66 protein-coding genes and 4 tRNA genes (1 of these 70 cut by a window edge) are annotated in these 55798 nt (G+C 42.8%); 30 read left to right on the top strand and 40 right to left on the bottom strand.

Annotated elements, in window-relative coordinates; translation table 11 throughout:
* The 5 genes from rsmG to serS all read left to right on the top strand — a co-directional run.
* Positions 1–301, top strand: partial view of a 16S rRNA (guanine(527)-N(7))-methyltransferase RsmG gene (gene rsmG / locus K6G33_RS14550; RefSeq protein ID WP_296780892.1) — the 3' end only. It extends 404 nt beyond the left edge of the window; only the last 301 of its 705 coding nucleotides appear in the window; its start codon lies beyond the left edge, outside the window; its stop codon occupies positions 299–301.
* Between the two features lie 121 nt (positions 302–422).
* Positions 423–1238, top strand: a complete 816-nt coding sequence (locus tag K6G33_RS14545; RefSeq protein ID WP_296780890.1) for a ParB/RepB/Spo0J family partition protein — start codon at positions 423–425, stop codon at positions 1236–1238.
* A 193-nt stretch (positions 1239–1431) separates the two neighbouring features.
* The gene (locus tag K6G33_RS14540; RefSeq protein WP_296780887.1) at positions 1432–2259 is read left to right on the top strand and encodes a ParA family protein; all 828 of its coding nucleotides are present in this window, start codon (positions 1432–1434) and stop codon (positions 2257–2259) included.
* 16 nt (positions 2260–2275) lie between these two features.
* Positions 2276–3130, top strand: a complete 855-nt coding sequence (locus tag K6G33_RS14535; protein ID WP_296780884.1) for a ParB/RepB/Spo0J family partition protein — start codon at positions 2276–2278, stop codon at positions 3128–3130.
* An 11-nt stretch (positions 3131–3141) separates the two neighbouring features.
* Entirely contained in the window at positions 3142–4434 is a 1293-nt protein-coding gene (gene serS / locus K6G33_RS14530; RefSeq protein ID WP_296780882.1) for a serine--tRNA ligase, read from the top strand.
* A 231-nt stretch (positions 4435–4665) separates the two neighbouring features.
* Here the strand turns inward: serS and K6G33_RS14525 are convergent, their stop codons facing one another.
* Positions 4666–4761, bottom strand: a complete 96-nt coding sequence (locus tag K6G33_RS14525; RefSeq protein WP_296780881.1) for a DUF3789 domain-containing protein — start codon at positions 4759–4761, stop codon at positions 4666–4668.
* 212 nt (positions 4762–4973) lie between these two features.
* On the opposite strand from K6G33_RS14525, the gene K6G33_RS14520 reads away from it, so the two are divergent.
* From K6G33_RS14520 to K6G33_RS14490, 7 genes are all read left to right on the top strand, one after another.
* Entirely contained in the window at positions 4974–6131 is a 1158-nt protein-coding gene (locus tag K6G33_RS14520) for an FprA family A-type flavoprotein (protein ID WP_296780878.1), read from the top strand.
* Positions 6132–6152: 21 nt separating this feature from the next.
* Positions 6153–6356 carry a ferredoxin-thioredoxin reductase catalytic domain-containing protein gene (locus K6G33_RS14515; RefSeq protein WP_296780876.1) on the top strand — a complete coding sequence of 68 codons (204 nt, stop codon included), beginning with the start codon at positions 6153–6155 and terminating at the stop codon, positions 6354–6356.
* 27 nt (positions 6357–6383) lie between these two features.
* The gene (gene trxA, locus K6G33_RS14510; protein ID WP_296780874.1) at positions 6384–6701 is read left to right on the top strand and encodes a thioredoxin; all 318 of its coding nucleotides are present in this window, start codon (positions 6384–6386) and stop codon (positions 6699–6701) included.
* Between the two features lie 159 nt (positions 6702–6860).
* Positions 6861–7355 carry an RNA polymerase sigma factor gene (locus K6G33_RS14505; protein ID WP_296780871.1) on the top strand — a complete coding sequence of 165 codons (495 nt, stop codon included), beginning with the start codon at positions 6861–6863 and terminating at the stop codon, positions 7353–7355.
* On the top strand, positions 7345–8709 hold the full coding sequence (locus K6G33_RS14500; RefSeq protein WP_296780870.1) for a hypothetical protein: 1365 nt from the start codon (positions 7345–7347) through the stop codon (positions 8707–8709). The genes K6G33_RS14505 and K6G33_RS14500 overlap by 11 nt, the downstream gene beginning before the upstream one ends.
* 98 nt (positions 8710–8807) lie before the next feature.
* Positions 8808–9554: an exodeoxyribonuclease III gene (locus tag K6G33_RS14495; RefSeq protein ID WP_296780867.1), complete on the top strand. Its 747-nt coding sequence runs from the start codon at positions 8808–8810 to the stop codon at positions 9552–9554.
* Between the two features lie 129 nt (positions 9555–9683).
* Positions 9684–9842: a hypothetical protein gene (locus K6G33_RS14490; protein ID WP_296780864.1), complete on the top strand. Its 159-nt coding sequence runs from the start codon at positions 9684–9686 to the stop codon at positions 9840–9842.
* Between the two features lie 303 nt (positions 9843–10145).
* On the opposite strand, the gene K6G33_RS14485 is transcribed toward K6G33_RS14490, so the two are convergent.
* Entirely contained in the window at positions 10146–10946 is an 801-nt protein-coding gene (locus K6G33_RS14485) for a TIGR02452 family protein (RefSeq protein ID WP_296780863.1), read from the bottom strand.
* A gap of 190 nt (positions 10947–11136) precedes the next feature.
* Here K6G33_RS14485 and K6G33_RS14480 point away from each other — a divergent pair, with 190 nt between their 5' ends.
* Positions 11137–12333 carry a glycoside hydrolase family 5 protein gene (locus K6G33_RS14480; RefSeq protein WP_296780861.1) on the top strand — a complete coding sequence of 399 codons (1197 nt, stop codon included), beginning with the start codon at positions 11137–11139 and terminating at the stop codon, positions 12331–12333.
* A 351-nt stretch (positions 12334–12684) separates the two neighbouring features.
* Here the strand turns inward: K6G33_RS14480 and K6G33_RS14475 are convergent, their stop codons facing one another.
* A complete protein-coding gene (locus K6G33_RS14475) occupies positions 12685–14043 on the bottom strand; it encodes a hypothetical protein (RefSeq protein ID WP_296780859.1) in 1359 nt (452 codons plus the stop codon).
* A complete protein-coding gene (locus K6G33_RS14470; protein ID WP_296780857.1) occupies positions 14040–14618 on the bottom strand; it encodes a sigma-70 family RNA polymerase sigma factor in 579 nt (192 codons plus the stop codon). The genes K6G33_RS14475 and K6G33_RS14470 overlap by 4 nt, the downstream gene beginning before the upstream one ends.
* A gap of 219 nt (positions 14619–14837) precedes the next feature.
* Between K6G33_RS14470 and K6G33_RS14465 the strand changes: the two genes are divergently transcribed.
* From K6G33_RS14465 to K6G33_RS14450, 4 genes are all read left to right on the top strand, one after another.
* Entirely contained in the window at positions 14838–15305 is a 468-nt protein-coding gene (locus K6G33_RS14465) for a DUF2975 domain-containing protein (RefSeq protein ID WP_296780854.1), read from the top strand.
* 14 nt (positions 15306–15319) lie between these two features.
* A complete protein-coding gene (locus K6G33_RS14460) occupies positions 15320–15526 on the top strand; it encodes a helix-turn-helix transcriptional regulator (RefSeq protein ID WP_296780852.1) in 207 nt (68 codons plus the stop codon).
* A 113-nt stretch (positions 15527–15639) separates the two neighbouring features.
* On the top strand, positions 15640–16035 hold the full coding sequence (locus K6G33_RS14455) for a hypothetical protein (protein ID WP_296780849.1): 396 nt from the start codon (positions 15640–15642) through the stop codon (positions 16033–16035).
* Complete coding sequence (locus K6G33_RS14450; RefSeq protein ID WP_296780847.1) at positions 16028–17518, top strand: DUF4153 domain-containing protein; 1491 nt, start codon at positions 16028–16030, stop codon at positions 17516–17518. Before K6G33_RS14455 ends, K6G33_RS14450 begins: the two co-directional genes overlap by 8 nt.
* A 347-nt stretch (positions 17519–17865) precedes the next feature.
* Here K6G33_RS14450 and K6G33_RS14445 read toward each other — a convergent pair whose 3' ends face one another.
* Together K6G33_RS14445 and K6G33_RS14440 are read right to left on the bottom strand one after the other, a co-directional pair.
* Positions 17866–19140, bottom strand: coding sequence for a sensor histidine kinase (locus K6G33_RS14445; protein WP_296780845.1), 1275 nt, complete (start codon positions 19138–19140; stop codon positions 17866–17868).
* A complete protein-coding gene (locus K6G33_RS14440; RefSeq protein WP_296780843.1) occupies positions 19140–19847 on the bottom strand; it encodes a LytTR family DNA-binding domain-containing protein in 708 nt (235 codons plus the stop codon). The genes K6G33_RS14445 and K6G33_RS14440 overlap by 1 nt, the downstream gene beginning before the upstream one ends.
* A 327-nt stretch (positions 19848–20174) precedes the next feature.
* Between K6G33_RS14440 and K6G33_RS14435 the strand changes: the two genes are divergently transcribed.
* Positions 20175–21134 carry a glycosyltransferase gene (locus K6G33_RS14435; RefSeq protein ID WP_296780841.1) on the top strand — a complete coding sequence of 320 codons (960 nt, stop codon included), beginning with the start codon at positions 20175–20177 and terminating at the stop codon, positions 21132–21134.
* 386 nt (positions 21135–21520) lie between these two features.
* On the opposite strand, the gene K6G33_RS14430 is transcribed toward K6G33_RS14435, so the two are convergent.
* From K6G33_RS14430 to K6G33_RS14405, 6 genes are all read right to left on the bottom strand, one after another.
* Complete coding sequence (locus tag K6G33_RS14430) at positions 21521–22051, bottom strand: hypothetical protein (protein WP_296780838.1); 531 nt, start codon at positions 22049–22051, stop codon at positions 21521–21523.
* Between the two features lie 210 nt (positions 22052–22261).
* Positions 22262–23410, bottom strand: a complete 1149-nt coding sequence (locus K6G33_RS14425; protein WP_296780836.1) for a hypothetical protein — start codon at positions 23408–23410, stop codon at positions 22262–22264.
* A gap of 64 nt (positions 23411–23474) precedes the next feature.
* Positions 23475–24380 carry a PP2C family serine/threonine-protein phosphatase gene (locus K6G33_RS14420; RefSeq protein ID WP_296780834.1) on the bottom strand — a complete coding sequence of 302 codons (906 nt, stop codon included), beginning with the start codon at positions 24378–24380 and terminating at the stop codon, positions 23475–23477.
* 33 nt (positions 24381–24413) lie between these two features.
* Positions 24414–25289 (bottom strand): VWA domain-containing protein, encoded by an 876-nt coding sequence (locus tag K6G33_RS14415; protein WP_296780832.1) that lies wholly within the window; start codon positions 25287–25289, stop codon positions 24414–24416.
* A 45-nt stretch (positions 25290–25334) separates the two neighbouring features.
* Positions 25335–26678 carry a protein kinase gene (locus tag K6G33_RS14410; protein WP_296780829.1) on the bottom strand — a complete coding sequence of 448 codons (1344 nt, stop codon included), beginning with the start codon at positions 26676–26678 and terminating at the stop codon, positions 25335–25337.
* Positions 26679–26699: 21 nt separating this feature from the next.
* Entirely contained in the window at positions 26700–27743 is a 1044-nt protein-coding gene (locus tag K6G33_RS14405; protein WP_296780826.1) for a leucine-rich repeat domain-containing protein, read from the bottom strand.
* A 513-nt stretch (positions 27744–28256) separates the two neighbouring features.
* On the opposite strand from K6G33_RS14405, the gene K6G33_RS14400 reads away from it, so the two are divergent.
* The 5 genes from K6G33_RS14400 to K6G33_RS14380 all read left to right on the top strand — a co-directional run bounded on the left by K6G33_RS14400 (position 28257) and on the right by K6G33_RS14380 (position 34415).
* Positions 28257–29381 (top strand): substrate-binding domain-containing protein, encoded by a 1125-nt coding sequence (locus K6G33_RS14400; protein WP_296780824.1) that lies wholly within the window; start codon positions 28257–28259, stop codon positions 29379–29381.
* A gap of 15 nt (positions 29382–29396) precedes the next feature.
* A complete protein-coding gene (locus K6G33_RS14395) occupies positions 29397–30602 on the top strand; it encodes a GGDEF domain-containing protein (protein WP_296780821.1) in 1206 nt (401 codons plus the stop codon).
* Positions 30603–30806: 204 nt separating this feature from the next.
* Positions 30807–31364, top strand: coding sequence for a hypothetical protein (locus tag K6G33_RS14390; RefSeq protein WP_296780819.1), 558 nt, complete (start codon positions 30807–30809; stop codon positions 31362–31364).
* Positions 31365–31559: 195 nt separating this feature from the next.
* Positions 31560–32645 carry a plectin gene (locus tag K6G33_RS14385; protein WP_296780818.1) on the top strand — a complete coding sequence of 362 codons (1086 nt, stop codon included), beginning with the start codon at positions 31560–31562 and terminating at the stop codon, positions 32643–32645.
* Between the two features lie 42 nt (positions 32646–32687).
* Positions 32688–34415 carry a [Fe-Fe] hydrogenase large subunit C-terminal domain-containing protein gene (locus K6G33_RS14380; RefSeq protein WP_296780815.1) on the top strand — a complete coding sequence of 576 codons (1728 nt, stop codon included), beginning with the start codon at positions 32688–32690 and terminating at the stop codon, positions 34413–34415.
* Between the two features lie 455 nt (positions 34416–34870).
* Here the strand turns inward: K6G33_RS14380 and K6G33_RS14375 are convergent, their stop codons facing one another.
* From K6G33_RS14375 to K6G33_RS14365, 3 genes are all read right to left on the bottom strand, one after another.
* A complete protein-coding gene (locus K6G33_RS14375) occupies positions 34871–35500 on the bottom strand; it encodes an HAD family hydrolase (protein WP_296780814.1) in 630 nt (209 codons plus the stop codon).
* On the bottom strand, positions 35497–36561 hold the full coding sequence (locus tag K6G33_RS14370) for an iron-containing alcohol dehydrogenase family protein (RefSeq protein WP_296780812.1): 1065 nt from the start codon (positions 36559–36561) through the stop codon (positions 35497–35499). The genes K6G33_RS14375 and K6G33_RS14370 overlap by 4 nt, the downstream gene beginning before the upstream one ends.
* Before the next feature lie 160 nt (positions 36562–36721).
* Positions 36722–37321 (bottom strand): helix-turn-helix domain-containing protein, encoded by a 600-nt coding sequence (locus K6G33_RS14365; protein WP_296780809.1) that lies wholly within the window; start codon positions 37319–37321, stop codon positions 36722–36724.
* Between the two features lie 215 nt (positions 37322–37536).
* On the opposite strand from K6G33_RS14365, the gene K6G33_RS14360 reads away from it, so the two are divergent.
* Positions 37537–39270, top strand: a complete 1734-nt coding sequence (locus tag K6G33_RS14360) for a DNA mismatch repair protein (protein ID WP_296780806.1) — start codon at positions 37537–37539, stop codon at positions 39268–39270.
* Positions 39271–39320: 50 nt separating this feature from the next.
* Here K6G33_RS14360 and K6G33_RS14355 read toward each other — a convergent pair whose 3' ends face one another.
* A complete protein-coding gene (locus tag K6G33_RS14355) occupies positions 39321–41126 on the bottom strand; it encodes a CotH kinase family protein (RefSeq protein ID WP_296780805.1) in 1806 nt (601 codons plus the stop codon).
* 124 nt (positions 41127–41250) lie between these two features.
* Between K6G33_RS14355 and K6G33_RS14350 the strand changes: the two genes are divergently transcribed.
* Positions 41251–42168 (top strand): DUF4846 domain-containing protein, encoded by a 918-nt coding sequence (locus K6G33_RS14350; RefSeq protein WP_296780802.1) that lies wholly within the window; start codon positions 41251–41253, stop codon positions 42166–42168.
* A gap of 246 nt (positions 42169–42414) precedes the next feature.
* Here K6G33_RS14350 and K6G33_RS14345 read toward each other — a convergent pair whose 3' ends face one another.
* The 18 genes from K6G33_RS14345 to K6G33_RS14260 all read right to left on the bottom strand — a co-directional run bounded on the left by K6G33_RS14345 (position 42415) and on the right by K6G33_RS14260 (position 50851).
* Positions 42415–42657 (bottom strand): hypothetical protein, encoded by a 243-nt coding sequence (locus K6G33_RS14345; RefSeq protein ID WP_296780801.1) that lies wholly within the window; start codon positions 42655–42657, stop codon positions 42415–42417.
* Positions 42654–44231, bottom strand: coding sequence for an AMP-binding protein (locus tag K6G33_RS14340; RefSeq protein ID WP_296780799.1), 1578 nt, complete (start codon positions 44229–44231; stop codon positions 42654–42656). Before K6G33_RS14340 ends, K6G33_RS14345 begins: the two co-directional genes overlap by 4 nt.
* A gap of 4 nt (positions 44232–44235) precedes the next feature.
* Positions 44236–45339, bottom strand: a complete 1104-nt coding sequence (locus K6G33_RS14335) for a BtrH N-terminal domain-containing protein (protein WP_296780797.1) — start codon at positions 45337–45339, stop codon at positions 44236–44238.
* Positions 45340–45392: 53 nt separating this feature from the next.
* Positions 45393–46625 (bottom strand): hypothetical protein, encoded by a 1233-nt coding sequence (locus tag K6G33_RS14330; protein ID WP_296780795.1) that lies wholly within the window; start codon positions 46623–46625, stop codon positions 45393–45395.
* A 63-nt stretch (positions 46626–46688) separates the two neighbouring features.
* On the bottom strand, positions 46689–46883 hold the full coding sequence (locus K6G33_RS14325) for a hypothetical protein (RefSeq protein ID WP_296780793.1): 195 nt from the start codon (positions 46881–46883) through the stop codon (positions 46689–46691).
* 56 nt (positions 46884–46939) lie between these two features.
* Positions 46940–47122 (bottom strand): hypothetical protein, encoded by a 183-nt coding sequence (locus tag K6G33_RS14320; RefSeq protein ID WP_296780791.1) that lies wholly within the window; start codon positions 47120–47122, stop codon positions 46940–46942.
* Between the two features lie 58 nt (positions 47123–47180).
* Complete coding sequence (locus K6G33_RS14315; RefSeq protein ID WP_296780789.1) at positions 47181–47327, bottom strand: hypothetical protein; 147 nt, start codon at positions 47325–47327, stop codon at positions 47181–47183.
* 11 nt (positions 47328–47338) lie between these two features.
* Positions 47339–47515: a hypothetical protein gene (locus K6G33_RS14310; protein WP_296780788.1), complete on the bottom strand. Its 177-nt coding sequence runs from the start codon at positions 47513–47515 to the stop codon at positions 47339–47341.
* A 52-nt stretch (positions 47516–47567) separates the two neighbouring features.
* The gene (locus K6G33_RS14305) at positions 47568–47708 is read right to left on the bottom strand and encodes a hypothetical protein (protein WP_296780786.1); all 141 of its coding nucleotides are present in this window, start codon (positions 47706–47708) and stop codon (positions 47568–47570) included.
* Positions 47709–47761: 53 nt separating this feature from the next.
* Positions 47762–47887 (bottom strand): hypothetical protein, encoded by a 126-nt coding sequence (locus tag K6G33_RS14300; RefSeq protein ID WP_296780784.1) that lies wholly within the window; start codon positions 47885–47887, stop codon positions 47762–47764.
* Positions 47888–47929: 42 nt separating this feature from the next.
* On the bottom strand, positions 47930–48076 hold the full coding sequence (locus K6G33_RS14295) for a hypothetical protein (protein ID WP_296780783.1): 147 nt from the start codon (positions 48074–48076) through the stop codon (positions 47930–47932).
* A gap of 40 nt (positions 48077–48116) precedes the next feature.
* Positions 48117–48257 (bottom strand): hypothetical protein, encoded by a 141-nt coding sequence (locus K6G33_RS14290; RefSeq protein ID WP_296780781.1) that lies wholly within the window; start codon positions 48255–48257, stop codon positions 48117–48119.
* Positions 48258–48298: 41 nt separating this feature from the next.
* Positions 48299–48439: a hypothetical protein gene (locus K6G33_RS14285; protein ID WP_296780779.1), complete on the bottom strand. Its 141-nt coding sequence runs from the start codon at positions 48437–48439 to the stop codon at positions 48299–48301.
* A gap of 42 nt (positions 48440–48481) precedes the next feature.
* Positions 48482–48622: a hypothetical protein gene (locus K6G33_RS14280; RefSeq protein WP_296780778.1), complete on the bottom strand. Its 141-nt coding sequence runs from the start codon at positions 48620–48622 to the stop codon at positions 48482–48484.
* A 178-nt stretch (positions 48623–48800) separates the two neighbouring features.
* The gene (locus tag K6G33_RS14275) at positions 48801–48941 is read right to left on the bottom strand and encodes a hypothetical protein (protein WP_296780777.1); all 141 of its coding nucleotides are present in this window, start codon (positions 48939–48941) and stop codon (positions 48801–48803) included.
* Between the two features lie 92 nt (positions 48942–49033).
* The gene (locus tag K6G33_RS14270; RefSeq protein ID WP_296780776.1) at positions 49034–49168 is read right to left on the bottom strand and encodes a hypothetical protein; all 135 of its coding nucleotides are present in this window, start codon (positions 49166–49168) and stop codon (positions 49034–49036) included.
* A 31-nt stretch (positions 49169–49199) separates the two neighbouring features.
* A complete protein-coding gene (locus K6G33_RS14265) occupies positions 49200–49340 on the bottom strand; it encodes a hypothetical protein (RefSeq protein ID WP_296780775.1) in 141 nt (46 codons plus the stop codon).
* 116 nt (positions 49341–49456) lie between these two features.
* Positions 49457–50851, bottom strand: a complete 1395-nt coding sequence (locus K6G33_RS14260; protein WP_296780774.1) for a radical SAM protein — start codon at positions 50849–50851, stop codon at positions 49457–49459.
* Positions 50852–51272: 421 nt separating this feature from the next.
* On the opposite strand from K6G33_RS14260, the gene K6G33_RS14255 reads away from it, so the two are divergent.
* From K6G33_RS14255 to K6G33_RS14235, 5 genes are all read left to right on the top strand, one after another.
* A complete protein-coding gene (locus K6G33_RS14255) occupies positions 51273–51596 on the top strand; it encodes a PadR family transcriptional regulator (RefSeq protein WP_296780771.1) in 324 nt (107 codons plus the stop codon).
* Positions 51586–52143: a DUF2812 domain-containing protein gene (locus K6G33_RS14250; protein ID WP_296780769.1), complete on the top strand. Its 558-nt coding sequence runs from the start codon at positions 51586–51588 to the stop codon at positions 52141–52143. Before K6G33_RS14255 ends, K6G33_RS14250 begins: the two co-directional genes overlap by 11 nt.
* Complete coding sequence (locus K6G33_RS14245) at positions 52140–53222, top strand: ABC transporter permease (protein WP_296780766.1); 1083 nt, start codon at positions 52140–52142, stop codon at positions 53220–53222. Before K6G33_RS14250 ends, K6G33_RS14245 begins: the two co-directional genes overlap by 4 nt.
* Positions 53223–53230: 8 nt before the next feature.
* Positions 53231–53884, top strand: a complete 654-nt coding sequence (locus tag K6G33_RS14240; RefSeq protein ID WP_296780764.1) for an ABC transporter ATP-binding protein — start codon at positions 53231–53233, stop codon at positions 53882–53884.
* Between the two features lie 576 nt (positions 53885–54460).
* On the top strand, positions 54461–54982 hold the full coding sequence (locus K6G33_RS14235; RefSeq protein ID WP_296780760.1) for a DUF6548 family protein: 522 nt from the start codon (positions 54461–54463) through the stop codon (positions 54980–54982).
* Positions 54983–55023: 41 nt separating this feature from the next.
* On the opposite strand, the gene K6G33_RS14230 is transcribed toward K6G33_RS14235, so the two are convergent.
* The 6 genes from K6G33_RS14230 to K6G33_RS14205 all read right to left on the bottom strand — a co-directional run bounded on the left by K6G33_RS14230 (position 55024) and on the right by K6G33_RS14205 (position 55768).
* Positions 55024–55179 carry a hypothetical protein gene (locus K6G33_RS14230; RefSeq protein ID WP_296780757.1) on the bottom strand — a complete coding sequence of 52 codons (156 nt, stop codon included), beginning with the start codon at positions 55177–55179 and terminating at the stop codon, positions 55024–55026.
* 28 nt (positions 55180–55207) lie between these two features.
* Positions 55208–55282, bottom strand: a tRNA-Gln gene (locus K6G33_RS14225).
* Positions 55283–55358, bottom strand: a tRNA-Phe gene (locus K6G33_RS14220).
* A gap of 5 nt (positions 55359–55363) precedes the next feature.
* A tRNA-Cys gene (locus tag K6G33_RS14215) sits at positions 55364–55437 on the bottom strand.
* A gap of 119 nt (positions 55438–55556) precedes the next feature.
* Positions 55557–55630: transfer RNA gene (locus K6G33_RS14210), tRNA-Gln, on the bottom strand.
* A 33-nt stretch (positions 55631–55663) separates the two neighbouring features.
* On the bottom strand, positions 55664–55768 hold the full coding sequence (locus K6G33_RS14205) for a helix-turn-helix transcriptional regulator (RefSeq protein ID WP_296780908.1): 105 nt from the start codon (positions 55766–55768) through the stop codon (positions 55664–55666).
* Between the last annotated feature and the right edge of the window lie 30 nt (positions 55769–55798).

Here is a 55798-nt window from a genome sequence, read left to right as displayed (position 1 = left end):
AGCTGAATACAGGGAAAAGTTTGATTTTTCGTGTGCTCGTGCAGTTGCTAACATGGCTCTCCTCAGCGAGTTTTGTATACCTTTTGTAAAGGTGGGAGGAGCTTTCTTAGCAATGAAGGGCCCTACAGAAGATTTCTCTCTTGGCAGAAACGCAATTGAGATACTTGGCGGAAAACTGGGAAAAATTCACGAATATGATATTTTTGATGAAAAGCGCAGGATCGCTGTAATTGAAAAAATATCGCAAACTCCGCCAAAATATCCTCGCAATAGCAGTCAGATCAAGAAAAAAACTCTGTAAAAAAATGATATATTGTCGATGAAACCGCTGTTTTCTTGTAAAATGGCGGTTTTTTTGTATAGAAATTATTTCCCGTGAATGTTAGAATTTAAGTATAATAATTCTCTCGGAGGTAATTTTTATGGCAGGTTTTCTTAATTTTGCTAAAGAAAAGTCAATAAACAAAGTCGTTGAAATATCAGTTGCTGACATTATTCCAAACCCCTATCAGCCTCGGAAGAACTTCACTGATGATCTCACTCCTCTTGCGGAGTCTATCGCACAGAACGGCATATTGCAGCCCCTTTCCGTTCGCAAAAAGGACGGACATTTCGAGCTTATCGCGGGTGAAAGGCGGCTTCGGGCAGCGAAAATGTGCGGGCTTGAAGTCGTTCCGTGCATTGTTCACGAGGTCAGTGACAGGCACTCCGCGGTTCTTGCACTTGTGGAGAATATCCAGCGTCAGGACTTGTCATTTTTTGACGAAGCTGCCGCAATTGAGAAGCTCATCTCTCACTACGGCATGACGCAGGAGGACGCTGCTGCAAAACTCGGACGCGCTCAGAGTACAATTGCCAACAAGCTTCGTCTGCTGAGACTTTCCGAAAAGGAGCGTGAGCTTATCATCAGGTATAATCTCACGGAGCGCCATGCAAGATCGCTGCTCAGACTTGGCAGTGTTGACGACAGAATGTTTATTCTCGAAAAAATAATCAAGAGTAATCTGAATGTAGAGCGCTCCGAGCATCTTATCGACGAGTTCATCGGCAGTCAGAAAAATAAAGTGAGCTACAAGAAGCGTTCGGTGGTGTTTCAGAACGTGAAGATGTTTGTGAATACCATAAACAAAGCCGTGGAGACCATGCAGGCAGCCGGAATCTCCGCTGATTCGAGAAAAATCCAGAGTGAGGACTACATCGAGTACCGCGTCAGGATACCTATACAAAAGAAAATCTGATCTTTGAAATGTTTCACGTGAAACTTTTTTTGTCAAACATATCGTTTGAATTGTTTCACGTGAAACTTTTTTTACGTTTCTCAGCCTGCGAATGTTTCATGTGAAACATTTTTTGAAAAAAATCCTTGTTTCTTATTTACATTGCGAGTGAAAAGTGATATAATATTATAAGTAAATTTGAAAGGAAGATTCTATGGGCAAGATCATTGCGGTTGCCAATCAGAAGGGCGGCGTAGGAAAATCAACTACTGTCATAAATATTGCAGCTTATCTTGGCTCTCGCGGATTCAAGGTGCTGTGTATAGATTCTGACCCACAGGGAAATACGACTACAGGCTTCGGCATCAAAAAGAAGTCCGTAAGCTCGTCGACTTATGATGTTATTACAGGCAAGACAAGAATTCAGGAAGCTGTTATCACCACTGAGTTTGAAAATGTTTCTATCCTGCCTGCTACAGAAGCTCTTGCAGGCTGCGAGATTGAGCTTGCTGAGTACGAGAACAGGGTCAACAGACTCAAAATGCAGGTGCTGACTATCAAGCAGGACTATGACTACATCTTCATTGACTGTCCTCCTGCACTTGGTACGATCACTATAAACGGTATCGTTGCTTGCGACAGTATAATCGTCCCCATGCTTGCGGAGTTCTACGCACTTGAAGGACTTTCACAGCTTGTGAATACTATTAAGATAGTTAAAAATAATTATAACCCGGCTCTTGAGATTGAGGGAATACTCTTTACAATGTTTGACGGCAGACTTAATGTTGCAAATGACGTTGTTTCAGAAGTCGAGAAGTACTTCCCCGACAAGGTGTTCAAGACAAAAGTGCCTCGAAATGTTCGTATTTCAGAAGCTCCCAGCCACGGAAAGCCTGTAATGTACTACGACAAGTCCTCAAAGGGCGCAGAATCCTATGAGCTTGTCTGCCATGAGATACTCGGCGAACCTCTTGAGCTTCCAAAGAAGAAAAAAGTCTTCTCTTTCAAAAAAAATAAGAAAGGAAAACGTTCGTCCTGACGAATGAGGTTTGAATATGGCAAAAGGTGGTTTAGGTGCAGGACTTGACACGCTGTTCAGCGACAACAGCAACGACATACAGGTCAAGAAAACTCTGCGCACCTCTGAAATAGAGCCGAATCGTGACCAGCCGCGTAAGGCGTTCAGCGATGAGGCGATAACCGCTCTTGCGGATTCTATCCGTGAGCACGGTATGCTCCAGCCGATTCTCGTCCGTCCGATAAGTACGGGCGGTTATCAGATAGTTGCAGGTGAAAGAAGATGGCGCGCAGCCCGTATGGCAGGGCTCGATGAAGTACCTGTAAATATCCGCGAGCTCTCCGATCTGGAGACAATGCAGATCGCAATTATCGAGAATCTTCAGCGTGAGAACCTGAATCCTGTTGAAGAAGCTGCGGGATATAACGAGCTTATCGAGAAGTTTGGCATGACACAGGAAAAAGTGGCAAAGATGGTTGGGCGTTCACGCTCGGCAGTTGCCAATGCAGTAAGAATACTTTCACTTCCCGAAAGAGTTCTGAAAATGCTGGAAAACGGCGAGATCTCAGCAGGTCACGCAAGAGCGCTGCTTGGCTTTGAAGACGAGGAGATGCTCATTGCTGTAGCTTTGAAAGCTGCTGACGGCGGCCTCACAGTAAGACAGGTGGAGAAGGCTGCACAGAAATCAGCAGAGCACAGTGAAGAAGCTGCAACCAGCAAATCAAATGCTAAAATAGATAATTATTTTAAAGAAATGGAACTCTCCCTTAACGAGCGCCTCGGCAGAAAGGTCAAGGTGGACTACGGTAAGAACAAGGGAGCTCTCATACTCGAATTCTATGACAAAAATGACCTCGCAGTTCTGGCAGAAAAGCTGGCAAAAGAGGAATAAGGAGAATAATTATGATAGATATTAAACTGATAAGAACAAATCCCGAGCTTGTTAAAGAGAACATCAAGAAGAAGTTTCAGGACGAAAAGCTCGAACTCGTTGACAAGGTAGTCGCTCTCGACGAGGAGTACAGAAAGACTAAGACAGAGTGCGACAGCCTTCGTAACGTCCGCAAGGTAAGAAGCAAGGAGATCGGCGGCTACATGGCTAAGGGCATGAAGGACGAGGCTGAGAAGGCAAAGGCAGAAGTTACAGAGCTCGGCGACAAGCTTGCTGAAATGGAAGCTCTTGAAACAAAGCTTGAAGGCGAGATCAAAGAGATCATGATGGTAATTCCTAACATTATCGACGACAGCGTCCCGATAGGCAAGGACGATTCAGAAAACGTTGAGGTCGAGAAGTTCGGCGAGCCTGCTGTTCCTGATTTTGAAGTTCCTTACCACGTTGATATCATGGAAAAGGTAAACGGTATCGACATCGACAGCGCAAGAAGCACAAGCGGTAACGGTTTCTATTACTTAAAGGGAGATATCGCACAGCTCCAGAGCTGTATCCTTTCTTACGCAAGAGACTTCATGATCGACAAGGGATTCACATACTACATTCCGCCTTTCATGATAAGAAGTGCAGTCGTTACAGGCGTTATGAGCTTCGACGATATGGCTAACATGATGTACAAGATCGAGGGCGAGGATCTCTACCTCATCGGTACTTCCGAGCACTCTATGATAGGAAAGTTCATTGATACTATCCTTCCTGAGAGTGAGCTTCCACAGACTCTTACAAGCTATTCGCCATGTTTCCGTAAGGAAGTTGGCTCAAAGGGCATCGAGGAACGCGGTGTTTACCGTATCCACCAGTTTGAGAAGCAGGAAATGGTCGTTGTATGTAAGCCTGAGGAGTCTATGGACTGGTTCCACAAGCTCTACAGCTATACAGTTGAGTTCTTCCGCACACTTGATATACCTGTACGTACTCTTGAGTGTTGTTCGGGAGACCTTGCAGACCTGAAGGTAAAGTCCATCGACGTTGAAGCATGGTCACCTCGTCAGAAGAAGTACTTCGAGGTAGGAAGCTGTTCAAACCTCGGCGACGCACAGGCTCGTCGTCTTGGCATCAGAATCAAGACAGAGGACGGAAACAAGTACTTCCCACATACTCTTAACAACACAGTTGTTGCTCCTCCGAGAATGCTTATCGCATTTGTTGAGAACAACCTCAACGAGGACGGTTCTATCCGCATACCAAAGGCACTCCAGCCATATATGCGCAAGGATATCATCAAGGTTCCCGAGAAGAAGTGAGCAGAGAATAGCAATTAGCAATTAGAAGGGCGGCATTTGCCGCCCTTTAATTATGCCGCTATTGTAGGGGCACACTGTTTGTGTTGTAACATGATGCTATTGTTCGTTATCCCACTTTGCTGGCAGCGTGACGCTGCACCCTTGCCCCGTTGTCGCTCGTAAACTCGCTCACTCTAATCAATAGCTCATACACGTACTCGCTTACGGCACTGTTTGTGTTGTAGCATGATGCTATTGTTCGTTATCCCATTTCGCTGCTGTACAGAGACACATTGTTATAACGCCAACTGTTCCTCCACAAATAGAGCCCAATAGAAAAATTAACATAGATTCACCTTATTTCTTTTTGGTTCTGATGATATTATGTGCAATTTATTTTTTTCTAATCATATTCAAATATGAATATTTTTCTTACTGATATGACATAATAACAGAAAATCATTTAAATTTGTTGCAAATGCCACTTTTCACAGCATGATATTTATGGTATAATTAACCCATAACGCACAGGCGTAATTAATGAAAAGAGGTAATCTAACATGAATAATATAACAAATGACATTTACTATATCGGCGTCAATGACCACGAAGTTGACCTCTTTGAAGGACAGTATGATGTGCCAAACGGTATGGCATATAATTCATACATCGTTGTTGATGACAAGACTGCAATATTCGACACTGTTGACGGAAGATTCACAGAACAGTGGCTGAATAATATCACAGAGGTTCTCGCTGACCGCACTCCCGATTATATCATCGTTCAGCATATGGAGCCGGATCACTCCGCAAATCTGAAGAATTTCCTGACAAAGTATCCCGAGACTACTGTTGTAGGTAATGCAAAGACCTTCGCAATGATAGAAGCTTTCTTCGAGGGAATTACCATAGCAAACAAGCTGGAGGTCAAGGAAGGGGACAAGCTCTCACTGGGCAGACATGAGCTTACATTTGTATTTGCTCCTATGGTACACTGGCCTGAGGTAATGTTCACCTATGACAGCACAGACAAGGTTCTTTTCTCAGCTGATGCGTTCGGCAAATTCGGTGCTCTTGACGTTGATGAGGACTGGGCTTGCGAAGCTCGCCGCTATTACTTCGGTATCGTCGGCAAGTATGGTATGCAGGTTCAGAACGTGCTCAAAAAGGCTTCTGCACTTGATATACAGACAATATGTCCTCTCCACGGACCTGTATTGAAGGAGGATCTCGGCTACTATCTGGGACTTTACAACACATGGTCGAGCTACGGCGTTGAGTCTGAGGGTGTATTCATTGCGTATACATCAGTTTACGGCAATACAAAGAAGGCTGCAGAGCTTCTCAAGGAAAAGCTCGAAGCAAAGGGCTGCCCGAAGGTGGCTATAGCTGACCTTGCAAGAGAGGACATGGCTGAATCAGTCGAGGACGCATTCCGCTACGGCAAACTGGTCATTGCCACAACAACCTACAACGCAGATATATTCCCGTTCATGAAGCACTTTATTCTCGACCTTACCGAGAGAAATTACCAGAACCGTACTATCGGAATCATCGAGAACGGAAGCTGGGTACCTGCTGTTGCAAAGACAGTGAAGGCTATGTTTGAAAAGTCTAAGAATATCACATGGACAGAGGCTACAGTATCACTCAGATCATCTTTAAAGACTTCAAATATCGCTCAGATAGAAGCTCTTGCAGATGAACTTCTGAAATAAAAAATCAAGGAGGGACTGAAAATGAAAATTACTCTCAATCCCGATAAAGAAGTTGTTGACAGAATAAAGGAAGGGCTAAAATTAAAGGACGGATACTGCCCGTGCAGACTTGCGAAAACTCCCGAAAACAAGTGTATGTGCAAGGAGTTCCGCGACCAGATAGCAGACCCGAATTTTGAGGGCTTCTGTCACTGTATGCTCTATTATAAGTCACTGGAAGACTAACGCTGTTCGGTTTCATGGAGGTTCAATATGAACGAAATAATTATCACAAAGGAAAATTTCGACGAAGAAGTACGAAACTATAAGGGTATGCCTGTTCTTATCGACTTCTGGGCAAGCTGGTGCGGACCGTGTATGATGCTTGCACCGATAGTTGAGGAGATCGCCGACGAGTATGACGGCAAAGTAAAGGTATGCAAGGTAAATGTTGACGAGCAGCCCGAGCTTGCAATGGCTTTCAAAGTTGAAAGCATACCGCTTCTGGTAGTGGTCAAGGACGGCGCTATCGTAAAGCAGGCTGTCGGACTCAGACCAAAGGAAGATGTAATAGCAATGTTAGGTATATGATACGTTAAAGCTCACTGATGAAAGTCAGTGAGCTTTTATCTTGTAGGGGCTGGCGTTCTCGACAGCCCCTACAAAATTTTTTTCATTTTCTGCACGAAAACTCTTCTCAGGATTGTATATACTTGTGAAACGACGCTTCTAAGGAAAGGAGGAATTGCCATGAATGACAGTTCAGCGCTGTACGCATTTAACAAATTCGGCGATACTGTTCTGCGAGCTGCCTTTGCCATGACGGGAAATTATACCGAGGCAGAGGACATAACACAGGAAGTATTCCTGACGCTCCATGCTTCTCCGCAGAACTTTGAATCCGACGAACATATGAAGGCATGGCTGCTGAGAGCAGCTATAAATCGCTGCAAGAACCTGAGAAAGAGTGCGCGTATCATAAGAAATTTTCCCTTTGATGATGCCCTTGCAAATACTCTGAGCTGCGAGTTTACGCCGAGAGATGACGAGATAAGAGAGATGATAGCAAATCTTCCCGAGAAGTATTCATCGGTGATATTCCTGTATTATTTTGAGGAGTACACCATCAAGGAGATAGCATCGCTTCTGGGAAAGAAAGAGAATACAGTCAGCTCGCTTTTGCAGCGAGGAAGGAACAAACTGAAAACAGAACTGGAAAAGGAGGGCTATGTATATGAGACCTAACGAATATGATGAGCTTATCGGTAAAATAAAGTGCAGTGATGAATTCCGCAGCCGTATGCAGGAAAAGCTCAGCTCTGCACCTGATGAGGCTATAGATTATAAAGACAGCGTAAGCGGCACGGAAGTTATCACGGTAAAGCACCGCTTCAGCAAATTTGCAGCTATGGCAGCAGCCGTCGTGCTGGTCTGCGGAGCTGTGGGCGGCGGAGTGTACCGCTTTACACGTATAAACAACAGGACAGAAGAAAGTACAGATATAAATACAGACGAGAAAGCTTCGGTTTACAGCAGGCTGAAAGCTAATAAGGACAGCTATAGTGCTGAAATAAGATTATGGGAAGACCTCAGCGGCGATATATATAGCAAATATAATATCGACAAGGATAAATTCTTTGAGTATCTTGACCATTTTGATATGTCAAAAGGAATAGGGGCTGATGATTTTACATCAACTTTGAGAGGCATAAAGATATTTTTCAATGGCATAGATGAAAATGCAAAAGGAGTTACCTATAGCTTTGAGCTGTTTGATAATGGTGAACTGAGACTGACCGAAAAAGTAAAAAGTGAGGAGCGTGTTTCTTATCATAGCTACGTTGACGGTCAAAGGGTATTTAACGACATTTTGTATATGCTCGTAGATGATGAAGAAACTATTGCAGAGTTTGAAAAGGTTACAAACAAGGAGCTTGAAAATGAGATAAGCAACGGATTCAAGAATAACTCGTATGACAAAGCGTACTATTATATAGCAGACGAAAACAGGCAGGAAGAATATACTCTTACAGGCAGAGAAGATTTTGCTTATGAGCTCATGGAATTTGAATGGGAAAGAGCTTCAGTAATAAGCGGCGATGTAAACAGCTATTCTATTGGTTTTGTTGCAGCAGAGGACGGCTATATGCAGTTCAGCAGCGGTATGACCTACAAGCTTAAAAACGACAGCGACCTTGAAGCTTACAATGCTGTTCTGAAAAAGCACCTTATCAAAAAGGAATTCGGAGAAGCTGTTTCTGAGGAAGATATACTGAATGCTTTTAAGGATATACCTGATGAAAAAGCACAGTTTTTTGACGAATCAGAGTTTAAAAACACATTCTACAAATATAATGAAAGTGATTTTGAAAGCTTTAAGGAAAAGCTTGCTGCTCTCGAATGGGAGACCTGTTCAAAGGTTGAGCATGGTATGACTGATTTAACAGTGAAGGATTGTCTCATCGACCGTGAGGGAGTTATCATTCCTGCAAACAAGTCAAATTTATGCTACAAGCTGAAAAATGAAAGCGACAAGGCAGAGTTTCAGAGGATATTTGACGAGTTCATGGACGGTTTTGAGAAAACAGAGAGCGAATAAGCGCCGCAAGTGTTGCTCTTTTCATAATTCTATGATATAATATAAGAAAGTCTCCGCAGTCGGTATGGCTGCGGAGAAATTTTTTCGGAGGTATAACAATGAAGCTAATATCATGGAACGTCAACGGCTTTCGTGCTTGTCTGCAAAAGGGCTTTGAGGACTTCTTCAAGGCTGCGGACGCTGATATATTCTGCTTACAGGAGACAAAAATGCAGCCCGATCAGGCGGACTTCAAGCCCGAGGGATATCACATATATTTTCACAGCGCAATAAAGAAGGGTTATTCGGGAACGGCTGTATTCAGCAAGACCGAGCCCATAAACGTGACCTACGGTATCAACGGAACTCACCTCGACGAGGGGCGCGTCATCACCTGCGAGTATGAGGACTTCTACTTCGTGTGCTGTTATGTTCCAAATGCGCAGGACGGTCTCAAGCGTATCGACTACCGCATGGAGTTCGAGGACGACATGAGGTCTTATCTCTCGGAGCTTGACAAGAAAAAGCCCGTTATCTACTGCGGCGATCTCAATGTAGCTCATAACGAGATAGACCTGAAAAATCCCAAGACCAACCGCGGCAATGCAGGCTTCTCGGACGAGGAGCGCGGCAAGTTCACGGAGCTTCTCGGTGCAGGCTTTGTGGACTCCTTCCGCAGTCTCTATCCCGATACGGTCACGTATTCATGGTGGTCGTACCGCTTCAAGGCTCGTGAGAAGAACGCAGGCTGGCGTATAGACTACTTCGTGGTATCGCAGCGCCTTATGGAGCGCGTTAAGGATTCGGAGATACTTACGGATATAATGGGCAGCGATCACTGTCCCGTTATGCTGACGATAGATTGAAATAATATTTCTCTTTATAGTCATTCTGATTTAAAATGCACTGAAATGCTTGACAAATACTGTGTATTTTGATATAATATACTCAAGGGAATATATGATTTTGTCAGTAACTTGAAAGGAATGATAACGATGAAGAGAAAAATAATGTCACTTGTTATGTCATCAATGATCTTCGCTTCGCTTGTTAACACTATCGAAGTCAGTGCAGAAGATCAGACCGATGAGCCTCCTGCCGATATTGTTTCTGAACAGGGAGTAAAAAGCGGCTGTTTTGATGATAATCAGTGATATCAGAGAATAATGTCAGGCAGCTCTGTAAATACGGAGCAGACAGTTATATGATTTTTTGAAAGCTTTTGATAAAATGGCTGGATATTGAGGATTTTCATATAAATATCGTCAAATAAATCAAATAGACCCCAAAAAGGCTGATGTATGAGCAACGCGCTATGCATCAGCCTTTTTGCAGCCTGACACCGAAATAAGCTGTGTGAGCAGAAGGCAGCCCGTGAATAACAAAACAACAATGCCATTTGTAAAAATGGACATGAAAAAAGGGACGGTTATTATCCGCCCCTACAGACTAACGGCTTACTTCACGCCGAATGTATTTTTGAAACTGATATAGTTTCTGCCGTCTTGGCTGCCGTATATTGCAAAGCAGATATGCTCAAAGAGCCTGCCGAACTCCTCATCAACGATGACCTTTCTGAAATAGCCTGAGACATTATCAGGCTTATTGCCGAAAGCTCCGCAGCCCCATGCGCCGAGGACAATATTCTTATGACCGTGTTTTGCAGCAGCTGCAAGAAGTATCCTTATACGTCCTGTCATAGCCTGTTCTATTTTCTTATTCGATGCAAATATAGCCGCACCGCGTCTGTTAACGGCAGGAACGGTGATGACCGAGGTCATGAACGGCTTATCTGTAAGAACGCAGTGATGGTCCCTGAAAACGCACACATTAGGGGAATACAGCATATGGTCGGACTCTACGGAGCTGATATGGGTATTATTGTAGCGGTACATGGTCTTTGCGTTTTCCGATGATATGGAGGCATAAAGAGTGCTGCATCTGCACAGGGCTTCCTCCTGCGCATTAGCTCCCAATCTGAAACCGCCGCCGGGGTTGTGTGCATTGGCGAAGTTCATTACGAAGGCATTTTCAAAGCGGCTCGCAGCAGCAAAAGTGTCCTCGGCAGTGACTGTGATACTGCACATTTCTCTGTCAGGGACAGCCGTATTTTTGACGAGCTCCGCTCCTTTTTCAGGCGTTATCACTTCGACTTCCGAGAAGTTTATATGCGGCAGCTCGATGCGCTTTCCGTCAATTTCATAGTATCCGTCGGCTGTTATTTTTATTGTCTCATTTGCGATGGAAATGTTATTCATGACAAAGTTCCCCCTTTTTTAATCTGATTATACACAAAATGATAGGTACTGTCAAGGCATAGGCATAAAAAACGCTTTTTTATTGCATATAATCTCATTTGATATCATATTGGTTGAAAGGCTGTCTGTGCTGTGATATAATTATTTTGACATCATGAAACTTTTTGCAGCAAAGGGGGGAGACCTTAAAATGAACATTGAATGTAAAAAAAGGTTTATGGTCTCTGCTGCGGATATAGCTGAACAAATGGGTGCAGGCTGGAATTACGGGAATACTCTCGAAGCTAATTTCGGAGGTATGCCCGATGAGACTGTCTGGGGAAATCCAAAGGCTTCACAGGAAATGGTAGATACTGTAATAGAAGCAGGATTCGGAACGATAAGGATACCTATTTCATATCTCAGCAAAATAGACGACAGCAATGGCTATAAGATCGAGGAAAAATGGCTCGGAAGAATAGCGGAGGTCGTCGACTACTGCTATAACAGGGGGCTTTTTGTAATTATCAATATGCATGGGGACGGCTACCATACAATAAACGGCGGCTGGCTTCTGTGCAACAGCAGCGATCAGAAGCGTATCAAGGAGAAGTATGCGGCAGTATGGAGACAGGTCGCTCAGCGCTTTTCGGATTACGATGAACACCTGATATTCGAGAGCATGAATGAGGTGTTTGACGGAGTTTATCATACTCCCGTGCCCGAGTATTACGAGAATATCAACGACTACGATCAGATATTCGTGGATACTGTGCGCAGGGCAGGCGGCGAAAATACACACCGCTGGCTCATGGTCGCAGGCTGGAATACCGACATAAATTATACCTGCGGCGGTTATGGTTTCCGTTTTCCTACCGACAGCGGAAATACTGTTCATGACGGCAGGCTGATACTGTCCGTACACTGCTACGATCCGTGGGAGTACTGCGGTGAGGTGGAGAAGGAGATATACCTCTGGGGCGAGAACGGTCAGGAGATAGTGGAGTTCCACAAGGAGGACCCCATATACAAGGCTGTATGGGGCGAGGAGGAGCATATAAAGGAAAAATTCGCCATGCTGAAGGAGATGTATGTGGACAGGGGCATACCTGTTATCATAGGAGAATTCGGCTGTATCGACAAGAGCTGCTCGAATTCTGCCATATCACAGCGCATAACCGAAAACCGTGTATACTATAACGGATTTGTGGCGGGAACAGCTGCAAAGTACGGCATAGTTCCTGTTTACTGGGACAACGGCTTTAACGGAGAGTTCGGCTTCGGACTGTTTGACAGGAACAATCTCACACGCACACAGCCTGAGATAATAGAGGCTATAGTCAATGGCGTGAAGAATAAAGATCCTATGGCAGGCTGTGACAAGGTCGCACAGCCATATGCAAGATAATTTCTGCTTGGTGTATATAAATAAAAAGGAGCGGACACCTTACGTGTTCCGCTCCTTTTTATTTATCCGTTTTTTACCCCAACAAGTTTTATTAATGCCAATAAAACCTAAATCACAGCAGATGAACTTTACTGTCTATATATATTATACAACATGAAACCTCATTTTGTATAGTGACATTTATAACTTCTTTAGTGACATTTGTCACTTTTTTCCGATAAAGTATTCATAGAAGCAGATCTACGTTAGATTATTCCCGAATGATCTGAAAAAAACACCAAAGCGCCTCCGATCTCATCGATCATAAGCGCTAAGATGTTGGTTTAAATAAGCATTATATTAAGGAGGTCGTTATCTTATTTCTTTTATAGAAACATTAGAGAACGAGAAGTATTCAGAGTAATCCTCATCTCCCATGAATCCAAAATCATCATCAATAAGGAAATCTATATCAGCAGTGAATTCAAGGTGATCCTTGCCTTCCTTGTCCTTGATGATGCAGTAGATCCTACAGCTGTTATCACTGTCATTTTTCAATATCCTGTAGTTATCAATGAGCTTATCATAGAATGATTTTGTTATAAGACCATCCTCGTTCTGGTCATTTCTTATATCAAGCTCGTCAGGAGAATAATCAGTGCATACGTTATTGAAGTAATGATTTACCGCAGCTAATGCCCATGCTTCAACACTTCTGCCTGTTTTGATATTATTGATCTTCCATTTGCCGTCCACTTTTTTGAATTGGAACGTTGCCTTTGTTCCGACCTTAATATCAGGACAGCCGAAGTGATTGATGCAAGGTCCTACAGTCATTCTTGTTGCTTCAAAGTAATCGTCGCCGTGAGAGATTATCTCAGGCTCGCTGCTGTAGTAATCCGCATCTCTTTCCATATAGTTGGTGCATACATAGAGAGCGTCATTATAGGTAATGAAGCTGCCTGTCTTATAGTAATTATTGATAGTTGCACCGTTTTCATAGCCGCTGAAATCGTTTATGAAGTAGCCTGATGAATAGAGATAATCACATATATTGAAAACAAGGTTATCTTCATCATATTCGCCCGAATCGTTATACAGCAGATCTTTGAATTCATCTGTACAGAGGGCGAGGATAGCATTTTTCAGATCATTGCCCGACTGTATTTCAGGGTCGATAACTCTTACGTAATGCTCCTCATGCTCCTTACCTTCATAGTTATGCATAGTAAATGTAAGAGAATCGTTCTCATCGACAGCGATATCATGATTATAGAGAACATTCTCATAGTGAGCCAGCTTGTCGGTAAGTTCAAGAGCGGCTGCCATATACTCTGAGACATCTTCCGTAGTTGATTCTGTAGGTTCAGTCGCATCTGTTGTTGCAGCGGTAGTTTCTTCGATATTTGTTGTAGGTACACGAGTGCCGCCGTGCTGCATGAGCATCATGCTTCCTGCGACACCGCCGACCATGAGAACAGCTGCGGCAGCGATACTCAAAGTCTTGTACCACATTGGGCGTTTATACTGTTCAACACCCTTAACTTCATTATCTGCGCTGAAGTCTTTATAATTAGTATTAACTTTCTCATTGTTCTTATTTATATTATATTTTCTTTCACTCATAGCAAATATCCGCTCCTTTTCTTCATCTGTCAGAACGGGAAATTCCTGAGATAATTTATCTAACAACATATCGTCTGTCCCCTCGAATAGATTATTTTTATTCAAACTAATCCCTCCCTGCCAATGCCTTCTTCGATAAGCAAAGCTTTGAGTTTTTGTTTTGCACGGCTGCTGCGTTTTTGTACAGCGGCAGCTGTCATAGAAATACTATCGGCGATCTCTTTAGCAGTTCGGTTGTAGAAATATTGTTGAATAATGATGGTGGAATCAGGTTCGCCGAGTTCTTTTATCTTACCGAATATAATGCGTGACTGTTCTTTCTTTTCGGAATTTTCAATGATGTGCTCTTCTGAACGTAATTCTTCCATGTCCTCATCGTCGAAAGAGACATTTTTATTGTTTCTGAGAGTTATCTTGCGAAAAGCATCAATAGCAGTATTACGAGAGACCGCAGCTATAAAACTCTTGAGGTTGTCAGAAAAATCTATACCCTCATCAAAACGCTTGTAGATCTTCATGAATACATCACTGACACAATCGTCGATATCTTCTCTTGTGCCACAGGATCGGAGCACATTTATAACGATAGCGTATACGTAGTTACAATAATTATCAAAGACAGCTCTGTGACATTTCTGTACAGACTGTGCCATTAATTGGCGCAGTTCAGTGTCCTTCATCAGGAACTCCTCCTTTATTTTGAATGCATTCACCTATATAATCGCACTATGATATTGATTTCAGACAATTAATTATAGCATTTTTGTGCTAAAAAAACAACACCAATGAAAAACAGAAAAAAATTATTGAAAAACGATAATTTTCTATTGACAAATGATATTTTGTGTGTTATACTATAGGCACAGTAGAAAAAATATATCTCAAAGGAGCTGTATAATATGTGGAGCAAGGACAAATCTCTGATATTATCAAGGATACTTACTTTTGCAGCAGCTTTTGTAGCTGTTTTCGCCGCATTCTTTATCCCTACCATGGCGGAATGGTACAAATACGAAATGACCTACGAGGCTGAGAGCATTTTTCAGAGGTCGTCGATGTATATACCCATGTGTGTGACTTTGTATGTGTGCGACGCGCTTGCACTGACTGCACTCTGGAATCTGAACACCCTTTTGAAAAATATCGGAAAAGACGATGTCTTCGTGGAGAAGAATACCAACTGTCTTCGCAGGATATCGTGGGTATGCATGGGCGCAGGAGCAGCAATGATGATATTCGGTATGTGGAGCATAATCTTCATGGTATTCGGAATGTGTGCAGTGATGTTCGGTCTTATCATGAGAGTGCTGAAGAATGTGTTTGAAAAAGCTGTAGAGATAAAGTCGGAAAACGACTTTACTATATAATGGAGGTGTTTTCCATGCCGATCGTAGTAAATCTGGACGTAATGATGGCAAAGCGGAAGATGTCTTCGCAGGATCTTGCCGAGAAAGTCGGCATCACTACTGCAAATCTTTCAATACTGAAAACGGGAAAGGCAAAGGCAGTGAGGTTCTCGACCCTTGAAAGGATATGCGACGAGCTTGACTGTCAGCCCGGAGATATCCTCGAATTCAGGCGAGAGTAGTCCATAGATATAAGATGTGTCGGAAATACAGGTGAACAGTTCTTCCGCACATCTCTGCAAAGGGTAAGCATACTATACAGATATTTATAATATGGATAAGGGGGGGTACAGCTATGAAAAAACAGTGGAAAAAGACGGGGTTCTGGTTTCTTATGGTGTTTCTGAGCATCTGCTTCATGAGCGTTCCATATGTGATATTTATAGCATTTTACAGTGCTGCAAATTTTTTGAGCTGCTTCTGTGCAGCAGTTGTGACAACATTTGACCGCAAGGCTCGCCATTACAGATACCATTGCGGTACATTAGTGCTCATTACGATATATATAGCAGTATATTTCATGGAGGAGCTTACAAAGGATGAACCGCGCTCATGGGACGCTGTTGCAGACGTTATGATGGTACTGTTATTTGTACCCGTGCTGCTTCTGACAGCAAAGGACAAATACAAAAAAGGCAAGAAAGAATATGAAGCAGAAATGCTTCTTAACGGAGGAGATATTTATGAATGACAACACTTTAAGCATGGACAGTGAGCAGTTCTGCTCTAAGACGAAGCCCGAATACACAAAAGCAGACAGAGTGCTCTCTGTAGTAGTCATGGCAGCGGCGTTCGGCTTTGTAAGGTACGTGCTTTTCCACGCAACGGGCTTTATCACAACAGGCTTGTTCATAGCCTTTATTACCGCGGCAATACTCTATCTCAGGAACAGGAAGTGCGAGTTTTCAGGCTTCAACAAGCTTCTCACAGTGATACTTTACGTTTTCAGCATAGTGTTCTCGATAACTGCCAATAACTTTATAAAGGTGCTTGACGCGATGTTTCTTTTCATCGCAGGAGCTTACATGATATACTCCGTAGGTGCAGGCAATAAGAATATCGACCGCTTTCTGCCATTTGCAATGATAAAATCCCTTCTGGAGTACCCCTTTGCAGGTTTCGGTGCGCAGGGCAGTATAGCTTCCGATACTATGTCGGACTCAAAGACAGGCAAGAATATCAAACTCATCATCATAGGACTTATCATAACGCTCCCGCTGACGGCTATCGTTGCAGCACTTCTCATGTCGGCTGACAAGGGCGTTGAGAATATGCTCAGCAGGCTGTTTGAAGGACTGGACAGCGGCGAGTTCTGGAATATTGTGATAGAGCTGATATTTGCGCTGCCGTTCTCAATGTATATTTTCGGAATGTTCTACACCAGCACTCACTGCGATGAGGAAAGAAGGCTCGACGAGAGAAAATGCATACAGAGGATATACAGTATGCGTTTTATAAGCAATCTCATCTGCTATACAGCAGTAACTCCAATATGTGTGCTTTACGTTATGTTCTTCATCTCACAGACAAGGTATTTCCTGTCGGCATTCATGGGTTCGCTCCCTGACGGTTTCACATATGCGGACTATGCAAGGCGCGGATTTTTTGAGCTTTTTGCGGTTGCGCTGATAAATCTTGGTGTGCTCTGCTTCATCAGTCTCCATTCTAAAAAGGCAGGCAGGGAGAAGCCCTTCACACTGAAGCTCTACAGCATAGTATTAAGCGTGTTCACACTGATACTCATTGCAACAGCTATCAGCAAGATGGTAATGTACATCAGCAGGTATGGTCTTACAGAGCTGAGAGTGTACACGAGCTGGTTCATGGTTCTTCTTGCGGCAGTATTCGTGCTGATAATCGTAAAGCAGTTCAGGTTTGATATGAAGTTCTCGAAGCATCTTGCAGTGATATTCACGGTAATGTTTGCGGCGCTGTGCTTCTCACGACCCGAAGCGCTCATAGCAAAGTACAATATCGAGATGTACGAATCGGGCTATCTCAAAGAGCTGGACACAGAGGCTTTGCTGGATATGTCAGATGACGCAAGGCTCGTTGCTCTTGAAAGCGGCGTTGTTACGGAGGAAGAGATAAGCTGGTGCAAGTACAGCGGTTATGAGGGTCACAGCTATGGCAGATACAACATATCGTCGGTGATGCTCGACAGCAAGACATAAATAAAAAAGACGCACAGCTGTGCGTCTTTTTTGTTTGAAAACATCGTTTTCAGATCTGATCCTTACTGCGGAGACCCGATTCGGTATAGGGGGGAAGTCCGAAGCTCTTAGACAAAGCATAGAGCCTCCGCATGGATGTGCATAAGATTAAGCGGAGTATCTGCGGAAAATTCCGCAGAAAGATGCCTGTTTACAGACGGAGCAGACATCACTTAATATAATAGCCTATGTATCAGAAAAAATCAAGAGGTTTGCGTGAAGTGTAGTTTTTTTAGCGTGAAATGTAGGTTTTTATTCATTGCTTGTTAATATAATGTACTGAATTTAGCGATACATGGTTTTTTGTTTTAATAAGCTATCATGATATCGGCTGTGAAAATGCCGTTTTCGTAATTGAACGAGAGTATACCGTCGAGGTTGCTGACGGCTTCACGGACGCTGCTTACGCCTATCCCGTGACCGTAGCCTGTTTTCTTGGTGGTCAGGTTTTCGGTATCGACCTCATTTGACGAGTTCATGATACATATTCTGAGCTTGTGGTTGTTCTGTATTATGGAGATATAAACGTACTTTTCGCCCTCTGTTATGCGTTCAGCGCCTTCGATAGCATTGTCAAGAAGGTTTGCGATGATACGGCACAACTGGAGTTCGTCAATATCCATCTTTTCCGACACGAGCACCTTGCATGAAAAGGGTATCTTCAATGATGTGGACTTGCTCCATTTCATATTTACAATAGCGTCTACAGAGGAGATGCCCGTATAGCATACGCCGCTTGCCTCAGAAAGCTTCAGATACAGCCTGTTGAGGTGCTTTGCGGCTTCGGGACCCGAGCCCTGCTTGAACATTCTTCTTGCCGCAGCGAGCTGATTGCTGATATCATGTTTCAGCTGACGTATCTCGGTGTATTTTTCTTCGAGGAGCTTATAGTTCTCTTCCTCTGATTTTATGCGCTGTTCCATGAGCTTCAGCTTTATGGTGTTTGCGTAGGTATCAAAGTAATCAAAGACCAGTATATTGAGTATGAACACGCCCGATACTGTCAGGAGATACACGATAGTTCTCTGCGGTGACAGCTCATGTGCCACGAATATGCCGTTGAGGACTATAAGGCTCAGCAGCGGCACGAATATGATGAGCAGCCAGTTTTTGAAGGGGATATCCTTTTGTTTCGGCTTGAGGTACTCGGCGATATATATAGCGAACCAGAAGCAGAACAGCTTCGAGCAAGCCATACCGATGTATTGTCCCATGCCTGAGGTGAGGTTAGTTTCGGGAGTTCCGAGGTTCATGAGGTTCATTGCGCCGAGAGGAAGTATCTCTGACGCGAGTATGACGACAATGAACATCAGGCAGTAGAAAATGATATTTCTCAGCTTGCTCTCGAACATGATTATGGCAGATGCGACCATTGAGGTGAACATAATTATGAGCTTTATCCACGGGCTCGAACAGCATAAAGTCATGACCTCGATGATTATGAACATGATGAACGTGGGTACAACGAGCCATGCCCGAGGGTATCGGCAGTTGGATTTAAGTATGTTGTACAGGTAGAATGTAACGAGCCATGCTTCCACGAAGCAGTTAAGGGTTTGTATTAAAAGTTCGACAGGTCTCATCAGCTCCACCTGCTTCTGCTGTAATCCATGAACAGCTGTTTGATATTTTTGATATGGTTTCGGCTTGCGAAGAGCGTGTCGCCGTTGGTGAGTATTATCTCGTTTTTGCGGATATAGTCTATATTGGCGATATTCACGAGGCTGCTCTTGTCGAGCCTTGTGAACATCAGCTCGGACAGCTGGGCTTCAAATTCGGAAAGAGTTCCTTTTGTGAAGTAGTCGCCGTTTTTGGTATGCAGTAGAATTTTGTGTGAAAAGACTTCCATATATAAAATATTATCGGTGGGGATCTTTTCCTCCTTGTCACCGTCGGAAGCCATTACGTACCTTGTGTTGCGGTAATACTCGTGAATAGCATCGGCAAGATGCTTCATATAGATCGAGTGGGGCTGATTCTTGAGAATGAATCTGAAGGCTCTGACTTCATATCCCTGACAGGCAAATTTTTCATAGCTTGTAAGGAATATAATGATGACCTTATCGTCGATATCCCGCAGGAATTCGGCAGTTTCGAGACCGTTGAGACCTTTCATCTCTATGTCGAGGATAATAATGGCGTATTTACCCTCAGAGAATTCGGAAAGCAGCTCTCTCCCTGTTCTGAATTCGTCAAATGTGAATTCATTCTCGTATGACTGGAGCGAAGTGAGATCGTCTTTGACTTTGGTTATAAATTTTTCTTCATCATCGCAGATAGCTATATGCATCTTTTCACCCCCTCTGACTGGCAGTAAAAGCGTCTGCTGCATCGTATAAGAAAATGCAGGACAGCAGATATTATCGTTGTTTGTATTGTTTTAATTATACTATACTATTCATACTTTGTCAACGCTTTGACAGTGATAATGTGCAGAAAAGTGAATGAAGTATGAACAAAAGTCTGCATTTCACGCACAAAAATTACACTTCACGCATTTTTGTTGAAATACAGGCATTTTCACGTTATAATTATTCTTGGTTGCGTCCCATATAAAAAAACAGTGGACGAGGAACGGTTTGGGATTACCGTTAATCTTGATGACAGGAGAAAAGAAATGAAGTGCAGCATAATTATACCGTACGCATTTTCGACGGAAAGCGCTGTTCGCCTGTTTCACTCACTGGAAAAACAGGATTTTCCACAGAGTGAATATGAACTTATTTTTGTTAATTACGGTGAGAAGGATGATCTGACAGCTTATATCGCAGAACATGAGCCCAAGGTAAGAGTTCGATGCTTTACTATTCCGGATGGAAAAATAGGTCAGGCAAAGAATATGGGCATCAAAAAGGCTTCGGGAGAGCTTGTTATATTTATCAACGGCGACGAGATAGCTACAAAGAGCTTTGTCTCGGGTCACTACATCACGTACAAAAAGTACGGAAGACCGATAATGCAGTTCGGTCTTACAAAACAGGTGTTTGAGGATACCGAGCAGGTAGCCTTTGAACACAGGGAACTCTTCAGGAACGGTATCCGTTACTGGCTCTCTGAGCCTGAAAAATACGGCCTTGAAAAAGGCAAGGTGTATAACTATATAAAGGATATCCGCCTGAAAATGCTTGAACCTTACCGCTATGACTTCAATAAGGTCAAGTATAAGATGATATTCACACAGACATCTAACCTCTCTATCCCTATGGAGTGCATCAGACGCTTCGGCGGACTTGACGAGAATTACTGCGGTCAGGAGATAGAGGACTGGGAGTTCGGCTATCGTATGATGAAGAACGGCGTGGATATCGTTTATAATCACGAGGTAACAGTTTTGCATCTTTTCGAGAAACAGAACTTCGACAGCAGACGCTACTGCGAGTGGCAGAATAATCTCGATTCAATGCTCAGGAAGTACAATGACAGTTTCCTCGATGAGCTTGCCGAGTTCAGGAGCTTCTTCGATCCCGTCCGCAGAGAGAGGATCAGAAAAAATGAACCCGGAAAGAATATATGGCTTGAAGTGTATAAGCACCTTGAACGTTCTGCACGAACACCAAATTTAGTGAACGCTCACTGAGAAAGTTTCTTGCTGTTCCCTTGTCCCTTCCCTGATGCAAGGGACAGCATAATTATAAAACAAAGTCTGAGATACCCACAGACTTTTATACTCCTTCATAAAAGTCCCTGTAAAAGGGACTTTTATATTTTATGGCAGGATATGCTCTGTAAGCTTCTGCAATGGCTGTTAAAGCCGTTTTGCAGCCGTATCCGTAAAACTATAAAGAAAAATCCAAAGCCCTGAAAAAGAGCTTTAAACGCTTCAGGAGATGTAATGTAAAAATGCCCCGTCAGGCGATTGCCTGACGGGGCATTAATAATCAACTAATGGTTATAAAGGGGCGAAAGTGCGTAAAATAGGGTTTCGATGATGAAGCATATTAATAGTCGGAAATAGCAGGGAAACTATTCAAAGACAACTCCCCAGCCTGCGCTTACCTTTCGGTACAGTCGCATTTTTTCTTTTTTCTTTTGTGTCTTGAGCAGCACGAAAGCTGCAACAACAACTACTAAGGTGAGAACACCGCCGATAGCAATACCAACAGGACCCTTAATAGCGAAGAGTGCAATTCCCCATATAATAAGAGCAGCAACTACTATAATAGGAAGGCAGAAAGAAGTAAAGCTTCTGTTCTTGATTTTTATGTAGTGCTGAATATCCTTTAAGCTGAAGCACTCATAATTACGGGCGATAAAATTATCAGGCTGAGCCCATTTGCAGAAAGCTGAGATATTCTCAAACTTTGCTGTATAATCCTGATAATCATGGAATTTTTCGTTATATCTCGTAACACGGTAATAAACTATGACGGTAGCGCCCTGCTGCTCGGCATCCATAACATGGATTATAGTGCCAATGTCGGCCTGTCCTTTCATAGCTTTTGTGACAAGAAACTTTCGGTCTATCGCTTCATCGATATTGAGCAAGTAATTCATAGCTATCCCTTTCCTTAACGCGAAATATTGGCTGTGCAATAGCACACAAATAGGTATAAGAACCTTAATTTAATAGCGTATAATGATCTTATATGAAAACATTATAGCATATATATATAAAAATTGCAATACCAAAACAGAGCAAAATTTATCTATATCGGCGAACGCTTTTCATTTTTTTCACATTCGCCGCACGATCGCTGTGAGCTATCACATCTTCTTCTTGAAGTTCAGGTTAGCCTTAGCAACTTTTTTTCTGTCTTTAGCCTGCTTGAGCATATCTTCCTTAGACATACTGTCCTCTGCCTCGTTTGCTTCATTTGCACTTGAGTCATCGTCATCGTCAAAGAAACTGTTGAGCCTCTTCTGGTATGCGTTTGCGCCGCTTGACTTAGAAGTAAGAGTAACACTTACGCTCTGCTGCGGCTGCTGATAGAGGCTTCTCATTGCGCCGTTGCCGCCGTGGATAGACGGTCCGTTATAGCCCTGTCTGTAAGGAGCAGCATTCATGCCCTGCTGATACATTGATCCGGGCATAGCGTTGCCGCCATACGGATTAGGCTGAGGATAGCCCTGCTGCTGTGGGAAGCCCTGCTGCTGCGGGAAACCGCCCTGCTGTGGGTAGCCCTGCTGCTGTGGGAAGCCGCCCTGCTGTGGATAGCCCTGCTGCTGTGGGAAGCCGCCCTGCTGTGGGTAGCCCTGCTGCTGCGGGAAGCCGCCCTGCTGTGAGTAGCCCTGCTGCTGTGGAAAACCGCCTGGCTGAGGATAGCCCTGCTGCTGTCCAACGAGGTTCGGGAAGCCGCTTGCGCCCTGCTGCTGAGCCTCTTCTGGGTGCTCATACAGTGAATTGGGAGCGCCTTCCTGCTTATTATCTTCATTGTTGAATGGGTTAGACTCATCAACATCGATACCGCTTGCAAACTCAGCGGGAGCAGCGAGCTCATCGTAACCGCTGAGGAAATCGGGAGCAGCTGATTCAGGTGCAAGAGTAGCTGCTGCTACTTCCTCCTCAGGTGAAAGGACAACCTTACAGCTGCTGTTGTCAACGCTTGAGTTGACGAGCAGTGAAAGAGCCTCATCTTCAGGTTTGAAATAGCTGTAGTCGTCAAGGGATATGACGATCATCTGCTTAGCAATGATGTGCTTGGCAGTGATTACAGACATTACCGCGATCCTTTCAGCGGGAACATCTTCTACTGCGCCTTCGTTTATTGATATTGTAGAAACGCCTGAAAAGATATCGCCGCTGTCTGCGATGATAAGACAGAGACAAGCGTCATATTCTGTCAGCTCAGGTCTTTTTCCTTTAATAGTTTCTGCAAAGTTTTTGGCTGTATTGTAGAGAGAGCTTATTTCCATAACAAAACACCACTTTTCTAAATTTATTAAACGCTGCCCATGCGTTTATATACATAAGATGATATTATACTTTTTTCTCAAGCATAGCTGCACGTCTTGCGGCAGCAGCCTTTTTATTTTCTTCTACTCGTTTATTGAGCAGATCTATTCTGTCTTTAAGCAGAGCCTCATTAAAGATACACGAGAGTGAGATATCGTCCTCTGTACCGAAATGTGATCTTTTGCTGAGGTTATTGATTATGACGTTCTTGAAGGTTTCAAGATTGACGAGCTGGCTTGTGATTATCGTATGGTAATCGAGGAAGTCATGCTCACTTCCGAATGAAGTATAAAGTCCGTCCGTAGAGCCATACAGCGCGATAAGCTTTCTGTTCGGAGCGTAGAAGCTGCTGAACAGAGTTGCTGCGTTTGAATTGCACACAGAAGCTGTCACGTTTGCAGGAGCGGATTCGTTATATTCCATAGGCATGATAGCCTTACCGTCTTCAAACAGAGCAACGAGACTTCCGTCGCCTATCTGTACGCCGAATGTATAATTGCTTCCCGAAACGGCTGCAACGAGGGTTGAGCCGTAGTATGACTCGGGCAGGATATCCTCAAATTCTTCTGGGGTGAATTTGCTTTTCTCCTCATCGGTTACTGGGTTTTCAGCCAAATGTTTTTCGACCCTGAAATTCCAGTTTGAAATGATCTGCTTTTCAATATTTTTAATAATAAGCTTATGGTTAGTCGGAAGATTAGCCTCCAGTGCCTCACGATCCTCATAGAATCTGTCGATCGCTTCGATAGCAGCTTCAACTGCAAATTTTGAACCGAGGTGGCTTCTGAAGTGTTTTTTGCTTCCGTGTCCATCGGCAACTACAGCTATAGCGTAGTGATCGCCTATTTTAAAAGCAGAGCTGTCCTGACAAACCAGACCGGTCTTTTCGTGGCTTGCGCCCATGACCGAATGGCTGAAGCCGTTGAACATAATTTTCAGTCCTCCTCCCGAAATTTTCTGTTATTACCAACCTGTATCGAAGGGGACATCATCTCCGTCGGTCTTGGTGCTTACGAGTTCCTGGATCTGCTGACCGAGGAGCTTCTGTTTAGCTGCGAATACGTCCTCTTCGCCGATCTCGTGACCGGTATCATCGGAGAGTGTCATACTCTTGCTTCCGATCTGGGAAGAAGTAACAGCGATGATCTTGATCATCTGTGCGAGCTGTCCGCCTGAATATGCGTGAACGACGGTATCCTTTGAGCCTGTGAATTCAGCGAGGATATTGTCGTTTGCTTCCTGACCGATACCCAGTGCGGCTTTAAGACCGAACTTGTACCAGCTGTTTGTCTGGAGCTCTCTAAGACCTTCCTTGTAGTCATCTGACGGATATCCGTCTGTCATAAGGAAGATTACGGGAGCGAATGACAGTGAAGGAGAATTAAGGAAGCTGTTTCTCGACATTCTGTGGTTGAGTTCCTTAAATGCAGCGCCCATACTTGTAACACCGCTTGCACGGAGTCTTGCCCACTCAAAGTCTTCTATCGGGATAGGATTGGAATACATCCATCTGACCTCGGTAGAGAAGGTAAGAACTGCTACCTTGACTTCTGTATCTGCCTCACCTACGCGGCGAATCTCAGGGATAAGCTCTTCCATAACGGTATTGAGCTCGCCCATTTTCTTGCCCTTCATACTTCCTGAAGTATCAATAAGGAAGAATATAACAAGGCTCTTCTTTGAAACGCTTGTAGCGCTGAGGGGATCGTCATCAAAATCAAGGATACTATTGTCTGACTTTGGAGCAGCTGAAACAGTCTCTGCGTTATCGAAATCGTCCAGAGGAGAAACGTTCTGATTCTCGTTCACTTCCGGTTCTGTAAAATGTTCATTACTCATAGTTTACATACATCCTTTCAGTATTACTGCTTTTGAGAAAGCCGATTAGATCTGTGCTTTTACTTCGCCGAAATCAATTTCAAGCCCCTGCCATACGGGGAAGCCCTTGCCCGGAGCGATATCGTAAAATTCTCCGTCAGGCATTTTAGCCTTCCACTGTCTGTCAGAACAATTCTTTATTCCGAGAACACCCGGTTTGAGCTTGTTTTCTACGAGCTCGCCCGCAACGGCAGTGAAGTCGTCGGATTCGGGTATGATCTCGCATTGATAGAACTTACAGCCGAGGTATAGTGGAGTGCGGTAATCGCGGTTGCTGAATCCGATGGTAACGAATTCCATGCCGCATTTAGGGCACTTGAAAGTTTTTTCGTTCTGGTGTATAAACATAGAACTGAAGTTGGTCCTTCCACATCCGCACTGGATAATCTCTGATCTGAGGCGTATGAACAGCTTCTGCCATTCATTCTCGATAATGCGTTTCGTAGGATCGCTGATGCCCGTTGTAAACGAGCGGATGAAGGCTTCTTTTATGTAATCAGGGTAAATTCTCCAGAATTTGATGATATTATCGTGGATACCTCTTACAGGGCGGTTTGAATCGTCATCGGGGTCATAAACGAACACTGCGTTCTGACCGTAGTGCTTGAGCTCTGATGATTCTGTAAGGCAAACGTCTTTTACGACCTTTTCGCCCTCCATTGGGTCGCCTCTGAAGAGGAGTTTGAACAGAACGACTGCGAGTGAATATTTATCGGTCTGGACATTTGGCTGAGCAATGCCGCGAACGACCTCGGGAGCCATATATCCCGGCTTACCGCCGATACCGAAGTTGCTTCCGTCAGGTGCGATGTTATCACAGTCACAGACGAGCACAGCTCCTGTATTGACATTGATAAAGAAACCTCCGTCGTTAAGGTCCTGATAGCTCTTACCTGCACGGTGGAGCTGTCTGAATGCGTTAACAATATTTATAACACAGGTAACCATTGCGCTTAGAGTATTGAATTTTACGGGGCGCTTAACGCCTCTTCCTGTAAGCGGATCGACTTCCAGCTTATAGGTGTTGAGGATATCAACAAAGGAATCGAAGCCCTCGGGCTTGAGTTCCATTATATATCCGAACGTTCCGTCCTCAGCCTCCTTGGTGAGGTACTTAGGCCAGAGGAATTTATTGCTGGGAGGTCCGTCATTGATATTGTTCTGGAGGTTTTTACGGAAGGCAGCGGGTTTTGACATCTTGTTGATGTCGTACCATTTGAGCGCCCATTTCTGACCGTTGAAGCGAACGAGGTAAACAACACCCTGACCGCCGCTGCCGATCACGCTGAGCACTTTAGCTTTTCCGCCGAATTCCATTTCAACTTCCTGCCCGATTTCAAGCTCTATCATATGATCTCATCCTTTCTTTTGTCAGTCAAGCTCATATTCTTCAGCCGAGGTCACGAGGTCGAACCTTATCCCAGTGGCTAAGCAGTATTTATGAACGTATGAATTTTCAATGCAATATATAATTAAGTTTGGACAATAGGAAAATGCATTTGCGTCAATGAACTTAACGCTTTCCGGGAGGAACAGTTTTCTGAGCCTCTCGCAGCCCGAGAATGCTTCCGCGCCGATACTGCTGACGCTTGAAGGGATCTCGATGACTTCAAGGCTTGTACAGAATGAGAAGGTACTGTCCTCGATCTCGAGTACGCCCTCGGGTATTTTTACAACGACGAGGTTCGTACACTGGCTGAATGCACCTTGCTTTATGATCCTCAGACCTTCAGGGAGCTCTAAACCTCTCAGGCGCTTACACGAAGAGAATGCGTATTCGCCGATAGCGAGAAGTGTTGAGGGGAGCTTGATGGTCCTGAGTGAACCGAATTTATCGAAGCAGAAGGCTTCGAGTTTTGTATATCCGTCGGGAATGACGATATTGCCGCTGAATCTGTATCTGAGAGCATTTCGCGGCATAAATACCATTTCGTTGATATCGACGGGCTTTTTCTTAACGTTTTCCTCTTTCTTTTCGGAACCATTCTCATCTTCCGGGAGAACCTTCATGGTTGATTCATATGGCCAGCCTAAAAGATATGTATAGCAGGCGATGACGAATTCTGTTGCATTTTCAGCAAGGAAGATGTCACCGAGCATGAAGCTTTTAGCCTTCATGATAGCTATTTCGTGATTCTTCTCCTCGAGGAGAATTTTAAGAATGCCCATGCGGTACATATTAATAAGAAGTCGGCGTTCCTTGTCATAGTCGGGAATATGATCGCTGAGAAGACCGATGAATCTGTTCTGATTGGCAACTGCTCGCGGACCGTCATTCACGACGATAGCGCGGAGTTCTCTCTGAAATTCCATGGTATTCTCAAATCCCTCTATGTTCTGCGGGACAGGAGCACCGCAGGCAGGACAAGCCGTAAGCTTAGGGTCAAGTGGTGCGTTGCATTTCTCGCATTGCATGATCTCTCCTCCTGACATAAAAATATAGCAGCGCATTGGTAGATTGCGTCTTTATATTGTTATCACATTTAGTATAACACTTTTCAATATCAATGTCAAGCAAAAAGGGGGCGGTAATGGAAATTTGAATTAACATTTACAAAAATGTCATAATATGTTTGTGCAATTTTTTAAGTGCTTTTACTATGCGTAATATCGGTAAAAAATATTAATTGACCAATAGTCATATCTGTTCTCTGTATTTATTTAACTTAAATTAACTTTAAGTATAATTTTCAATAAAATGCATATAAAATTTTTGATATTTTTGTTTATGGCGCGAATAATCAATTTACAATTAGGTGTTGAAATTTGAGAAGAAATGTGATAGAATTAAGAATGGATATCAATATATAGCCTGACATGGGGTGATACCGCAAGCTCATATATCCATGATATGAGGATGTGAATGGATTATCAGCAGATATCCTGCGGTGTATTCGGGTTTATTTGATTTAAGGAGGGTTCAGTACAATGAACAAAAACAAAAGAAGAGGCTTATTCAGAGCACTGGCTGCCTGCGCTGTTTCTGCTGCTATGCTCGCAACAAGCAGCTGTAGTTTGCCATTCCTCGGTGATAAGGGCGGCAGACAAAAAGGAACTATCGCAGTTATTACCAAGCAGCAGCTCAGTTTCTGGGACGATGTCAAGAAGGGTGCAGAGGACGCAGGTGACGAGCTCGGCTACAACATTCTTTACAGCGTTGCTGACGGCGATAACGACTACGTTTCTCAGATAAATGCCATCAAGGAAGCTATAAACAAGGGCGCCAAGGCAATTGTTATCGCTCCTAACAGTACTACAGACCTTAACAGCGTCTTCAAGGAAGCTGAGGATAAGGGCGTAAAGATCGTCAATATCAACTCAAAGGCTGATTATGACGGAGTTGCTTCTCTCATATGCTCATCAGACTACGACAGCGGTGCGGTTGCAGCAAGAAATGCGATAAAGATGATAAAGACTACTGATCCTAAGCTTTCAAACATCGGCAAGATCGCTATTATCGGACATACAGCTTCTACAGCTGAGAACCGTATAAAGGGCTTTACCGATGTCATCACCAATCAGGTCGCAGCTACTATTGAGGTGAAAGAGGAAGATGTAGAGCTTACAGCTGAGGAACTCGCCGATGGCAAGACCATCGAGGAAAAGATAGAAGAAGAAAAGAAAGCTCAGCTCGAAAAGTTCAAGAAGGGCATCGAACAGGGCGAGAGATGCGCTAAGCGTGATGCTGCAAAGGAAGAAGCGCTCAAGCTCCTCAAGAGCGACGGAAACGGCATCACTGTAATGTTAGGAACAAATACAAATACAACACTGGGTATTTGTGATGCTGTAAATGAACTCGGTCTCGAAACCAATATCACTGTAGTAGGTTTCAATTCCGATGAAGAAGAGATCGGATACATCAAAACAGGCGTTCTTGATGGTACCGTTATTCAGAATCCATACATTATGGGATACGTAGGCGTAAGATTTGCACATAAGGTAGCAAATAACCAGACAGTTCCTGTTGAACTTGATACAGGTGCTACTTTTGTTACCCCGTCGAATATGAATGATGACTATGTTCAGCTTATGCTTTATCCTACAAAGAAGTAATGGGAGGTAAGAATAATGGCTAAGGAAAAAGTTAGAAAGTCAGGTACGCGAGTATACCTCTTCGCGGGAATCCTGCTTGCGATTATTTACTGTATCAACGCTATGCTCGTTGATAACATCTACTGGAGCAACGCTAATATGTCTGCCAAGACACAGAACAGCATGAACGCTCTCAACAGAATCAACGGAGAACTTGCAAGTATCAACCTTGATACCGTTAGTATCGCTGCAAATCTGAAGACAAACATGGAGCAGATCACAGTTGATACCGAGAACCATTACAAGAATATCCTCGCTTCTGAGGCTCAGTTTGAAGGTATCGAGGGTACTTCGGCAGTTGCTTTGAAAAGATATAACTACGCTAAGGCTATCATCTCTACATACAAGTCACGTCTTGACAGTCTCGGTACAAGTGCCGTTCAGGCAGGTAACGAGATGGAAATGGGATATATCCTCAAGCAGGATATCTATCCTCTTCAGATCACCGCTTCCGAAATGCTTACATCAACGATCGACGTCGTTGGTGCTGAGACAGGAAGAGCTTCAGCTCAGAACAAGGCAAAGTCATTCATACTCATGTACATGATGCTCGTAGTTGCTATCCTCGGTGAACTTGCTATCTGGATCTTCTCCAGACGTGCAAAGAAGGTAAGAGCAGAGCTTGAAGAGCGTGAGAAGAGCCTCGCAGAAGTCGATGCAAAGCTCAAATCCACACGTCAGAAAGCCAGCGACCTCGCTGTTATGAACGTTCTTACAGGTATGAAGAACCGTTACGCTCTTGACAACGATATCAGCGACAGACTTGAATCAGGCAGATTCCAGATCGCTGTATTCGATATGGATAACTTCAGAAGTATCAACGATACATACGGCTATGACTTCGGCGATGAGTATCTTGCCGCTGTTGCAGAAAAGCTCAAGGCAGAGTTCGGTGAAGTTGCCGAGATGTACAATATCACAGGTAACGAGTTCTGCTTCGTATTCAACAAGAATATCTCAGAGAGCCAGGCAATGGGTATCGCACAGAATATCCAGCGTGTAATGTCAAGTCCTTTCGAGGTACTGAACCTTGCGGTACAGCTTCCTTGCTCAGGCGCTGTTTACCACTACCTCCCGGGCGACTGCCTCAACGTAAACTCACTGCTCGTTAAACTCGATACAGCAATGAGAAACGCTAAGCTGAACGGCGGTAACATGATAAACACAGTTATGAATATCTAAACTGTTATTTGAGCGGCTGTCAGATGCTGACAGCCGCTTTAATTTTGCACCGTGGGAGCTACTGTGCATATTATACAAAGAATTGCGAGAAATGGGATTTAATTCTATTTGACACATAGTAGGAAACGTGATAAAATATACGTATAGAATAAAGAAGCGTGCGGTTATTCGGTGTAGATCAAAAATGAAAGGCAGGTGCTCACGGTGAAGAAGTTTGCGGTATATAAGTCGGCTACGGGAAAGTATTGCTATCGCTACGCAGACACCCTCGATTCCCTCGAAGGTACGGGATTTGAAGGCATTATCACCGAGGATCAGCTGCCCGTTGTTTTTGACGGCAGAGGCGGCTATTACAAATTCAGGAACAACGATTACGGCTTCCTGAAGATAATAGAATCCGATAAGGACTCTCCCCTTGAGCTTGAGGAGATGTATACCCTCAACGACCCCGAATTCAAACTGGGCTGGATCTCCCCCGAAGGCGATACCTATTCGTGCAGCTATACCAACCACAGAAAATGTGCTAAAATGATAGTAGAGAAGTTCTACCCAGGAAAGAGATTCCCCGAGAAGACCCTCGATGAGAACGGCTGGCTTCAGGTGATAGATTCGTGGGACGGCACGGAACGCCGCCACGGACAGTTCGTATTCACGGATCAGGGCAGAATAACAAAAAAACAGGCTGACCGCCTGTTTGATCTGGGACTTTACGAGAACGAAGAAGTCCAGAAATATATCGCCGCAAGCGAGAACGACTGGTGAAATATGCGGCGCTTTTACGGTTTAAAATAAGATTGGGCGGTTTACATAAAACCGCCCTGTTTTTTGTGCAGTTTTTTTATTGACTGTCGTTCGGTTTTAGTGTATAATAATAATAGAATATACTCGATAAATGCACGTGCTTCTGTTTTGTCAGCATATAAACATTCGGTCGGGTGAAGCAAGGAGGATATAGTTATGGCTGAGCCAAGATTTATCAAAACGGTGACATTCGGCGGCTATGAGAAAGAAGGAGTCATCAAAAGATTTGAGTTTCTGAATACCCAGGTGCATGAACTGAGAAATGAGCTTCGTGAGACAAAGCTCGTTCTTGAAGCGTACAGAAAAGGCACTGAGCAGGAAAAAGCTCTTGAATCTGTCCTATCAGAAGAACGTGCAAAACTGACACAGGTGCAGGTGCAGAACAATACTCTCAATCTCAAGCTCAAAGCTACAGATGATGAGAACAATAACTTGCAGCAGCAGATCAAGGATCTTCAGGCTGAGATCGCAGGTCTGAACGATCAGCTGAAAGCTGCTGAATCAAAGTGTGCGGCACTTATGGCTCAGGACGAGGCAATGGCGCTCTCAAACGTTTTTATAGAGGCTCAGAAATCATCGGCAATGCTGGAAGGGGCAGCAAAGTCAAAGGCTGCTGAAATAGAATCCAGATCGAAAGAGCTGTCCGAAAGGATCATCGAAGAAGCAAATGTTGAGGCTCAGCAGATAATCTATGACGCAGAAGTAACATCTGCCGAAATGATCGCCGATGCAAAGAATAAAACAGAGCAGATGGACGTAGCTTCAAATAATCTCCGTGCTGCCGCTCTTGATGATGTTACCGTACTTAAAGAACAGGTAATATTTATGGAACAGGCATTCGAGGAGCTGCGCGATCAGGGCATCGACAGGCTCATCAAGGCAAAGGAGCTCCTCCAGACTACAGAAAACAAGCTGAAGGACGGCGGCGTTCCTGTGTTCAGAGTGCCCGATACTTTCCAGCCCGAATTCCCCGAGAAACCTGCTACCCTCTCAGAAAAGCTCCGTGAGGATTCACGAAACGAGGAAGACAAGCGCAAGAAGCAGGAGGAGCTTGAAAAACTCAAGCACATGGCAGATTCTATCGGGAGTAAAAAAGATGATGCCAATAAAGGTCCAAATGAGGAAAAGGATGCTTCTTCCGAACAGAAACGTCCCGAAAAGCCAGCTTCAGGTGAGAAAAAAGGCGGAAAAATAGACCTCGCCGCTCTCGCTGCAAAAGCAAATTCAATCGGTAAGAAATAACATAGTGATATTTTTCGTATTTGTAATAAGGAGTTTAAATATATGAGTGAACTGATAATTGTAAAACCCGAAAAATGTGTGGGCTGTAATGCCTGTGTAAGAGAATGTCCTGCGCCCGAAGCCAATATGACAAAACAGCTTGAGGACGGACGCTTCATCACTATGGTAAATAATGATAAGTGTATTGCCTGCGGTGAATGTGTCAAGAAGTGCAATCACGGCGCAAGAGACTACATAGATGATACAGATGAATGTATCGCTGACCTTGCAAGGGAAAAGCTCATAATCATGGCTTCTCCTGCAATCAAAACTATCCTCCCGACAAAGTGGAAGGGCGTACTCGACTGGTTCAGACAGCAGGGATGTACTATATTCGACGTTTCATTCGGTGCGGATATATGCACATGGGCTCACCTGAGAACTATAGAACAGGGCAAGATAGGCAATATCATCACACAGCCCTGCGGAGCTATCGTAAAGTACGTTGAGATGTACCAGCCGAAGCTCTTACAGAACCTCTCACCTATCCACAGCCCTATCGCCTGCAGCGCTATCTATATCAAGAAGTACCTGAGAAGAAACAATCCTATCGCTGTTATCTCTCCGTGTATCGCTGCAAAGGCAGAGGCTGTCGACACAGGATTATTCGAGTACAATATTACTATCCAGAAGCTTCTGGAGTACTTCGACAGGAACGATATCAATATCCCGATAGATTCTTCCGAGGACTTTGAGTATAAGTTCGACGAGTTACAGGGACAGATGGGCGCTATCTATTCACGTCCGGGCGGACTCAGAGACAATATCTGGCTCCATGACCCTGATATGAACGTAACTAACTCCGAGGGCGTTCACAAGGTATTTACAGAGCTTGATATGTATGCAAAAATGCCTGAATCAAAGCACCCGAAGATATTCGATGTCCTTTCATGTGAGTTCGGCTGTAATATCGGCCCTGCATCAGGCACAAAGCAGTCAGTGTTCGATGTCATGACCACTATGAGAGCTATCGAGAACGAGGCAAAGAGCCGCCGCAAGTCTACAGGTATCATGGGACGAGGCGACGACAAGCTCTTCAAGAAGTTCGACGACGAGCTTCGTGTTGCTGACTTCCTCAGAAACTACAAGCCTTCAATGCCTACACCTATCCCGAATAGTGTTCAGCTTGAACCTATTTTCGAGAAGATGGGTATGCATACTCCCGAGGAGCGCAAGTATGACTGCCATGCCTGCGGATACGCTACCTGCCGTGATATGGCTACAGCTATCTACAGAGGTCTGAATACTCCTGATAACTGTATCGTACACGCTAAGTCGGTACTCCTTGCAAGACACTCTGCCCTCAACAGACAGAACGAAAAGCTTGCAGAGATCACAGAGGATTGTCTCGCACTGTCAGACAAGCTGAAGCAGAATGTTGCCAATATCAACGAGAATATGAAAAATATCGGCGATTCCACTTCTGCAACAAGTGACAGAGCTGCTGTCGTAAAGGAGCTTCTTGAGAATATCGTTACATTCTGCAATGACAACTCCACAATGGACGCTGACAGTGTAACTCAGCTCATTGCTATCCTTGAAACAACTATATCGGCGTTCAGCGCTCTCGATGACAACGTGACCATCACAAATGAGAGCTCCGAGACTATCAATAAGTCCATCAATGATATTATCTCTATCGTTGGTGAGATAAACGAAGTCCTCGGAAGAACCGAGCACGGCGAGATCGACCTTGATGCCGAAGTTAAAAAGGCAGAGGAAAAGAAGTAAAAAAATATGCACAGATATTCCTGTGGGAGTATCTGTGCTTTTTTTTATTATAAAAAGGGAAACAGGCACAGATGTTTATAGGTGGGGGCTCTGTGCCTGTATGCGGGGGATATGATATTTCAAAGAAACGTCTGCATAAGCAAGGGGAGTGAGCTGTATCAGAAGTTTCAGCAAGATGGCTTTTTATGCGGAACAGTGCAAAGGTGAAACGCTGCTGTATTACACTGTTCATAAAGAAGAATCGGAGAGCACGTATAAAAACGGACATAAAAAAACACATTTTGTGAAAAGTGCAGATTTCCAACACGCATATATAGTTATCATACACAAAGAATAATGAAAAAACGTGCCGCCTTCACTGAGAAAACAGCACGTTGGATAAGCTCGGTATTCATATAGAAACTTTACACGAATTATCGTGGGAAAACTTTCTGAATAAGCACAGACATTATGTTTCAGAGCGTTTCCAGAAGCTCGGGAAGATCGCTGAATCTTGCAAGCTCGGGAACGGTATGGTCTATCTTTCCGAAGCCGTATGAAGCATGGATAAAATCGTATCCCGCCTTCATGGTCGCGTCATAGTCCCCCTGAATGTCACCGATGTAGTAGGCTTTGTCAAGCCCGTTTCTCTCGGCGATGAGAGCGATATTGTCGCCCTTTTCTTTGAGGTTGTTGCCGTAGCACTCGATGTCGTCGAAGTACTTCCCGAAGCCGTAATGCTCAAGGAAAGCCTCGATATAGCCGCTCTGGCAGTTGCTTACTATGAACAGCGGATACTTCTCACGGAGACGTATGAGCGTCTGTTCAAGGTCGGGATAGAGCTCGCCGCCGTGTTTGCGGAGATATTCGTTCTCGCTGTCTCCGCATACCTGTAAGAGCTCCATGCGCTCCTGCTTCGGGAGGTCACTGAAGATGATATCAGCGAGCTTGTCCATAGGCAGTCCCATAACGCCCATGATGTCCTCTTTTGTGATAGGCGGGCGGTCGTAGCCCAGAGACTTTACCTTTTCAGTCCATGCATTGGAAACGTTTTCAGAGGAGTCCCAGAGAGTGCCGTCCATATCAAATATCAATCCTGTTTTCATGTTCTTTCCACCATTCTGCTGTATATTTCGTTTATTTGTACCTTATCGTGTTTAATGTCATCGAGAATAGTTATCCTGCCTGTTCTGACGGTACGGGCTTTCAGCCACATATCCTCGAACATCTCCGCCGTGATGCCGTAGGACTTAGGGTCGATATTGAGTCCGTGAGTGCGGAAGAACTCCATGATACCGCTTGGGTCCTGTCCCTGAAAGATGCAGGCAGGTATCGTACCGAGGGCAACTGCAAGACCGTGGGATATTTTTATCTCAGGGTAGTATTCCTCGATAGCGTGGGCGAAAAGGTGCTCGCTTCCGCTGCATGGACGTGAAGAGCCTGCTATCTCCATAGCCAGACCGCCCATGACGAGAGCTCTTGAAAGTATGCGTATGAATACGCGGCTTTTCATATCCTTCTGGTCGCAGTGGTATACCGAATCGTAGCTCATTCTGCTGAGGGCATAGGCGAAGTCGTCTATCATAGCGGAGCTCTTTGAAGCGGAGAGCTTCCAGTCGTAGAGGGCAGTATGCTTAGCGATAGTATCACCGATACCCGAAAGGGTCTGATTTTCGGGAGCGTTTATTATCATATTCACATCAACGATTATCGCAGTGGGTATCTTACATTCAAAGGTCTTGCGGGCTTTTCCGTAGGTTTCGAGAACTGAGAACGGAGAAGCAAGGGAATCGTTGCTGAGAGAAGTGGGCATACATATATACACAGCCTTGCTGATGTGTGCGGCATATTTTGCAGTATCGAGAACTCTGCCGCCGCCGATGCCGATGATTACCTTGATATCCTCTACGCAGACCTTTTTCGCAATGGAAACAGCCTCGTCGAAGCTTGCGCTGTTCATGGCGAAGATCTCTGCATTTCCGAAATCGCGGCTGATATCGGTTATCTTTTCCTTGTATATGCCGATGAGGAACTCCTCGGAGATGATGATAGTTTTCTGACCGATTATCTCGGGGATATAACGCTTGATTATCTCGTCGGAGTGGAAGAAAGCGTCCTCCTCCACAGCCAGACATATAGGCAGATCGAATCTTGTATGTTGGTTCATAATATCGCTCCCATTCTTTATTCATAGTATCGGATAAGGATTATGTTCTGCAATATATGTAATTATTATACCATATAATCGAAAATGTGTCAATTGAGTTCCCGTAAGCGAAAAAGCTGCATCTATGGGGGAGAGTGTCACGAATAAATGCAGCTTTATGCTATTTTAAGCGTCTTACGATGTCCTGACGGAAAAGTCCGTGCTCAGTGCAGTACCATACGAGCTGACCCGAGCGGTAAAGGGGCAGCGTTATCTGTACGTCCCATTCGGGGTACTGCTTGAATATCATGGCGGAGCTGTCACTGACGTAAGCCACGAAGGAGATGAAGTGGCCTTTTTTCATTTCGTGGTTTGAGGTTATGAACCATTCTCCGCCGATGTCCTCGACTTTAAGCATATCCTCTCCCTCAGCCTTTTGCGGCAGGGCAGCCGTGAGCACACTGCCGCAGCAGCTTACAGAGGCTTCGGAAGTAGCGGTGATTATATTACCGCAGTTTTTGCACACATAAAATTTGAGTTTTTTCATATTGCCTTTCTCGCTTTCGTTTTTATTTACGCTTCCTGACAGCAATGTGCCGATGTCTGTTCCGAGGAGCTTTGCAAGCTCTGGGAGCAGCGAAATATCGGGACAGCCGTTGCCGCATTCCCATTTGGATATTGTTTTATCGCTGATGCTGAGACTGTCAGCAAGCTGTTTCTGTGTGAGCCCTGCGCTGAGTCTCAGCTGACGTATAAGAGCACCTGTTTTTATCTGATCCATGTTATCCACCTCGCGGAGTAATGTTGCTGTAAGTATATTTTAGTCTATCATGCATGAAAAGTCAATCCACGCTCCGTAGAGCTTATCGTGATGATCGGCATGAAGCGCCGAAATTGTTGACAAAGAGGAACAGGTGTGATATAATACAAAAAATATGATATGCAGATTGACTTTTTTATAAAAATTTGATGATGATAAAGGAGCCATTTTACATTATGAAAGAAAACAACGGATTCAGCATTCTTTTCCCGTATTCTGAAGAAATAAAGTATAATCAGCTGTCTCAGTCTGCGTGTCACGATCTGGGTCTTGATATGCTTTGCAGCGCCATTACGAACGACAGCAAAGAACAGAACCTTATAATGAGCATTATCTCAAATATGACCTCAGACCCGCGTGTCGCTGCTTACAGGCAGAAGGTCTTTGCGGATATACTTGACCTGCCTGACCTGAGAAAAAATATGCTGGAGCTTTTCGATAAGATCGAGTTTATAAGGAATTTCAGCACAGGTCACATGGATACTGATGAGAAGCTGGGCTTCTGGCATCTCATGCACAGGCTCGATGAGCTTGACGATTATATAAAGTGCGTTGAGTCTATGGAAGTATGCCTTTCTGACGAAAATATCAAGTCGGAAGGTCTTATCAATTTCAGAAAGTACATCAACGCGCTTTACGAAGATGCCTGCTTTGCGGCAATGAAAAAGGATATCGCTGAGCTGAAGGAAAAGTCTTCAAATATACAGAGCGTCACCCTCGGCATAAATGTCAATGAGAGATTTGAAGCCGTAAGCATGGGGCTTGTGTCTGTAAACAACAAGCCGTTTAAAAAATCAGGTATCGTAAGCAATTTTGCCGATGCCATATCCTCTAAGGACAAGATACAGGACGGAAATGAGTGGAAAGGCGATATGCACTTCCACCAGATAGACAGGCTCCATTCAAGAAGTGTCTCCTCGTTCATCGAGGGCGTAGGCGGATTCATGGCGCTGAAAAGCACTCCGTTCGTTGACGGCAGCATAAGGTCTACAGTCGTAAAGAATGCAGAAGGCAGCGGAACTGCGAATACAACATTCTACCTTGACAAGGTGATAAACAAGATGCTGGATTCTGTTATAAAGAAGCTCCGCAGTGTTGTGACCCGATATGCCGATGTTGCCATTGTGAATATCTCGCAGATAATACCCGAGTTCATGTACTACATCAGGTTTGCGGAGTTCATAAGCAGGAATATGGAAAAGGGCTTCAGATTCTGCGAGCCTCAGACCATTGACAGTGATAATGTCTCTATGGACGCAAAGGGACTTTATAACCTTAAACTTGCTGTTAATATGCAGAGTACCGAGGGTATGGTCTATAACGACCTCGGCTTTGACAAAGACCACACTATTTATATACTCACAGGTGCTAACCGCGGCGGAAAGACCACTGTCACTCAGGCGACAGGTCTTATGTTTGTCCTTGCACAGGGCGGTATCTATGTGCCTGCATCGTCCTTTGAGTACAGACCCGTCGACTGTATATATACCCACTTTCCTGCTGACGAGGACAAGACCATGGATCTGGGAAGACTCGGTGAGGAGTGCGTAAGATTCAAGGAGATATATTCGGTATGTACTAAGGACAGCCTCCTGCTTCTCAACGAGACATTCTCCACGACTTCGTTTGAGGAAGGGTTCTATATTGCAAAGGATTCTGTAAGAGCGCTCCTGAGAAAGGGCGTAAGGACTATCTATAATACCCATATGCACAAGCTTGCGGCAGATATTGATGAAATGAATGCGGAAAACAACGGCGTAAAGGCTGCATCGCTCATCATGAAGAACGATAACGGTAAGCGTTCGTTCAAGGTGGAGGTAGCTGCTCCCGAGGGGATGTCGTATGCAAAGGATATCGCCGAGAAATACGGCGTTACCTATGAGATGCTAACAAAAGAAAAAAACGTATGAAGTAGAACAGCTCCCGTCCGCGGAAAATACGGACAGGAGCTTTTTCTGTATCATATATGCTTTTTGAGGAACTTTGTTATATAGCCGTATCTCTGGCTGTAGAAGCTGCGCAGTGAGGACACGGATTCGCTGTAGCAGCCCTCTGCCATATAACCGCCGATCATGCCGTGCCAGAAGCGGTCGTAGGTATCAATGACCATGTCGTGGTACTCGTCGGCGAGCCTGTCGATCTCAGACTGAACGCGCTCGCTGCTGAAGTTGTTGTCGGCGATATCCATGAAGGTGTCCGCGAACTGTTTTCTGAAGCCTTCATTTTTCAGGGCAGCGTTAAGAAGGTCGGCGAGGAAGCAGTCGCTTTTCATAAGCTTGTCAAAGCTGTCCTCATCAGGCTGAGCTTCACCGTAGATACCCGAGCTGTACTCGGTATCGAACATGACAAACCGCCATTTTCCGTCGGCGTAGGGGGAATCGTTGTCTGTGCGGGAAGTTCTCCACATAGCGGTATTGGGTTTGCCCCAGTCCGAATTGTTTATGTATATCTCGGCACTGATGTAGTCCATAAAGCCCTGTATATCCACATAGCTGCAAAGCTCGTCGTAAGCGGACTTGTCGGAGAAGTCGGCGGACTTTATCCATGTGCGGAGCTTTTCCCATTCGGCGAAGGTCTCCTCAGAGCCTTCGTCGAGGGCTTCCTTTTTGACGATGCATATATCCTTGGCAGGAACGCCGTAATGGGTGCTGATGAAGTCTGCGCCCATTTTTTCGGTTATCTCGTAGTGTCCCCAGAACTCGCCGTTGACGAAGACGATACACGGCTCCATGCCCTGAGTAAGGAACTGTCTGTCGGACACCAGCGACTGTATCAGCTTGTCGCTGAATCTGGTGTACAGCGCGTCATTTCCGCCGTTGCGGAGGGTAAAGCTGTCGAACACACTGACGGGAGAGCTGTCCGACTTGCGTTTGAGCTTCCCTGAGAACAGGTCGTATTCCAGCTTCGGAGCGCTGTAGATTTTTCTTGCGTAGACATTGAAGCTCTTTTGCGGATAGGAGCGGGTAGCTCCGCCGTGAATGCGTATACCCATTTTCTGTGACGCAGCGAGCTGACCGTCCTCAAAGAAGCTGATATCAGCCTCGCGCTCCCATTCTCTGCCCTTTTGAGAGTAATTTCCGGGAAGTGCCCATTCGGGAGTATTGGGGTCGTGATCCTTGCTTGCTTTCCAGTCGTCGTAGACCTTACCCGTTACGTATATGCCTTTTTCTTGATCGAAGAGGTTATCCTCATCGGTCATAATGGAGATAGTTTTTACGTCTTTGTAGTAGTCTGCCTTTTCGCCGAAGCCGATGAAATAGGTATTGGACACTACCGCGCTCTGAGAGCCGTTTTTGTCTATGGTCATTGCTCTGACCACGGCTGCCTTATCGACTTTTTTATCGGGTACGAAATCCTGAGCGTATTCCAGAGGCTGAGCTGTATCGGTATGTGAGCTGAGCCTGTTTTCTTCATCGGAGGGGTCTTTTATGAGAATAGGCGAGCTGTAGCGGAGACTGTCGGCAGTTGGTGTGCTGCCGTCGAGAGTGTAGTATATATCAGCTCCGTCAGCAGCGGATATCGAGAGGTAAAATGCGGTGTCGTAGAAGCCGCTCCTTACGGAGAAGCTCATACCCTCAGCTTCAAAGGGAGCTTTCAGGTCAGTGTTGATGACTGTGTTTTCATCGGCAGCAGCGGTGCTTACTTCGGCAGCTGACGGCTTGCTGTCTGTTTTCTTATCCGAGCATGATACCGTTATCAGCGGTACACAGCTCAGAGCTGATATAAGCAGAGTTTTGAGCGTTAGGCAAGAATATTTTAGTTTCATAATATGCTCCTAAGGTATGCGTTCTTACAGGGGAGATTTCCAATGTCTTTTGTTGACAAAGTTAATATGAAGTGATATACTAAATATAATATTTTACTATATATTCCCGAAACAGGAGATAACAATGGAAAAGACAGAAATACCAAAGAGAAAAAAACGTGCATTTCATATCGTGTTCTGGGCAGCTGTTATTGCTGCGATACTGACCGCTGTGTATATCCGCGCCAATCCGAAATGGAAAGCCGCTAAACTTACGATAGAGCCTGCGGGCAGATATTTTGAGATAAAGGATACCGATTCGGACGGTATGACGCTTGAAACGCGCATACTTCCGCCTGAGGGCTTTGAGCGCGTCCCTGTGCAGGACGGGAGCTTCGGGGAATACCTGCGGAAATATCCGCTGCTTCCCGATGATACCAATTTGCCCGTGTATGACGGAACAACGTTGAATCTGCCTGATATCCCTGCTATATTTGATATAAGTCTCGGAGATGAAGGCTATCAGCAGTGCGCGGACAGCGTGATAAGGCTCTACAGCGACTATTTCTATGAGAATAAGCAGTACGATAAGATAACATTCTTGTTTTCAAACGGGGACGAGTGCTCGTATAACGACTGGCGAAAGGGAAAGAGAATGCTGGCATTCGGAAACCGCTCCTATGAGATACCTGCGGGCTTGCCGAGCAAAAGCAAACAGCAGTACATGAACTATCTCAAAGAGGTCATGCGGTATGCAGGTACACTTTCACTGCAAAAGGAATCGGAAGTGATACCTCTTGACGAGCTTCGTATCGGCGATATCGTCTGCAATGATGTTCATGTGGTCATGGTCGTTGACGAAGCTGTAAACGAAAAGGGGGAGAAGTGCTACCTGTTCGGTCAGAGCTTTATCCCTGCCGTATGCTTCCATATAATATCCAGAAATGAGGGCAGAGATACTCTCCCGTGGTTCACACAGGTGCAGCTTGATAAGGACCGCTTCACTATCGGCAATTTTGGGTTTGAGAAGAAAGATATACGCCGCTGGAAAGAGGGCTTTTGAAACAGAATATAACGTATGATCCCGAAAGCAGGTATGTGCTCTCGGGATTTTTTCGTCTGCCGTGCGGTCAGCGATGAAAGGAGCTTAAAGCTGTATCTCCTGAAAAAAATTCTTTCGATCATAATGTTTTAGCAGCTGTTGACTGCGAAACATGGAGCAAAAGAAGATCATTATATACAGAGTTTATCATATTATGAAAGAAATTGCAAGTATAATATAGTATTTTATCTATATCTGGTTGTATTGTCAATTAAGAAAAGCTACTATATCTTCTATAGTGGAAAGAGAACGGCCTTCGAGCGACAGCAAGTCTTTTTCTTCGTTTATGCGGTATTTTTCTTTGATCTCAGATGCAATACACACGAGATCATATGATGAAAGACCTAAGTCTTCTTTTATTCTGGTTCCTTTTTTTATGCTGCTGCGTTCCACGTCAGTGTAGCTTGATATAATGCGTATAAGTCTTTTTTCTGTCAGTTTGAACTTCATTGCTGTACTCCACCTGCCATCTGATATCTTACTTTTTTTCCGAGGCTGTTTCTGCGGAATTGTTCTGTTACAATATTTATTTTCGACAAATGACTGTATGCAGGAAGTTTTGCATTGATATACTTCATAAGTTGTTCGCTTACAGCATTTTTATCATAGTCGCCGATATTGTCAGACAGAATGACATCTGCATTGAGCATGACTGCTTTATTATTTTTTTGGGCATACACAAGCGCATCGTCTACTTCTTTCTGTTCAATAAGGACAGATTCGATATATTCAGGAGAGATGTTATTACCGTCGCTGAGTATTATAAGGTTTTTTAAGCGACCTGTTATAAACAAATAACCGTCATCGTCGATATATCCCATATCACCTGTACGGAACCAGTCGCCGTCAAAGGCTTCACATTCAGCTTTATCGTTGTTGTAGTATCCGTTGAATACAATATCGCCGCGGACAAGTATTTCTTCATTTTTTATTTTTACCTGACAATATGGTGTAGTATTTACTCTGCCAACAGCGCCGTACTTGTTTGCTTCAAAGGTACTTGCAGATATAAGCGGCGAACACTCTGTCATACCATAAGCAGTAAGGATCTTTATTCCCAGCTTATCAAATGAATCCAAAAGTTCATTGTTTGTTGCAGCGCCGCCTGATATTATTGCTTTTAGTTTACTGCCAAAAACTTTTTCCGTCTTTTTCCGCTGTGATTTCCGATTGGATATCAATTTGCTCAGCAGTTCATTCTTATCGTTTATCAAATGCATGACTTTTTTGTGAAGGCCCTCTATAATTTCGGGAACAGCTATGAATATAGACGGCTCAAAAGTCGTAAATGCATTTAATTTGTTAAAGCTTATGCATATGCTGATACCATAGTAAAGTTCTATTATCATTCCAGCCATTATCTGGAACATATGATGCGGCGGGAGGAATGAAAGAAGCCTGTCGTCCGTGGTGAATGAGTCTTTTCCAAACACATTGACAGTGTGAAGCGTACCTGAGATCAGGTTTTTATGGGTAAGCAATACGGCTTTGCTCTGTTCTGTCGTACCTGACGTAAGAACGATCATGGCATTGTCATTATAACTGATATCGGGCTTTTCTGTCACATCTGTTTCATAAGGAATGAGCATTGATTTGAATGTGTATATGTTATCGCATTCTTTTTTGCACATTTCTTCCAATTCATCTGAACAGATTATACAGTCAATACCTGTCAGATCAATATTGTTATGCAGTTCTTCGGATATAATATCGCTTCGCATAGGAACAACAGTATTAAACAATTTTAAAACTGCGAAAAAAGCAATAAACCACTCAAGGGAAAATTCTCCGATAAGTGCAGCTTTTTTATTTATAATACCATCTTTCATGAGTCTGCCTGCAAAGTTATCAACGTACTTTGAACATTCAGAAAATGATACTGTATTTATCTTGCGTGAAGGTGTTTCTATTATAAACAGTGAATTATCAGAATACCTCTGTACCGAACGCTGAAACATATCATACATAGAAGTACTCTGTGAAAATGTTTTATACCACTGTGACTGATCGTTGTTATTAACCATATTATTATAACCCTTTTTCGATGTATTTGAAGCCAAGCTCCTCATAGCGCAAAATTTTGTTAAGATATGCTGATATGCGTCTCAGGTAACGTGCGCTGTGTTTCAGGTCATGAGGAACTTTGGATATGCAGACAAACAGATGCTTCCATTTATCGCCTGATTTTTTAAAGCAATCAGCGGCTTTGATAAGGAGAGGGGCATTCAATTTGCTGCTGTGTTCTATAAGACACTGTGAAAATTCGTCTCTGAATGCAGAATATGTACCGAACATCATATTTTTCTTAAAAAATAGCAGTGATACGCATACATACTTATTTATTGATGAGCTTTTCTCGGTTTTGATTTTTTTTCTGAGCGTATTTATATGATCTATGAACATTTCTATGCCTGTTGAGCCTTTATAAAGCTCGTGGCATTCAAAATCCTTGATATCTACAGGGACAGAAACGCTGTCTTCAAATCGGTGGTACATCTGTTCATAGCTCTGCTTCAGTTTTTCTTCAATAGATACGGACAAGTTTTGGTTTTCAGCCGGGTCGATATAAATGCATCTGTTTTCAGGAGAGAAAGGGATACATTTAGTGTTTCTGTATTTTTCAAAATCCTCAAATGAAAGTTCGCGCGGTTCAGTCACAGTATCATCATTAGTAAGTACGATATATACTGCGCTCATATCCTCTTTATAACCCACTAAAAGTATATGTGACAGATAGTGCATATCTATTATCATATGCTTTTCGGGGTCTTTATAGTTGAGAAAACGGGCATCTATTTTGAAGAGGATAGGTATTCCGCGGTCTAAAAGAGATTTCATGTGAGCCCAGTCCTCGGGGCTGCTGCCTATTTGTTCTTCTATCCATTTGATCCCTAACTTGCTGAAAATGATCTCATCAAGGTCGGTTTCCGAAGATACGCAGTATGGAAGTCCGAAAAGATTAGATGAAGAAAAGTTGATATTTCCGTATTGGAAGGACGGACTTTCAGCAAGTATCATTACTTCCATAGGTGTAACATTGATATCAACTGATCTGAGTATCTCCTGCAAAGCTTTTATACGACAGTCAAGGCATTGTCTGGGTGTTATATTCTTATACTTTTCTATTATCATAATCTGCTCCTGATAATATATCCATTCGGGATGATAGATTTTTAAAAAAGAGTTTATTTATTGGAAGTGCCATTTTTTGCTCCAAAAAAAAGTTTGATAAGAGCTGATATTCCTTTTATAACCAGTCTGATCATGAAGAAAAGAATGATAAATGTTGTAAATCGCTTAGAAAGGTACTCCGCAGCATTTCCAAAAGTAAAGCTTATAGTATCATTCTCATAAATAAGTTTCTGTATATCTCCTGCAACATAAGTTATTGCAAGGCGAGTTGAATTTACAAGTACTGAGAAAAAATAAGTAAGAAATACGATAGTTGCGATGGCATATGTGTAAATTACGATTTTGTATTTAGTTGAAAATGATTGGAATTGTAAATTTTTATTTTTTCTGAATGGATTAGTAATAAAGGCGAACAGGAATGCAAGAGGACTTGTGATACCAAGAGCATCACAGACCAGCCAGAAACCATCCATTCTTATAAATGGGTTGAGGTTATTTATGACCTCAAGCATAGAGAAAATAATTGCTGTTTCCAGTAAAGGGATCTTCAGCCAGAAATAATTTGCAATAAACAGGATAAATGACAGCATCAGCTGGAAATATATACCGCCGAGATCAACTATACATCGCTGCCACTTTTTCAATTTCCATGCATTTGTAACGTCGGAAAAGAGAACGGGCATGATAAAATATACCGCAACACCGATACGCCGCGGAGTTTCATTATAGTGCATCAGAGCAGATGAATGTCCGAATTCATGGAACAGACCTATAAGAAAGACTATGATAAAAAATGGAATGAGATCATTGAATTTAAGCGCCTGTATAGTTGCTGATACTTCCGATGACGAGTGCGTAAGCATTATCAACCCGAAGAATGCGAGGCATATTACTCCCATTGCGATAAAAAACGGTGTTTTGAAAAATACTGAAAGGAAATGGAATTTTTCAACAACTTTTGCCGGTAATATGGTGATTCTCGCCCAAAGGTAGCGATTGCGTTTTTCAGGACGTTTTTGAGCTTCTGTTCCGATCAGCATTCCGTTATTCGTCAAAAATTCCAGAACATCGTTGACGCATTTTTCATTAAGTGGGGTATCATTTATCTTTTTTTCGATAAGCTGTTGGGCTGTAGCAGGTGTATCTTTTATCTGACAGCATATAAAATATACAATAGACGATACCTTCCAGTTCCTGTTATTGAAAGAGATCAGATAGCTGTTTTTCTCTGCCGTGTCAAATTTATTTATTGATATTTCAGGCTTTAATTGTATTAATTCGTTCAAAATATCACGTCTCCTAAAAATCCCCCGTCCGGTAAAGTTCAGTACTGAACGGGGGAATTGGCATTATATTGTGTGTGCGCCTACGAAGCAAGCAGAAATGCCGAAGCAAGCAACGGCACAAGCCTGTACTACGCAAGGTTCAGCAGCACCAGCACAAGCAGCGAGGAAACAGAGCAATTCCTCTCTCTTTTCCATTTCTTCAATGTAAATATTGAGCTGATCTGCATCAATGATTTCCTTATTTATGGACTTTATCATAGCTAAACCTCCTTTTTCGTTTATTATTCGATCATTAAATGACAGGATCGATTTTGTTAGTCAAGTATAGCATCGAGCCAATCAGGAACGAACGATTCAAAATTAGGACATCCATCAATACGGCAGGCATAACTTGTACAAGAAAATTCCTCGCGCTCGATGATCTCCTCAATGATAGCATCTAAATTATCTTCCTGAGCGGACTGATAGTTGATTGCTTTGTTAATACTTTTCTTCATTTTAGTACTCCTTAAAACAGCCTTTATGGGTATATCTTATATTACAGTATACACTGCATTAAAAGTTATACATATCACAAAATAATGGCTTATCATTATCTGTGCAATAGAATTCTTCACGAGCAATGAATTCTTCTATAACTGAGTCTAAATTTTCTTCCGAAGAAAACTGAAGATCTAAAGTCTTATTGATACTTTTCTTCATATTATTCTCCTTTAGTATGAATCAATACCACAAGTTGAAGATGGATCATAATACCTATCACAGAATAATGGTTTATCATTATCTGTGCAGAAAAATTCAGCGCGTTCAGTCAGTTCGGTGATAATGATGTCAAAATTATTATCAGGCTGATAGTCTATCTCGGTGTTGATACTTAAAATTTTTTTCATATGAACTCCTAAGCTCTATTAAGTTTTGTATGTAAAGAACATAAAAGCTTTATCATGGGAATTCATATACACCGCAAGCATTGCCGGCACAACCGTCACCGGTGCAAACGAGTTCATCTCTGTTGATAAGCTCTTCAAATACAGCTTCAACATTCTCGGTTACATTTTCAATGTTTTTATTAAGCTCTTTCATTTCCTCACCTCCTTTATATGATAAAAATTGGTATTATTTCACTGTATACCGGATCAAAGACCCTGTGCATGACCTGTGCAGCCATGACCTGTACACATGAATTCTTCTCTTTCAAGCATTTCTTCGATAACTGTTTCAAATTCGTTATCGAAAGAAACATTCTGATTAAGTTCCTTCATTTTAGTTCTCCTTATATAGAGTGAATATATGTTGGGTTACAATTAAAATGCAACCTCACAGCGAGGAGGATCATAACCATTGCAATGACAACCATATCCTGTGCAATCAAATGCTTCCCTTGCAAGAAGTTCTTCGATAACTAAGTCGAAGTTTTCATTGAAAGAAAGGTTTTGATTAAGTTCCTTCATAGTTTTTACCTCCTTTTGCATTTTTATTGAAGCTTATTGATTAAAGCTCAACGTCCTTAGCACCGCAAGCAGCACCGGCACAGCCGTTGCCTGTGCATGAGAATTCATCTCTCTCGATGAGTTCTTCGATAGCAGCATCGAAGTTCTCGTTGAAAGAAAGGTTTTTATTCAGCTCTTTCATTACTATTTCCTCCTTTATAGATTTTTGGTTCAGCTTATAGATCAAAGCTCAACGTCCTTAGCGCCGCAAGCAGCACCTACACAGCCGTTGCCTGTGCATGAGAATTCATCTCTCTCGATAAGTTCTTCGATAGCAGCATCAAAGTTCTCGTTGAAAGAAAGGTTCTTATTAAGTTCTTTCATTGCCTTTTCCTCCTTGTTATATTTTACGATTAAAACTTACATTCAAATTTTGACGTTGTAAGCACCGCAAGCATTACCGGCACAGCCATTTCCTGTGCATGAAAACTCTTCTCTTTCGAGCATCTCCTCGATAGAGGTTTCGAGTTTTTCGTCAGAAGGTAAATTTTTATTAAGTTCTTTCATTTTTTATTCCTCCGAAATTACATTATGCATTTATAGGACAGCCAAGCGCAACACAGCTTGTATAAGCTGTACACTCAAATTCATTTCTTTCGATAAGCTCTTTAATGAGAAGATCGAAGTCTTTGTCGAAAGGAATACAGTTGTTAAGTTCTTTTATATATGTCACTTATCAGCGGCATTATAATTCAACATCGTGTGCACCGCAAGCATTGCCTGCACAACCGTTGCCTGTGCATGAGAATTCATCTCTCTCTGCGAGTTCTTCGATAGCTGCATCAAAATTCTCGTCGAAAGAAAGGTTTTTATTCAGTTCTTTCATCTCACTTACCTCCTTATTTTTTTTACGATGAGATCTTACATATCAGATGTAAGTATCTCGGCATTGCCTAAATTGTGTTTTCTGTACAGTTCTCAGCAATCCTTGATAGGACATAAACCGCAAGGGTCTGTGTTTCCTGTACAAGAAAGTTCCTGTCTTTCAATTAGTTCTTCGATAACTGTATCAAAGTTATCGGTAAAAGAAAGATTTTTGTTTAGGTTTTTCATTTTTTTCTCCTTTTACGTAATCAAGCTAAAATCAAAGCTCAACATTGTATGCGCCGCAAGCATTGCCTGCGCAGCCGTTACCTGTACATGAAAACTCTTCTCTTTCGAGCATCTCTTCGATAGCTACATCGTAGTTTTCATTAGAATTAACGTTCTTGTTAAGTTCTCTCATTGCTATTCCTCCTCTTCTATAGATATTTATCTTCAATCCTCTTCGTGCTGAGGAAACAGGCGAAGAAGATAAAAGATGTTGTATTACAGCGGGGTACGGATCAAAAAAATATTGAATTACGTGTTAACGGTTACGGGCTGTTCTGCTAAGAAAGCCTCGCTGACATCACAGGCTGCTTCGTTGAAAAGATTCTGGAAATTGTCGCAGAAGACTCTGTTGATATCATTATGGAAGATCTTTGCCTGAGCAGCACATCCGCCGCCGCAGAACAGCATATAAGGACATTCCTTACATTCTTCGAGCTTATCAACGGTTCTGCCCTTCCATCTTTCGTGGTTATCATTGAAAACGAAGGCCTGAGAGTCAAGGTCTACAGTACCGATTATCTCATTAACATCTGACAGCACGTCCCAGCATGGGTAAATATCGCCGAACGGATCAATTGTATACATACCCATATTTGCTCCGCAGTATCCTGAACGGAGAGGAGCAAAAGTATTCTGCTTGAGCATATTTCCGATCCTGTTTGCAAGACCCTGATAGATACTGTTGAACTGGAACTTTGTAACATCATCGCCGTAGATCTTTGAGAGTTCCTTCATAAGCTCAACGTCGGAATAAGAATCAGCTACTTCATCATAGCACTGCATTGTTGATTTGAAGTAATACTTGAAATTCGGCAAGTCGATCCAGCCCATTGAAGTATAAAGGTCAATAAGCTTTTTGATGCCTGGGATATTCTTCTTGTTCACGTTGGAGCGCATAACAATTCTGACGCCCTTCTTTAGTGCAAGGTCAACATTCTTGATAATGGTATCATATGTTGGCTGTCCTCCTGCAAGGAAGCGGCGCTTATCGTGTTCTTCACCGATGCCGTCAACAGTTATCTGGATATACTTCCAGTTATGTTCATTTACGATGTCGATATACTCATCGAGGGTATATCCGTTGCTTATACATGATATCGGGAGCTTCATTTCGGTAGCCTTCTGACATATGTATTCAACGATTGATTTGTTTGTTTTAAGAAGAGGCTCACCGCCGAAAAGGTAAATGCTGTCAATAGTTGAACCCTGTTCCTTGCATTTTTTCAGGGCTTCAAAAATGGCATCTACCATAACAGGTGTCATTTGCTTTCCGAGCCATTCTGCACCGTTTTTCTGCAGGTTTCTTTCAAAGCAGTATTCGCATCTGAAGTTGCAGTTATAGGTAGGAAGAAGGGTGATGCTCATTGTCTGTCTTCCCTTTTTATTGATCGCGCGGGAAAGATGTGAGATGAATGTGAATTCTTCTTCTTTTGTTAATGAAGTGATGTAGCCTCGTTTGATGAGTGCGTCCAGGTTTTCCATGATAACAGGATCATTTTCGTAATTTCCCGGATCAAAATTCTGGATTGCATCCACTAATTCCTGATTAACGATATCAAACGATCCTTTTGCGCCCTGAACAAGCAGGTAGTCATCTGATTTTTTTAATGGCAGGTAAATGTTGTAGCCACTAACTCTGTACATGATAAAATTCTCCTTTTGCGTATATATTTTTGGTGCAAGAGTAATAAATGCAGTTTATACATCGTTCTTAATATATTATATATCACAAAAAGTTAAATTTGTCAATTGCCATTGTGCACATCTTGAATAAATAATAAAAAATATAAAAGCTTATAAAAGCAAAAAAATGACTGCTTTTCGTAAAAAGTAAAGCCTAAATCGACCTTATATCTTAATTTATTATGTTTTTGTTGATTTTTAACAAATAATTACGCAACATTTACTTGATAAACAAAAAAATATAAGCTATTTAAATGTAATACATTCAAAAAAATAACTTGACAAATGGATTATATCACGCTATAATATATTACAACGTGATATATCATGGCGTGATATATTTGGTGCGGAAGTTAAATATAATGTGCAGGGAGGAGATAAAATGCAGGAAAAAGAAATAAAGAAATACACTCCAATGAGTGAAACTATGTTTTTGCTGCTTCTGTCTTTGTACGATTCAAAACACGGATATGGAACAATGAAATTTGTAAAGGAAAAAACTAACGGACGTGTGATTCTTGGTGCAGGAACTATATATCAGACCCTTTCAAAATTGGAAAAAGAAAAGCTTATTATTCATACCGAGAATATTAACAGACAAAAAAAATATGTTATCACAGAAAAAGGAAAAGAAGTTGTTGATTATGAAGTGAATCGTTTGAAGAGTCTTGTTCAGATCGCGGAGGATATACATAATGAAGGATAAAAAAATTATTCTGTTTCCGTTTATTCGCTGTTACAGTCCTGAAAAACTGGCTGCATTTTTAGATAGTATGGTCAGAAAGGGGTGGTTCCCGAAGAAAATCACTCTGTTCAGTTACTTTTTTATCAGCTTCATTAAAACGGAAAAGAAAGAATACAGATTTGCTGTTGATTTTAACTTGATGAGCAGCAGGGGATACCGTGATTTTTACAGCAGTTTCAATTGGATACATCTTGGTAAAATGTCCAATTTGAATTTGTGGTACAAAGAACCTGAAGATGACAGCGGAAAGGAGATATACACTGAAAAAGAACATATCCTTCAGAACCAGAAAAGATATGCGCTTTTCTATCTGGCAGCCATCATACCTTTAGTCATGTTGTTTGCTGCGATCACGGCAATGCTTGTGCTGTCCTTTTCGCAGATAACTGTTTTAAAGGCAGTGATATATTGCATTATAGATATACTGCTTTTATGTACGCTTCTGGCAACATCAAGGCAATTCAGCAAATTATTAAAATTAATTAATAAGGAGAAGAAAGAATTATGAACAGCTGTTTTACCTACTTCAAAAAAAATAAAAAGAAGACCTCAATAATGTTCGCAATAATTATTTTAGCTGTTTTCAGCATCTCATTTATTTATTCACTTATACTTTCGGTGTATGATACATCTAAAAGTGCAAATGTCGCTCCGTTTGATAAATTTTCGATACTTATATCGGAAAATGACACAGTATTTGATGATGATACCCAGAAGATAATTGACAGCGACAGTTCTGTACGGGCATTTACGACGGTTACGGATATCAAGACTATTTTTGGAACAACTTCTTCATATGTTATTTTTCCGGCGGAATATGATGATATAAATATTCTTGTAAATCGTCTGGGAATCAAGGTCTCTGAAGGAAGAATGCCTGATAAAAATACAGATGAGATCATTATGCACACGAACGTAATGAAAAATAAGAAAAAGAAGATAGGCGATAAGATAAGTGATTATACTATCGTGGGAGCTTTTGAAGGCGATATCGAACTGAGTTTAGGTACAATGGAATCGGCTAAGCTGAAAGAATATTCTTCTTCTGTTTCAACGTATATTATCAGTCCGTCTTCACGTGATGAGCTTTCATCTATCAATTCAACTTTAAGTAAGATCAATGACAAAAAAATAGAGCTGCATACCTATGATAAACAGCTCAAAAGTCTTAACGATGAATTTTCATCAATAAAATCAGTATTGTTTATTATTGTTTTGCTTGTAGCTGTTTGCATCGTAATAGCAGTTGCTGCACTTGTGTTTATCATGTATTCGGGACGATATGAGGAATTTGCTATAATAAACGCTCTTGGCTATAATAAAAGCTTTATCAAGACTTTGATATTCAAGGAAATGTTATTTGCTGCTTCGATATCATGGTTCTTAGGTGTGACGATATCGTGGTTATCTTCTGTTCTTGTCAATAAATTTATCTACAGCGCTATGGGACAGTCCATGAAGATATTCAATGTAAACAGTCTTCTGATCTCAATTGTGCTTCCTGTTATGGTAATATTTTTTTCTGTTTATCCAACAAATCACAAGCTTTCAAAAACCGATCTGATATCTATTATTGAACGGAGGTAATATATACAATGAATATATCAGTAAAGAATCTATGCCTTTCATATAAAGATGGTCTGAAAGAGAGAGTCATACTCGAAAATACAAATGTTGACATTCCCGAAGGAAGCTGCAATATCATAGTGGGACCATCAGGCTGTGGAAAGAGTTCATTCCTTTATGTTCTTTCTACTCTCAGAAATTATAACGGCGGTAAGATATTGTATGATGATGTGGAGCTTAACAGCGGAAAATTAAAGACACAGATGCGATATAAAAATTTTGGCTTTATTTTTCAGCAGCACTACCTTATACCATATCTGACAGTAGAAGAAAATATCCGTATGTCTCAGAATAAAAAAGAAAAGATAAGCAAGAGAAGTATTGATGAGATATTGGAGAAACTGAATATCGCTCATCTCGCAAATAGTATGCCATATAAGCTTTCGGGCGGAGAAAAGCAGAGAGTTGCTATCGCAAGAGCTCTGATAAAGAAGCCTGAAGTCATCTTTGCTGACGAACCAACTGCCTCGCTTGATAAGGATACAGCTATTGACATATATAATATGCTGAGAAAGGTCAATGAGAAGAGTACACTTATAATGGCTACTCATGATACGTCGATCCTTATCGGAGATGAACGGAAAATGGTTTTTGATAATAAGCATATATTGGCTGATATGTAAAAATGTTAGAAAATAAAAAAGATGTGAGAGTTTTTGCCTCTTACATCTTTTTTTGTAATCCGAAAACCTATGGCTCTGACGGGGGATACTTATTATATCTTATGGGACGCGCTTTATTCGACGGTTGCTGATTAAAATAATAAAAAACTGCAAACAGCTGTTTAAAGCCATTTGCAGTAAACCAATAATGGTGACCCGTACGGGAATTGAAAAAATCCCGAGCCTTTCAGCAACTTTTGGTAAAATGCGAAAATGGCTGTATTTCGGCGATTTTTGAAGCTTCACTTTTAGCGTCTTCAAGTGATTTTAAGCAATTTTCAGTGCCAATAAGTGGTAAATAAGTGGTTGGATTGGCGCGTCTCTACCGAAAAAAATGACCAAAGCAGCTCTGATTATATGGGCAAATCCCGAACGGAGCTGCTGTGTTTTTTATCGAAATGAACTGTCGCAAAATATGCGATAGTTGAAAGACAAATACATTGTATTTTAATTGTGAATGTGATATAATGAAGATGGTTAATTTGTCAGGAAACCAGCCGCAGTGACTGAATGTATCTGAAAGAAGGAGGAAGAAAAATGCGTGATCTGAATATTGATTTTATGGACCTGTATAAACGTACAGACCGTTTTATCAAAGACGCTTATTCTTCTTCCGATGGTGTGTCGGAGTACATACGATTAATGGAAGCCAGTTTTAATAGGGGAAACGCCAATATTCAGGGGTGGAAAAGCGATTACGATAACCTTAAACATATACGCTGGATAAGAAATCAACTTGCTCACGAAGTCAGCTATGACAGCGATATATGCTCAGAAAGTGATTACGAGTGGCTCGAAGATTTCTATAAAAGATTGTTTTCTTCAACCGATCCTCTCGGAGAACTAAGAACATTTGAAAATATAGTATCCTATAATAGTAATAGGTCAAAGCCTTTGGCTGCAAACAGACCTCAACAATCACCAAGAGTGGTATATCCTCCGCCGCAGCCTATGCAGCAAAGACCGAATGTTAACCAATCTGCCGGATGTTTAGGTACATTTATGATGATGCTTATTTTATCCGTATCTATCATTATTTCGCTTTTTATGTTTTTATAAAAGATGATCGGGAACAGCTAATTAAGCCGTTCCCGATGTTTTTATATCTCAAAATATACGGCTAAGTCCATAGGCTTGAACTGTCCCTTATTTACTACGCACTGCCAGCCAAGAACATAAGCCAGCTCTATCCTTTCAGCGCCTTCGATAGGTTCTATCTTCCATATTCTTTGTATGCTTGCTAATTTTCTGCTCATTGTTATCGTTTCCTTTCATAGTTTTTGGTGGTTCCCGTTGGAAGGCTCGAACTTCCATTATCGGAGTCAAAGACCGATGTCCTGCACATTAGACGAAACGGAATGGTGCCTCCGGCAAGAGTCGAACTTGCGACGCCAGGTTCTTCGGACCTGCGCTCTACCGGCTGAGCTACGGAGGCGAAATTGGAGACTGTGACAGGAGTCAAATCTGCGCTCATGGAGTTGCAGTCCATTGCCTTTCCACTTGGCTACACAGTCATCGTTGGGTATATGTTACAATTTAGATACTACTGCCGTGAGCGAAAGCAGACTATGCTTTCTGAAAAGAGTGAGCGAGCTAGCGAGCGTCAACGTGGACGGAGGCGCAGGCTCTGCGCTGGTTCCCGCTGAAAGAATCGAACTTACATCTTCTGCGTCAGAAGCAGATGTCCTACCATTAGACGAAGCGGAATTATCTCACCCCGCCCGACATGGGCGGGAGTGTCTAATTAGTTATAATTATCTCGTCAATAGGCACATCAAGTATATGTGCCAGTATGACTATGTTGTCGATAGAGGGCATAGCGTCTCCTCTCATCCACTTGAATATCGCTTGCGGCGTGTTGAAGCCGAATACTGT

This window comes from Ruminococcus sp. (assembly GCF_024691275.1).
In the GTDB taxonomy this organism is placed as follows: domain Bacteria; phylum Bacillota; class Clostridia; order Oscillospirales; family Ruminococcaceae; genus Ruminococcus.
This window is presented reverse-complemented; position numbering and strand designations above follow the sequence as displayed.

Bases quoted from the DNA above. Each gene is read 5' to 3' on its own strand.
- K6G33_RS14545 (WP_296780890.1), top strand. From the start codon at position 423: ATGGCAGGTTTTCTTAATTTTGCTAAAGAAAAGTCAATAAACAAAGTC.
- K6G33_RS14540 (WP_296780887.1), top strand. From the start codon at position 1,432: ATGGGCAAGATCATTGCGGTTGCCAATCAGAAGGGCGGCGTAGGAAAA.
- K6G33_RS14535 (WP_296780884.1), top strand. From the start codon at position 2,276: ATGGCAAAAGGTGGTTTAGGTGCAGGACTTGACACGCTGTTCAGCGAC.
- serS (WP_296780882.1), top strand. From the start codon at position 3,142: ATGATAGATATTAAACTGATAAGAACAAATCCCGAGCTTGTTAAAGAG.
- K6G33_RS14525 (WP_296780881.1), bottom strand. From the start codon at position 4,761: ATGTTAATTTTTCTATTGGGCTCTATTTGTGGAGGAACAGTTGGCGTT.
- K6G33_RS14520 (WP_296780878.1), top strand. From the start codon at position 4,974: ATGAATAATATAACAAATGACATTTACTATATCGGCGTCAATGACCAC.
- K6G33_RS14515 (WP_296780876.1), top strand. From the start codon at position 6,153: ATGAAAATTACTCTCAATCCCGATAAAGAAGTTGTTGACAGAATAAAG.
- trxA (WP_296780874.1), top strand. From the start codon at position 6,384: ATGAACGAAATAATTATCACAAAGGAAAATTTCGACGAAGAAGTACGA.
- K6G33_RS14505 (WP_296780871.1), top strand. From the start codon at position 6,861: ATGAATGACAGTTCAGCGCTGTACGCATTTAACAAATTCGGCGATACT.
- K6G33_RS14500 (WP_296780870.1), top strand. From the start codon at position 7,345: ATGAGACCTAACGAATATGATGAGCTTATCGGTAAAATAAAGTGCAGT.
- K6G33_RS14495 (WP_296780867.1), top strand. From the start codon at position 8,808: ATGAAGCTAATATCATGGAACGTCAACGGCTTTCGTGCTTGTCTGCAA.
- K6G33_RS14490 (WP_296780864.1), top strand. From the start codon at position 9,684: ATGAAGAGAAAAATAATGTCACTTGTTATGTCATCAATGATCTTCGCT.
- K6G33_RS14485 (WP_296780863.1), bottom strand. From the start codon at position 10,946: ATGAATAACATTTCCATCGCAAATGAGACAATAAAAATAACAGCCGAC.
- K6G33_RS14480 (WP_296780861.1), top strand. From the start codon at position 11,137: ATGAACATTGAATGTAAAAAAAGGTTTATGGTCTCTGCTGCGGATATA.
- K6G33_RS14470 (WP_296780857.1), bottom strand. From the start codon at position 14,618: ATGAAGGACACTGAACTGCGCCAATTAATGGCACAGTCTGTACAGAAA.
- K6G33_RS14465 (WP_296780854.1), top strand. From the start codon at position 14,838: ATGTGGAGCAAGGACAAATCTCTGATATTATCAAGGATACTTACTTTT.
- K6G33_RS14460 (WP_296780852.1), top strand. From the start codon at position 15,320: ATGCCGATCGTAGTAAATCTGGACGTAATGATGGCAAAGCGGAAGATG.
- K6G33_RS14455 (WP_296780849.1), top strand. From the start codon at position 15,640: ATGAAAAAACAGTGGAAAAAGACGGGGTTCTGGTTTCTTATGGTGTTT.
- K6G33_RS14450 (WP_296780847.1), top strand. From the start codon at position 16,028: ATGAATGACAACACTTTAAGCATGGACAGTGAGCAGTTCTGCTCTAAG.
- K6G33_RS14445 (WP_296780845.1), bottom strand. From the start codon at position 19,140: ATGAGACCTGTCGAACTTTTAATACAAACCCTTAACTGCTTCGTGGAA.
- K6G33_RS14440 (WP_296780843.1), bottom strand. From the start codon at position 19,847: ATGCATATAGCTATCTGCGATGATGAAGAAAAATTTATAACCAAAGTC.
- K6G33_RS14435 (WP_296780841.1), top strand. From the start codon at position 20,175: ATGAAGTGCAGCATAATTATACCGTACGCATTTTCGACGGAAAGCGCT.
- K6G33_RS14430 (WP_296780838.1), bottom strand. From the start codon at position 22,051: ATGAATTACTTGCTCAATATCGATGAAGCGATAGACCGAAAGTTTCTT.
- K6G33_RS14425 (WP_296780836.1), bottom strand. From the start codon at position 23,410: ATGGAAATAAGCTCTCTCTACAATACAGCCAAAAACTTTGCAGAAACT.
- K6G33_RS14420 (WP_296780834.1), bottom strand. From the start codon at position 24,380: ATGTTCAACGGCTTCAGCCATTCGGTCATGGGCGCAAGCCACGAAAAG.
- K6G33_RS14415 (WP_296780832.1), bottom strand. From the start codon at position 25,289: ATGAGTAATGAACATTTTACAGAACCGGAAGTGAACGAGAATCAGAAC.
- K6G33_RS14410 (WP_296780829.1), bottom strand. From the start codon at position 26,678: ATGATAGAGCTTGAAATCGGGCAGGAAGTTGAAATGGAATTCGGCGGA.
- K6G33_RS14405 (WP_296780826.1), bottom strand. From the start codon at position 27,743: ATGCAATGCGAGAAATGCAACGCACCACTTGACCCTAAGCTTACGGCT.
- K6G33_RS14400 (WP_296780824.1), top strand. From the start codon at position 28,257: ATGAACAAAAACAAAAGAAGAGGCTTATTCAGAGCACTGGCTGCCTGC.
- K6G33_RS14395 (WP_296780821.1), top strand. From the start codon at position 29,397: ATGGCTAAGGAAAAAGTTAGAAAGTCAGGTACGCGAGTATACCTCTTC.
- K6G33_RS14385 (WP_296780818.1), top strand. From the start codon at position 31,560: ATGGCTGAGCCAAGATTTATCAAAACGGTGACATTCGGCGGCTATGAG.
- K6G33_RS14380 (WP_296780815.1), top strand. From the start codon at position 32,688: ATGAGTGAACTGATAATTGTAAAACCCGAAAAATGTGTGGGCTGTAAT.
- K6G33_RS14375 (WP_296780814.1), bottom strand. From the start codon at position 35,500: ATGAAAACAGGATTGATATTTGATATGGACGGCACTCTCTGGGACTCC.
- K6G33_RS14370 (WP_296780812.1), bottom strand. From the start codon at position 36,561: ATGAACCAACATACAAGATTCGATCTGCCTATATGTCTGGCTGTGGAG.
- K6G33_RS14365 (WP_296780809.1), bottom strand. From the start codon at position 37,321: ATGGATCAGATAAAAACAGGTGCTCTTATACGTCAGCTGAGACTCAGC.
- K6G33_RS14360 (WP_296780806.1), top strand. From the start codon at position 37,537: ATGAAAGAAAACAACGGATTCAGCATTCTTTTCCCGTATTCTGAAGAA.
- K6G33_RS14355 (WP_296780805.1), bottom strand. From the start codon at position 41,126: ATGAAACTAAAATATTCTTGCCTAACGCTCAAAACTCTGCTTATATCA.
- K6G33_RS14350 (WP_296780802.1), top strand. From the start codon at position 41,251: ATGGAAAAGACAGAAATACCAAAGAGAAAAAAACGTGCATTTCATATC.
- K6G33_RS14345 (WP_296780801.1), bottom strand. From the start codon at position 42,657: ATGAAGTTCAAACTGACAGAAAAAAGACTTATACGCATTATATCAAGC.
- K6G33_RS14340 (WP_296780799.1), bottom strand. From the start codon at position 44,231: ATGGTTAATAACAACGATCAGTCACAGTGGTATAAAACATTTTCACAG.
- K6G33_RS14335 (WP_296780797.1), bottom strand. From the start codon at position 45,339: ATGATAATAGAAAAGTATAAGAATATAACACCCAGACAATGCCTTGAC.
- K6G33_RS14325 (WP_296780793.1), bottom strand. From the start codon at position 46,883: ATGATAAAGTCCATAAATAAGGAAATCATTGATGCAGATCAGCTCAAT.
- K6G33_RS14320 (WP_296780791.1), bottom strand. From the start codon at position 47,122: ATGAAGAAAAGTATTAACAAAGCAATCAACTATCAGTCCGCTCAGGAA.
- K6G33_RS14315 (WP_296780789.1), bottom strand. From the start codon at position 47,327: ATGAAGAAAAGTATCAATAAGACTTTAGATCTTCAGTTTTCTTCGGAA.
- K6G33_RS14310 (WP_296780788.1), bottom strand. From the start codon at position 47,515: ATGAAAAAAATTTTAAGTATCAACACCGAGATAGACTATCAGCCTGAT.
- K6G33_RS14305 (WP_296780786.1), bottom strand. From the start codon at position 47,708: ATGAAAGAGCTTAATAAAAACATTGAAAATGTAACCGAGAATGTTGAA.
- K6G33_RS14300 (WP_296780784.1), bottom strand. From the start codon at position 47,887: ATGAAGGAACTTAATCAGAATGTTTCTTTCGATAACGAATTTGAAACA.
- K6G33_RS14295 (WP_296780783.1), bottom strand. From the start codon at position 48,076: ATGAAGGAACTTAATCAAAACCTTTCTTTCAATGAAAACTTCGACTTA.
- K6G33_RS14290 (WP_296780781.1), bottom strand. From the start codon at position 48,257: ATGAAAGAGCTGAATAAAAACCTTTCTTTCAACGAGAACTTCGATGCT.
- K6G33_RS14285 (WP_296780779.1), bottom strand. From the start codon at position 48,439: ATGAAAGAACTTAATAAGAACCTTTCTTTCAACGAGAACTTTGATGCT.
- K6G33_RS14280 (WP_296780778.1), bottom strand. From the start codon at position 48,622: ATGAAAGAACTTAATAAAAATTTACCTTCTGACGAAAAACTCGAAACC.
- K6G33_RS14275 (WP_296780777.1), bottom strand. From the start codon at position 48,941: ATGAAAGAACTGAATAAAAACCTTTCTTTCGACGAGAATTTTGATGCA.
- K6G33_RS14270 (WP_296780776.1), bottom strand. From the start codon at position 49,168: ATGAAAAACCTAAACAAAAATCTTTCTTTTACCGATAACTTTGATACA.
- K6G33_RS14265 (WP_296780775.1), bottom strand. From the start codon at position 49,340: ATGAGAGAACTTAACAAGAACGTTAATTCTAATGAAAACTACGATGTA.
- K6G33_RS14260 (WP_296780774.1), bottom strand. From the start codon at position 50,851: ATGTACAGAGTTAGTGGCTACAACATTTACCTGCCATTAAAAAAATCA.
- K6G33_RS14255 (WP_296780771.1), top strand. From the start codon at position 51,273: ATGCAGGAAAAAGAAATAAAGAAATACACTCCAATGAGTGAAACTATG.
- K6G33_RS14250 (WP_296780769.1), top strand. From the start codon at position 51,586: ATGAAGGATAAAAAAATTATTCTGTTTCCGTTTATTCGCTGTTACAGT.
- K6G33_RS14245 (WP_296780766.1), top strand. From the start codon at position 52,140: ATGAACAGCTGTTTTACCTACTTCAAAAAAAATAAAAAGAAGACCTCA.
- K6G33_RS14240 (WP_296780764.1), top strand. From the start codon at position 53,231: ATGAATATATCAGTAAAGAATCTATGCCTTTCATATAAAGATGGTCTG.
- K6G33_RS14235 (WP_296780760.1), top strand. From the start codon at position 54,461: ATGCGTGATCTGAATATTGATTTTATGGACCTGTATAAACGTACAGAC.
- K6G33_RS14230 (WP_296780757.1), bottom strand. From the start codon at position 55,179: ATGAGCAGAAAATTAGCAAGCATACAAAGAATATGGAAGATAGAACCT.